This is a genomic window from Sphingobium sp. BYY-5, from assembly GCF_022758885.1.
Lineage (GTDB): Bacteria > Pseudomonadota > Alphaproteobacteria > Sphingomonadales > Sphingomonadaceae > Sphingobium.
The window spans coordinates 1,007,501-1,064,790 of the sequence record NZ_JALEBH010000002.1; the positions used below are offsets into that span (position 1 = coordinate 1,007,501).

47 protein-coding genes, 1 tRNA gene, 2 rRNA genes and 3 pseudogenes (2 of these 53 running past the window's edge) are annotated in these 57,290 nt (G+C 62.6%); 25 read left to right on the forward strand and 28 right to left on the reverse strand.

The window, feature by feature from the left end; all coding sequences use genetic code 11:
- The 3 genes from MOK15_RS20505 to MOK15_RS20515 all read left to right on the forward strand — a co-directional run.
- Positions 1-1,091 (forward strand): 23S ribosomal RNA (locus MOK15_RS20505); it begins 1,700 nt to the left of the window's first position.
- Between the two features lie 151 nt (positions 1,092-1,242).
- Positions 1,243-1,357: ribosomal RNA gene (gene rrf, locus MOK15_RS20510) — 5S ribosomal RNA — on the forward strand.
- A gap of 88 nt (positions 1,358-1,445) precedes the next feature.
- Positions 1,446-1,522, forward strand: a tRNA-Met gene (locus MOK15_RS20515).
- Between the two features lie 292 nt (positions 1,523-1,814).
- Here the strand turns inward: MOK15_RS20515 and MOK15_RS20520 are convergent.
- From MOK15_RS20520 to MOK15_RS20540, 5 genes and pseudogenes are all read right to left on the reverse strand, one after another.
- Positions 1,815-2,045, reverse strand: coding sequence for a hypothetical protein (locus MOK15_RS20520; RefSeq protein ID WP_242933533.1), 231 nt, complete (start codon positions 2,043-2,045; stop codon positions 1,815-1,817).
- A gap of 18 nt (positions 2,046-2,063) precedes the next feature.
- Positions 2,064-2,219, reverse strand: a pseudogene (locus MOK15_RS21945) (zinc ribbon domain-containing protein); the annotation flags it as partial.
- A gap of 45 nt (positions 2,220-2,264) precedes the next feature.
- Positions 2,265-2,975 carry an IS6 family transposase gene (locus tag MOK15_RS20530; RefSeq protein WP_242933534.1) on the reverse strand — a complete coding sequence of 237 codons (711 nt, stop codon included), beginning with the start codon at positions 2,973-2,975 and terminating at the stop codon, positions 2,265-2,267.
- Positions 2,956-5,574: a cation-translocating P-type ATPase gene (locus MOK15_RS20535; protein ID WP_242933535.1), complete on the reverse strand. Its 2,619-nt coding sequence runs from the start codon at positions 5,572-5,574 to the stop codon at positions 2,956-2,958. Before MOK15_RS20535 ends, MOK15_RS20530 begins: the two co-directional genes overlap by 20 nt.
- A 168-nt stretch (positions 5,575-5,742) precedes the next feature.
- On the reverse strand, positions 5,743-6,888 hold the full coding sequence (locus MOK15_RS20540; protein ID WP_347567239.1) for a L,D-transpeptidase family protein: 1,146 nt from the start codon (positions 6,886-6,888) through the stop codon (positions 5,743-5,745).
- A gap of 285 nt (positions 6,889-7,173) precedes the next feature.
- Between MOK15_RS20540 and MOK15_RS22045 the strand changes: the two genes are divergently transcribed.
- The gene (locus MOK15_RS22045; protein ID WP_242933536.1) at positions 7,174-7,605 is read left to right on the forward strand and encodes a murein L,D-transpeptidase catalytic domain family protein; all 432 of its coding nucleotides are present in this window, start codon (positions 7,174-7,176) and stop codon (positions 7,603-7,605) included.
- Positions 7,606-7,627: 22 nt separating this feature from the next.
- Here MOK15_RS22045 and MOK15_RS20550 read toward each other — a convergent pair whose 3' ends face one another.
- The 5 genes from MOK15_RS20550 to MOK15_RS20570 all read right to left on the reverse strand — a co-directional run bounded on the left by MOK15_RS20550 (position 7,628) and on the right by MOK15_RS20570 (position 11,307).
- Entirely contained in the window at positions 7,628-8,035 is a 408-nt protein-coding gene (locus MOK15_RS20550) for a hypothetical protein (protein WP_242933537.1), read from the reverse strand.
- Positions 8,036-8,112: 77 nt separating this feature from the next.
- Positions 8,113-8,391, reverse strand: a complete 279-nt coding sequence (locus MOK15_RS20555; RefSeq protein WP_242933538.1) for a LuxR C-terminal-related transcriptional regulator — start codon at positions 8,389-8,391, stop codon at positions 8,113-8,115.
- A complete protein-coding gene (locus tag MOK15_RS20560) occupies positions 8,388-8,798 on the reverse strand; it encodes a response regulator (protein WP_242933539.1) in 411 nt (136 codons plus the stop codon). The genes MOK15_RS20555 and MOK15_RS20560 overlap by 4 nt, the downstream gene beginning before the upstream one ends.
- Positions 8,799-8,870: 72 nt before the next feature.
- Positions 8,871-9,485: a response regulator gene (locus MOK15_RS20565; protein ID WP_242933540.1), complete on the reverse strand. Its 615-nt coding sequence runs from the start codon at positions 9,483-9,485 to the stop codon at positions 8,871-8,873.
- Complete coding sequence (locus MOK15_RS20570) at positions 9,475-11,307, reverse strand: PAS domain S-box protein (protein ID WP_242933541.1); 1,833 nt, start codon at positions 11,305-11,307, stop codon at positions 9,475-9,477. The genes MOK15_RS20565 and MOK15_RS20570 overlap by 11 nt, the downstream gene beginning before the upstream one ends.
- A gap of 326 nt (positions 11,308-11,633) precedes the next feature.
- Between MOK15_RS20570 and MOK15_RS20575 the strand changes: the two genes are divergently transcribed.
- Complete coding sequence (locus MOK15_RS20575) at positions 11,634-14,312, forward strand: bifunctional acetate--CoA ligase family protein/GNAT family N-acetyltransferase (RefSeq protein WP_242933542.1); 2,679 nt, start codon at positions 11,634-11,636, stop codon at positions 14,310-14,312.
- Positions 14,309-14,506, forward strand: a complete 198-nt coding sequence (locus tag MOK15_RS20580; RefSeq protein ID WP_242933543.1) for a hypothetical protein — start codon at positions 14,309-14,311, stop codon at positions 14,504-14,506. Before MOK15_RS20575 ends, MOK15_RS20580 begins: the two co-directional genes overlap by 4 nt.
- On the opposite strand, the gene MOK15_RS20585 is transcribed toward MOK15_RS20580, so the two are convergent.
- The 9 genes from MOK15_RS20585 to MOK15_RS20625 all read right to left on the reverse strand — a co-directional run bounded on the left by MOK15_RS20585 (position 14,507) and on the right by MOK15_RS20625 (position 25,120).
- Positions 14,507-15,583: a lysylphosphatidylglycerol synthase transmembrane domain-containing protein gene (locus MOK15_RS20585; protein WP_242933544.1), complete on the reverse strand. Its 1,077-nt coding sequence runs from the start codon at positions 15,581-15,583 to the stop codon at positions 14,507-14,509.
- Positions 15,567-17,345, reverse strand: a complete 1,779-nt coding sequence (locus MOK15_RS20590) for an alpha/beta fold hydrolase (RefSeq protein ID WP_242933801.1) — start codon at positions 17,343-17,345, stop codon at positions 15,567-15,569. Before MOK15_RS20590 ends, MOK15_RS20585 begins: the two co-directional genes overlap by 17 nt.
- A 174-nt stretch (positions 17,346-17,519) precedes the next feature.
- Positions 17,520-20,042 (reverse strand): magnesium-translocating P-type ATPase, encoded by a 2,523-nt coding sequence (gene mgtA / locus MOK15_RS20595; RefSeq protein ID WP_242933545.1) that lies wholly within the window; start codon positions 20,040-20,042, stop codon positions 17,520-17,522.
- Positions 20,043-20,271: 229 nt separating this feature from the next.
- A complete protein-coding gene (locus MOK15_RS20600) occupies positions 20,272-21,072 on the reverse strand; it encodes a universal stress protein (RefSeq protein ID WP_242933546.1) in 801 nt (266 codons plus the stop codon).
- Positions 21,073-21,200: 128 nt separating this feature from the next.
- On the reverse strand, positions 21,201-21,857 hold the full coding sequence (locus tag MOK15_RS20605; protein ID WP_242933547.1) for a BON domain-containing protein: 657 nt from the start codon (positions 21,855-21,857) through the stop codon (positions 21,201-21,203).
- Positions 21,826-22,581, reverse strand: coding sequence for an ATP-binding protein (locus MOK15_RS20610; protein WP_242933548.1), 756 nt, complete (start codon positions 22,579-22,581; stop codon positions 21,826-21,828). The genes MOK15_RS20605 and MOK15_RS20610 overlap by 32 nt, the downstream gene beginning before the upstream one ends.
- An 82-nt stretch (positions 22,582-22,663) precedes the next feature.
- Positions 22,664-23,398, reverse strand: coding sequence for an acetoacetyl-CoA reductase (gene phbB / locus MOK15_RS20615; protein ID WP_242933549.1), 735 nt, complete (start codon positions 23,396-23,398; stop codon positions 22,664-22,666).
- Positions 23,399-23,459: 61 nt separating this feature from the next.
- Positions 23,460-24,086 (reverse strand): hypothetical protein, encoded by a 627-nt coding sequence (locus MOK15_RS20620; RefSeq protein WP_242933550.1) that lies wholly within the window; start codon positions 24,084-24,086, stop codon positions 23,460-23,462.
- Positions 24,083-25,120 carry a zinc-dependent alcohol dehydrogenase family protein gene (locus MOK15_RS20625; protein WP_242933551.1) on the reverse strand — a complete coding sequence of 346 codons (1,038 nt, stop codon included), beginning with the start codon at positions 25,118-25,120 and terminating at the stop codon, positions 24,083-24,085. Before MOK15_RS20625 ends, MOK15_RS20620 begins: the two co-directional genes overlap by 4 nt.
- 158 nt (positions 25,121-25,278) lie before the next feature.
- On the opposite strand from MOK15_RS20625, the gene MOK15_RS20630 reads away from it, so the two are divergent.
- The 5 genes and pseudogenes from MOK15_RS20630 to MOK15_RS20650 all read left to right on the forward strand — a co-directional run bounded on the left by MOK15_RS20630 (position 25,279) and on the right by MOK15_RS20650 (position 29,219).
- Positions 25,279-25,842: a DUF308 domain-containing protein gene (locus MOK15_RS20630; protein ID WP_242933552.1), complete on the forward strand. Its 564-nt coding sequence runs from the start codon at positions 25,279-25,281 to the stop codon at positions 25,840-25,842.
- 47 nt (positions 25,843-25,889) lie between these two features.
- Positions 25,890-26,868, forward strand: a pseudogene (locus MOK15_RS20635) (zinc-dependent alcohol dehydrogenase family protein).
- A 67-nt stretch (positions 26,869-26,935) separates the two neighbouring features.
- Entirely contained in the window at positions 26,936-27,166 is a 231-nt protein-coding gene (locus MOK15_RS20640; protein WP_242933553.1) for a hypothetical protein, read from the forward strand.
- 34 nt (positions 27,167-27,200) lie between these two features.
- Entirely contained in the window at positions 27,201-27,653 is a 453-nt protein-coding gene (locus tag MOK15_RS20645) for an Hsp20/alpha crystallin family protein (RefSeq protein ID WP_242933554.1), read from the forward strand.
- Between the two features lie 6 nt (positions 27,654-27,659).
- Entirely contained in the window at positions 27,660-29,219 is a 1,560-nt protein-coding gene (locus MOK15_RS20650) for an AAA family ATPase (RefSeq protein WP_242933555.1), read from the forward strand.
- A gap of 8 nt (positions 29,220-29,227) precedes the next feature.
- On the opposite strand, the gene MOK15_RS20655 is transcribed toward MOK15_RS20650, so the two are convergent.
- Positions 29,228-29,896 carry an NAD(P)H-dependent oxidoreductase gene (locus tag MOK15_RS20655; protein ID WP_242933556.1) on the reverse strand — a complete coding sequence of 223 codons (669 nt, stop codon included), beginning with the start codon at positions 29,894-29,896 and terminating at the stop codon, positions 29,228-29,230.
- 161 nt (positions 29,897-30,057) lie between these two features.
- Here MOK15_RS20655 and MOK15_RS21955 point away from each other — a divergent pair, with 161 nt between their 5' ends.
- Both MOK15_RS21955 and MOK15_RS20660 read left to right on the forward strand, forming a co-directional pair.
- Complete coding sequence (locus tag MOK15_RS21955) at positions 30,058-30,186, forward strand: hypothetical protein (protein WP_278254336.1); 129 nt, start codon at positions 30,058-30,060, stop codon at positions 30,184-30,186.
- An 85-nt stretch (positions 30,187-30,271) separates the two neighbouring features.
- The gene (locus MOK15_RS20660; protein ID WP_242933557.1) at positions 30,272-30,496 is read left to right on the forward strand and encodes a hypothetical protein; all 225 of its coding nucleotides are present in this window, start codon (positions 30,272-30,274) and stop codon (positions 30,494-30,496) included.
- A gap of 220 nt (positions 30,497-30,716) precedes the next feature.
- Here the strand turns inward: MOK15_RS20660 and MOK15_RS20665 are convergent, their stop codons facing one another.
- Both MOK15_RS20665 and MOK15_RS20670 read right to left on the reverse strand, forming a co-directional pair.
- Complete coding sequence (locus tag MOK15_RS20665) at positions 30,717-31,991, reverse strand: MgtC/SapB family protein (RefSeq protein WP_242933558.1); 1,275 nt, start codon at positions 31,989-31,991, stop codon at positions 30,717-30,719.
- Between the two features lie 32 nt (positions 31,992-32,023).
- Entirely contained in the window at positions 32,024-33,634 is a 1,611-nt protein-coding gene (locus tag MOK15_RS20670; protein ID WP_242933559.1) for an MBL fold metallo-hydrolase, read from the reverse strand.
- A gap of 711 nt (positions 33,635-34,345) precedes the next feature.
- Between MOK15_RS20670 and MOK15_RS20675 the strand changes: the two genes are divergently transcribed.
- The 5 genes from MOK15_RS20675 (at position 34,346) to MOK15_RS20695 (ending at position 44,582) form a co-directional block, all read left to right on the forward strand.
- Positions 34,346-35,905, forward strand: coding sequence for an alpha-L-arabinofuranosidase C-terminal domain-containing protein (locus MOK15_RS20675; RefSeq protein ID WP_242933560.1), 1,560 nt, complete (start codon positions 34,346-34,348; stop codon positions 35,903-35,905).
- A 52-nt stretch (positions 35,906-35,957) separates the two neighbouring features.
- Positions 35,958-37,418, forward strand: a complete 1,461-nt coding sequence (locus tag MOK15_RS20680; RefSeq protein WP_242933561.1) for a DUF1593 domain-containing protein — start codon at positions 35,958-35,960, stop codon at positions 37,416-37,418.
- Between the two features lie 231 nt (positions 37,419-37,649).
- Entirely contained in the window at positions 37,650-40,463 is a 2,814-nt protein-coding gene (locus MOK15_RS20685) for a TIM-barrel domain-containing protein (RefSeq protein WP_242933562.1), read from the forward strand.
- Complete coding sequence (locus MOK15_RS20690; protein WP_242933563.1) at positions 40,463-41,860, forward strand: glycoside hydrolase family 43 protein; 1,398 nt, start codon at positions 40,463-40,465, stop codon at positions 41,858-41,860. Before MOK15_RS20685 ends, MOK15_RS20690 begins: the two co-directional genes overlap by 1 nt.
- A 460-nt stretch (positions 41,861-42,320) precedes the next feature.
- On the forward strand, positions 42,321-44,582 hold the full coding sequence (locus MOK15_RS20695; RefSeq protein WP_242933564.1) for a TonB-dependent receptor: 2,262 nt from the start codon (positions 42,321-42,323) through the stop codon (positions 44,580-44,582).
- A gap of 240 nt (positions 44,583-44,822) precedes the next feature.
- Here MOK15_RS20695 and MOK15_RS20700 read toward each other — a convergent pair.
- Both MOK15_RS20700 and MOK15_RS20705 read right to left on the reverse strand, forming a co-directional pair.
- Positions 44,823-45,144 (reverse strand): annotated as a pseudogene (locus MOK15_RS20700) (hypothetical protein).
- Between the two features lie 40 nt (positions 45,145-45,184).
- Positions 45,185-45,544, reverse strand: coding sequence for a hypothetical protein (locus tag MOK15_RS20705; RefSeq protein ID WP_242933565.1), 360 nt, complete (start codon positions 45,542-45,544; stop codon positions 45,185-45,187).
- Between the two features lie 113 nt (positions 45,545-45,657).
- Here MOK15_RS20705 and MOK15_RS20710 point away from each other — a divergent pair, with 113 nt between their 5' ends.
- The 3 genes from MOK15_RS20710 to htpG all read left to right on the forward strand — a co-directional run bounded on the left by MOK15_RS20710 (position 45,658) and on the right by htpG (position 49,082).
- Positions 45,658-45,996, forward strand: coding sequence for a hypothetical protein (locus MOK15_RS20710; protein WP_242933566.1), 339 nt, complete (start codon positions 45,658-45,660; stop codon positions 45,994-45,996).
- Positions 45,997-46,349: 353 nt separating this feature from the next.
- Positions 46,350-47,057, forward strand: a complete 708-nt coding sequence (locus MOK15_RS20715; RefSeq protein WP_242933567.1) for a glutathione S-transferase — start codon at positions 46,350-46,352, stop codon at positions 47,055-47,057.
- A 138-nt stretch (positions 47,058-47,195) separates the two neighbouring features.
- Positions 47,196-49,082, forward strand: coding sequence for a molecular chaperone HtpG (htpG, locus tag MOK15_RS20720; protein WP_242933568.1), 1,887 nt, complete (start codon positions 47,196-47,198; stop codon positions 49,080-49,082).
- A 456-nt stretch (positions 49,083-49,538) separates the two neighbouring features.
- Here the strand turns inward: htpG and MOK15_RS20725 are convergent, their stop codons facing one another.
- Complete coding sequence (locus MOK15_RS20725; protein ID WP_242933569.1) at positions 49,539-50,141, reverse strand: TetR/AcrR family transcriptional regulator; 603 nt, start codon at positions 50,139-50,141, stop codon at positions 49,539-49,541.
- A gap of 89 nt (positions 50,142-50,230) precedes the next feature.
- Between MOK15_RS20725 and MOK15_RS20730 the strand changes: the two genes are divergently transcribed.
- From MOK15_RS20730 to MOK15_RS20740, 3 genes are all read left to right on the forward strand, one after another.
- Complete coding sequence (locus MOK15_RS20730; protein ID WP_242933570.1) at positions 50,231-51,811, forward strand: ABC-F family ATP-binding cassette domain-containing protein; 1,581 nt, start codon at positions 50,231-50,233, stop codon at positions 51,809-51,811.
- Positions 51,812-51,918: 107 nt separating this feature from the next.
- Positions 51,919-52,962, forward strand: a complete 1,044-nt coding sequence (locus MOK15_RS20735) for an alpha/beta hydrolase (protein WP_242933571.1) — start codon at positions 51,919-51,921, stop codon at positions 52,960-52,962.
- Entirely contained in the window at positions 52,959-53,483 is a 525-nt protein-coding gene (locus MOK15_RS20740; protein WP_242933572.1) for a cytochrome P460 family protein, read from the forward strand. Before MOK15_RS20735 ends, MOK15_RS20740 begins: the two co-directional genes overlap by 4 nt.
- 113 nt (positions 53,484-53,596) lie before the next feature.
- On the opposite strand, the gene MOK15_RS20745 is transcribed toward MOK15_RS20740, so the two are convergent.
- Genes MOK15_RS20745 through MOK15_RS20755 form a run of 3 tightly spaced genes read right to left on the reverse strand, consistent with a single transcriptional unit; the run spans position 53,597 to position 56,056 of the window.
- On the reverse strand, positions 53,597-54,391 hold the full coding sequence (locus MOK15_RS20745; protein ID WP_242933573.1) for an alpha/beta hydrolase: 795 nt from the start codon (positions 54,389-54,391) through the stop codon (positions 53,597-53,599).
- A gap of 17 nt (positions 54,392-54,408) precedes the next feature.
- Positions 54,409-54,822, reverse strand: a complete 414-nt coding sequence (locus MOK15_RS20750; RefSeq protein WP_242933574.1) for an Ohr family peroxiredoxin — start codon at positions 54,820-54,822, stop codon at positions 54,409-54,411.
- A 25-nt stretch (positions 54,823-54,847) separates the two neighbouring features.
- Entirely contained in the window at positions 54,848-56,056 is a 1,209-nt protein-coding gene (locus tag MOK15_RS20755; protein ID WP_242933575.1) for an epoxide hydrolase, read from the reverse strand.
- Between the two features lie 290 nt (positions 56,057-56,346).
- Between MOK15_RS20755 and MOK15_RS20760 the strand changes: the two genes are divergently transcribed.
- Positions 56,347-57,290 carry the 5' portion of a redoxin domain-containing protein gene (locus tag MOK15_RS20760; protein ID WP_242933576.1) on the forward strand. The gene runs 148 nt beyond the window's last position, so 944 of the gene's 1,092 nt are visible here — the first part of the coding sequence; it begins with the start codon at positions 56,347-56,349; the stop codon falls past the right edge of the window.

The following is a 57,290-nucleotide window of genomic DNA, read 5'->3' on the forward strand; positions in this document are numbered from 1 at the left end:
ACACAGGGCTCTGCTAAGTCGGCTTCAAGACGACGTATAGGGCCTGACGCCTGCCCGGTGCCTGAAGGTTAAGAGGAGGAGTGCAAGCTCTGAATTGAAGCCCAGGTAAACGGCGGCCGTAACTATAACGGTCCTAAGGTAGCGAAATTCCTTGTCGGGTAAGTTCCGACCTGCACGAATGGCGTAACGACTTCCCCACTGTCTCCAGGATATGCTCAGCGAAATTGAATTCTCCGTGAAGATGCGGAGTACCCGCGGTTAGACGGAAAGACCCCGTGCACCTTTACTGCAACTTCAGAGTGGCATTAGGAAAGAGCTGTGTAGCATAGGTGGGAGGCTTTGAAGCATTGTCGCCAGATGATGTGGAGCCATAGGTGAAATACCACCCTGCTGTTTTCTGATGTCTAACCTCGTACCGTTATCCGGTACAGGGACCCTCTGTGGTGGGTAGTTTGACTGGGGCGGTCGCCTCCTAAAGAGTAACGGAGGCGCGCGATGGTGGGCTCAGGACGGTTGGAAACCGTCTGTTAGAGTGCAATGGCATAAGCCCGCCTGACTGCGAGACTGACAAGTCGAGCAGAGACGAAAGTCGGTCATAGTGATCCGGTGGTCCCTCGTGGAAGGGCCATCGCTCAACGGATAAAAGGTACGCCGGGGATAACAGGCTGATGATTCCCAAGAGCTCATATCGACGGAATCGTTTGGCACCTCGATGTCGGCTCATCACATCCTGGGGCTGGAGCAGGTCCCAAGGGTTTGGCTGTTCGCCAATTAAAGTGGTACGTGAGCTGGGTTCAGAACGTCGCGAGACAGTTTGGTCCCTATCTGCCGTGGGCGTCGAAATTTGAGAGGAGTTGACCCTAGTACGAGAGGACCGGGTTGAACATACCTCTGGTGTACCAGTCGTTCTGCCAAGAGCGCAGCTGGGTAGCTATGTATGGACGGGATAACCGCTGAAAGCATCTAAGCGGGAAGCCTCCCTCAAGATAAGATTTCATCGAGCCGTCGTAGACCACGACGTTGATAGGTCGGATGTGGAAGTGCGGTAACGCATGGAGCTAACCGATCCTAATTGCTCTGTTCGCGCTTAAGTGATCCATATGGATCATAGAGTCCCACCATCAACGACAGCCTTGAAACTGTCGAAACATGGCGGCTTGTTAAGCCAGCCCAGATATCAACACACACATACAAACGTGCACGGACATCGATTAAACCCAAAACAAAGCGCCAGCTCCATTGCTTGGTGACCATAGCGTCAGTGACCCACCCGATCCCATCCCGAACTCGGCCGTGAAACCTGACTGCGCCGATGGTACTGTGGCTCAAGCCCCGGAAGAGTAGGGCGTCGCCAGGCATTGAAGCTCGCGCTTTGTTCAAACAAAACCCATTCACATCCTAAAAGGGCGGCCCGTAAAATACGGCCGCCCTTTTTGCTTCGGTGTCGCGGGGTGGAGCAGCCCGGTAGCTCGTCAGGCTCATAACCTGAAGGTCGCAGGTTCAAATCCTGCCCCCGCAACCAATAAACCGACATTCCACAAAGCCCCGACGCGAAAGCGCCGGGGCTTCGTGCATTCTCGGCCAATCGACGCTGTTCGATCCACTCCAGGATCCTGCCAAACTCGCCGTAGAGCATGGCGTTGACCTCACCGCGCTTCGCGCCGGGCGTAAGCTCGATCCGCTCGATCCGCTCGATCAGTGCCCGCAACGCATCTGCGGCTTCCTGGCGCTCCTCCGGCTGCGATAGTGCGTGCGTCAGTCGTTCCACCTTGCGCCGATAAATCTCGGAGATGTTGGGATGGATGTCAGGCACGTCAGCAGGGGCCGCTTGCATCCTCTTGGGCTTCCAGCTCCAAAAGCTCATCGACAAGCGCGCGTGTGCCCTTGCCTTCCTTTGCGAGTGTCACGAGGCCCTTGATCGCCTTGAGGACTTTCTGCAGGTCGGCTTGATCGGCCATTTCTGACGCGCGGCGCTGGCAGTTGATGCGGTTGCTCTCCTCGGCATAGGTCCGAATGGCCTCTGCGGCGATATCGGGGGTCATCATGCGATCGCGCAGACCATCAAGGACGCGCGCTTCCAGCTTTTCGCGCGTGATGCTATGCCCGTTCGCGCAGCTTTTCGTATCAACATGGTTCGAACAGGCAAACCGCCCCTGCCCGCGAAGGGAATAAGGACCGCCACAGCAGCCGCAATAGACCAGGCCAGAGGGTTCTGTCAGTCTACCGTCTCCACTGGATGCATTTCGGGCCTGGAGGGGAGGAGGCTATGCCATGGGAGACTGCCACTCGGCCTGGGTGGCCGAGCGTCTCTCCTTGTAGGTCTTCCGATCGGTGAGGTGGCGTTCGAGAGAGAAGTGATTGTGGAAGCTGGCATGCACGGAAGCGAATTTCTGCAGCGCCTTCATTCGCCTGAACCTAAGCATCGCTCGCTCCCTTCTTCGCAGGGGTTGGTGACTATTTTCGACCCTGTTGTTGGCCCAACGACCGATCTCCTGCCGATCACGGATGCCGAGTTCATTGAGCGTGGCACCGAAGGATCGCAGGCCGTCGGTGGTCACTGTTTCAGGCGATCCATGGCGCCGCAGCGCCTTCTTCATGAAAGCCAGCGCTGCCCTTTTATCACGGGTTTTTGTGACATAGCTCTCAAGAACCTCGCCTTCATGATCGACGGCGCGCCAGAGATAGACCATCTCGCCATCGATCTTCACGTACATCTCATCGAGGTGCCATTGCCAGTGGCGGAAGCCTTTCATCCGGCTGACCCGCTGCCGGCGAATGTCTCCGGCAAACAGCGGCCCGAACCTGTTCCACCACAGCCGCACTGTCTCGTGGCCGATGTCGATGCCGCGTTCGAACAGCAGGTCTTCGACATTCCGCAGCGATAGAGGGAAGCGCACGTACATCATGACCACGAGCCGGATCACCTCGGGCGACGAGTTGAAGTAGCGAAACGGGTTACCGGCGGGCTTGCTCATGCCCACCGATACCGCGCTGCCGTTTGCTTTGACAGTGCCAGCGCAGGTCGTGGCGAAGAAGGATCAGCTTGCCGGCTTCGAGCACGAGCATGAGTGCGACCGCCGAGCCCGCGGCAATCGCAAGATCCGGGCCGTGGAGCGGGCCGAAGCGCAGCAATGCCCGGATTGCGGGAACCGCCAGAATGATGCCGGCAACCGCGATCACTATGCCGGCCACATAGCCCAGAGCCCTGTTGCCCCGGACCAGCGCGCGCACCAGCGAGGTATCGAACGACCGGTTGACGAGGATCAGCGCCATGATCGCGCCGACGAGCGAGAAGAAAGTCAGCCCGCGCGCATCGGTTTCGGCCATGCCGGCATAGCTTGCGCCGAGAAAGATCGTGGCGAGCAGCGCGAACGCCAACCCGCCCTGGAACAGACTCGCGGCGATCATGGGCAGCGAGAAGAGTCGCTCGTCGGGATGGCGGGGCCGCCGCCGCATCAGATCAGGCTCCTCGCGCTCCGCCTCGAAGACGAGCGCACAGACCGGATCGATGATCATCTCGAGCAAGGCGATATGGATCGGGCCGAACAGGATCGGCAGGCCGACGGCAAGCGGCAGCAATGCCAGCCCCGCGATCGGCACATGCACGGCGAAGATGAAGGCCATTGCCTTGCGGATATTGTCGTAGATTCGCCGACCGAGTCCCACGGCCTTAACGATCGTCCCGAAATCGTCGTCGAGCAGTATGATCGCCGCGGCCTCGCGGGCGACATCGGTGCCGCGCTTGCCCATGGCGATGCCGATATGCGCCGCCTTGAGCGATGGCGCATCATTGACTCCGTCGCCGGTCATCGCGACAATCTCGCCTGCCGCCTTATATGCGGCGATCAGCCGAAGCTTCTGTTCGGGCATGATCCGCGCGAAGACGGTTACGCCTCCCAGCCGCTCGGCGAGTTGAGCGTCATCCAGAGCGGCAAGTTCGGTTCCGGTGAGCACCTCGCCGTCGATAATGCCCGCCTGGGCTGCGATCGACCGTGCGGTGGCGGCATAGTCGCCGGTGATCATGACCACCTTGATGCCGGCGCTCCGGCATTCGGCTACCGCGGACGGCACGCTGGAGCGCAGGGGGTCGGCGAGACCAACCAGGCCGACCAGCGCGAAGTCATGGTCGCGCTGGGAATCCGGCCACGGCCCTTCGCCGAGGGTCGACGCCGTCGCGATGCCCAGAACCCGCATGCCCTGTTCGGCCATGGCGTCGACCGCCGCCTTGAGGCGCTCGCTCTCGGCCGGCGGCAGCCGGCACAGCGCCGCAATCGCTTCGGGGGCACCCTTCGCCGCGATCGTGCACGTCTCCCCGGTGGCGGGCGTTTGCCAGATATTCGACATCGCCAGCAGTTCGGGGCGCAGTCCATAACTGTGCACCAGACGGAGCCGGGCGCGGCGTTCCGCCAGAGTGGGGATGGCTGCACCCAGGTCATGGAAGGCGACCTCCATCGGATCGACAGGGACCGGCGCGCTCGCCAGGATGCTGGTCTCCAGCAGGTCCTGGAACGCCGGAGCGAATGTGCCGCCGCGATCGACACGAACGGTCTTTCCCGAGGCCAGCCAGAGCACCGCCACCGCCATGCGGTTCTCAGTCAACGTCCCGGTCTTGTCGGTGCAGAGGATGGTGGCCGAACCGAGCGTTTCGATTGCCGCCGCTCGCCGGGTAAGGACGCCTGCCTGCGCGATCCGCCAGGCGCCCATGGCAAGGAAGACGGTCAGGACTACCGGAAACTCTTCAGGCAGCATCGACATGCCGATCGCGATGCCGGCCAGCAGGGCATCGATCCAGCCGCCGCGCAGAAGGCCGAAGAGCAGGACGACGAGTAAGGCGACGCCGCCACCGCCGATGGCGCAGAGCCGGACGATGCGTGCGGTCTCGCGGCGCAGACGCGGCGGTTCGACATCCAGCGTGAACAGCGATTGGCCGATCCTGCCGATCTCGCTGCGCGGCCCGGTCGCGATCACTTCCGCAAGACCCGAACCCCTCGTGATGAGCGAACCCGAGTAGACCAGCGGCTGATCCTCGCCGCCCGGCCGTCGCGCCGGGTTTTCCTTCCCCTTGGCGACCGCCATCTTGCGGACCGGCACAGATTCCCCGGTCAGGAGCGACTCGTCGGCCTGAAGGTCGTCCGCCGCCATCAGCACCGCATCCGCGGCAACACGGTCACCCTGCTCGAGGAGCAGCAAATCTCCCTGCACGACTTCACGCCCGGCAATGCGGATGCGGGCGCCGTCACGGATCACCAGCGCGCGCGGCGCGGACAGGTCGCGCAGCGCTTCGAGGACGTGCTCGGTGCGGCTTTCCTGGATGACGGTGAGCGCCACAGAGAAGGTCGCGAACGCCAGAAGGATAAGCGCCTCGCCCAGATTGCCGAGCAGCAGGTAGGCCAGACCACCCGCCAGCAGCAGGGTCAGCATCGGCTCGCGAACGACATCGGCCAGAATATGCGGCACGGTGCGGCGCCCCGAGCGCGGAAGCTCGTTGGCCCCCTGGGCAATGAGCCGCTGCCGGGCTTCGATCGCGGTGAGTCCCGGCGGATGTTCCACCGGCGAAAAGTGATCGGTGGCCATGCGTGTCCCTTCCGTCAGGGGTGCGTGCTGCCATGCTTCGTCGGGTCGGCACCCGAAACCCGTTTGGCAAGGACGGTGCGGCGGCACATTACGGGTTCTACCGGATCTCACCGCCAATCGGATCGAGATAGTGGCAGGATGCGATTGCGGGCAGGAGCAACGCACCGTCTATCGACTGCAGGTACCGTCGCCGCCCGGTGCGGACGCTCCACGATCGCGATGATAGATGTCGGGAAATAGTCGTATCCCTCCCGCACCGTCCGGTTCAGCCGTGAAATACGCAATGTAGACGGGCATGGGTGGCACCAGCGGCACAGTGCTGGTGCGACCCGATGCGACGAGGGCGTCGACCCGGGCGCGATCCCAGTCGTCTTGCAGCGACAACAGCGCGGTCGCCAGTCCAAGCGCATCACCGACGCGAACGCAGCCATGGCTGTAGGCGCGCACGTCACGCGCGAACAAGGCTTGCGCCGGCGTATCGTGCAGATAGACATTGTACCCGTTCGGCATTGCCAGCTTCATCCGGCCCAGCGCGTTGCCCAGTCCTGGCCGCTGGCGATAGCGGCCATTCTGCAGGACATAGCCTTTGCGTGCCGCTTCTGTCGGGCGCGCTGCGATCATGCCGGCAATGCTTTCGGCGGCGATGCGCGGCGGAATTTCCCACCAGGGGTTGAACGTCACGCCCGTCACCTGCGCCCGAAATACGGGCGTGGGAGATTTCGTCTTGCCGACGACCACGGCCCAGCGGCCGATCATTTCGCGGCCCTGCCATAATGTCGCTTCGAAGGCGGCCGTGTTGACGAGCAAATAGCGGGCGCCGAGATCGCGCGGCATCCAGCGCCAGCGGTCGAGGTTGGCGGCGAGCGTCGCGCGCCGCGCCGGGTTCCGCTCCTGCGCATAGGCTCGCCTCAGCGAATCGTAGAAGGGATGCAATGGCCGGGCACTTTCGAATAGTTGATCGAGTTGATCCTGCGCGACGGCAGCCGTCACCGCTTCATGCACGTCGGGCCGGACACGATCTTCGGATATGTGCCAGCCTGACCGAAGCGCGGCGTTGCAACAGCCTTGCCGATGGGCGGTGAGAAGACGGACGGCCGCGGCGGTAGCAACCGCATCAAGGCTGGCCTCGTCGGCGTTCGTCAAGGCAGCGCGCACTGCGGGCACGTCGGCTGTGACGGCCCCAAGCCCCTCGGCGTCGGCGGCCGCCATCCATTCGATCAGCCGCTCGACCTGATGGCGTGTCCAGTGGGGGGGCGTCGCTGGCGTCGATGCGACCAGCAGACCAGCGAACAGCAAGAGCAATATCCGTTTCATGGCGCTCTCGTCGGCAGAAACGGCACGGTGAACTATAAGGGTTTGTACGGACCTGCCGCAGATCGGCGCGAATCTGTAGGTTCAGGCATCACGGATACTAAAAGAAAGTTCGGTTCGCATTTGGTCTCGCGGCGACATTTTTGTGCTTTCACGGCAGGTGCCTTCTTCTGTGCGCCATCGATTGCCAAGGCGGTCATCGATATCCCGGAAGCCCCCAAGGCCCTGATCCGGCGCGCCAGGATTGCATTGGACCGGCATGGCACGGTCGTCGGCAATCGCGACCGCATGGCAGTCGTCGATTTCAGCGCGCCCTCGCGCCTGCCGCGCTTTCACATCATCGACCTGCTGAGCGGCCGCCAGCGCGCATTGCTCGTCGCGCATGGCCGCGGCTCCGATCCGGATCACAGCGGCTGGCTCGAGCACTTCTCCAACGCGCCCGGATCACAGGCGTCGTCGGCCGGCGCCTATCTCACCGGCGACCTCTATATCGGCAAGCATGGCCGATCGCGACGGCTCATGGGTCTCGACCCCGGCAACAGCAACGCGGAAGCGCGCGCCATCGTGATCCACGCGGCCAGCTATGTGACCCCGGCGCTCGCCGCCGAGGTCGGCAAGCTTGGCCGGAGCGAGGGGTGCCTGGCAGTCGCGCAGGACAATCTCGAGGAGATCCTCGCAACGCTTGGATCGGGGCGATTGATCTACGTCGACAAGGTCTGACGTCGGGATCGCCCGGTTCCCGTCAGGCGGCCTCCCGCGGGGGGTGCATCGGAGCGACCTTCGCTGCCTCTTGCTGAACGGCGCGTACCGCTTCCATGGCATTGCGCGACGTCAGTTCGGCGACCTTTCCGGCTTCCGCCGCATATTGCCCGGCCGTTTCCTGACAGAAACCCAGGCATGCGGAATAGACGTCCGTGATCGAGGTGGCGGAACCGATGCTGTCGACAAGCTTCAGTTCTTCGTCGCAACGCTGGCCCATGAACGCGATAGCTTCGCGCTGCTGGCCGATGGCCGCCTTCAGCATGGCCGCCTGGAAGTGGGGCACGACTAACAGCATCTTCGCGACGTTAGGGACGATGCCCGCGACGGGAAAGAAGGCGGTTGCGCCACGACGGTCAGGCTGGGCGTCGATATTCTCGTTCTGGGCCATGGCTGGATCTCCAACATGATTTCAAAAGGAACGGCGGGATTCCTGACCGGACTCGGCGGCAGCGGATATACGGAATGTTACGCAGGCACGTTCCGGGCCGGCTTCGGCAGCGTGTCGCGTTCGGCCAAAGCGATCGCAAGGAGCGCCGCGAGGGTCTTTACGTCAAGCTTGCGCATGAGCCTTGCCCGGTGGATCTCGACGGTGCGATGGCTGATGCCCAGTTCGATCCCGATTTCCTTGTTCGTCAGTCCCCGGACGATACCACCCAGAACGTCGCGCTCCCGGGCAGAAAGGCTCGCGACCGAAATGCCCCGCCGCCGATCGCGGTACGCATTTTCCCCTGAAGCGTCGCTCATATCTCGCTTGCCCGCCGGTGGGCGGCGAGTCGCGATATCGTCTCGACCAGCACATGTTGCCTCAGCGGCTTTTCCAGCACTACGGCGTATCCGGCCGAGGTGGCGCGTTCCCGCAGGTCTTGCGACGAGAAGGCCGTAATCAGGATTGCCGGACCAGTCCAATTCTTCGCGCGCAGGCGCATGAGAACCGCAATGCCGTCGATATCCTCCACGCGGTAATCCGCAACAAGGCACGCCGCATCCCTTGCGGTTTCGTCGGCAAGCAGGGCCGCGCTGGCGGCATATGCCCGGACCTCAAAGCCCTGCGCCTGGAGGAGAAGTTGAAGAGACCGACGAACACCCGCGTCATCCTCCAGGAGGAGAATCTTCGGCTGCGCGGCCCGCAAAGCACCGGTAGCTGCGTCCATGTGATCCAGACCCTTCAAATGGCAACTGGATGACAGCGAAGGCGGCGGCGGTCGTTACGTATTGGTCCCAGGTCAGACGCCCATACCCGCGGCAAAGGCGATCCGCAGCGCATCGGAAAGGCTACGCACGTCGAGCTTGGTCATGAGGTTGGCGCGATGCACCTCGACTGTTCGCGGGGAAATGCCGAGGTCATAGGCAATCGTCTTGTTCGGCAGACCCTGAGCCAGGCCCTCCAGCACATCCCGCTCGCGCGGGGTCAGGGCACCAAGAATCATTCGTGCATCGGCCGCCCGCGCGCTCGCCCCATCGGCGGCTGCGATCCGTTCGAATGCCGCCTCGATCGCGCCGACGAGAACTGCTTTCTCAAAGGGCTTTTCGATGAACTCGACCGCCCCCATCTTCATGGCGCGGACCGCGATCGACACGTCGCCATGGCCGGTCAGGATGATCACGGGCATGGTGACGCCGCGCTCGACCAGACTCTTCTGGACCTCCAGCCCATCGATCTCGGGCATGCGAACATCGAGCAACACGCATCCATGCTCGGCATGCCGGACTTCCTTGAGGAAAGCCACTCCCGAAGACCAGGTTTCGACCGCATATCCCGATGTCTTGAGCATGAAGCTCGCCGATCGGCGGATGGCCTCCTCATCGTCGACGATATGAATCAATTTTCTATCTGTCATACCCCTCCTCCGTTTGTGCGCGCATGAGTGTGAAGTGAAATTCGGTCCCGCCGCCATTACGCGGCTCCATCCAGATGCGTCCGCCATTAGCCTCAACAATGGTCCGGCAGATCGAGAGTCCCAGGCCCATGCCCTCGCTCTTCGAGCTGACAAAGGCAGCGAACAGTTGCCGGGCAATATCCGGCGCCACGCCGGTGCCGGTGTCGGCCACCGTCACGCGCACGAAGCCTGGTTGATCGGCTCTGCTGGTGACGGTGAGCTTGCGCATGGGACAATCCGCCATCGCTTCGACCGCGTTGCGGATGAGATTGATCAGAACCTGCTGGATCTGGACCTTGTCGACCAGCACGGGGGACGCATAGGGATCGAGGTCGAACTGCGGTTCCACCCCTTTCTCTCTCGCGCCCAGAAGGCCGAGGACGGCCGCCTCGTTGATCAGCGCCGGCAGTTTCTCGATCGTCTTTTCCACCTCGCCCCGCGCAACAAAGTCGCGCAGTCGCCGGACGATGTGACCGGCGCGCAGGGCCTCGCTGGCAGTGTCGTTCAGCGCCTCCCGGATCATCGGCAGGTCGGCCGGGTCGGGGTTGGCGAGCAGATCCCGGATGCCCTCGACATAATTGGCGACGGCGGTGATCGGCTGGTTGAGTTCGTGGGCGAGTGTCGAGGCCATCGTCCCCATCGCGCTCACGCGCGAAACATGGATGAGTTCGGACTGGAGCGTCTCGAGCCGTTGTTCGGTTTGCCGCCGTTCGGTCAGATCGCGGATGAAGCCGGTGAAGAGCTTGTCCGCGCCGGTCGCCTCGCCGATCGACAGCTCCATCGGAAAGGTCGAGCCATCGCGCCGTTCGGCGAACACGACGCGCCCGATACCGATAATGCGTTTCTCGCCGGTCGCGAGATAGCGGCGGATATAGCCGTCATGCCGTTCCCGATCGGGCGAGGGCATCAGACGGCTAACATTGCTGCCGACGACTTCGGCCTCGGCATAGCCGAACAACCGTTCCGCCGCGGCGCTGAACGAGACGATCGAGCCCTGGTCGTCGATGACGATCATGGCATCGGGCACGGTGGAAAGGATGGAGCGAAGATGGCTTTCCCGCGCGCGGACCGCGTCCTCGGCGGCCCGCCGATCCGTGATGTCGGATACGATCTTGGAAAAGCCTCTCAAGCTGCCGTCCTCGTTGCGGAGCGCGGTGATCGAGACGCTCGCCAGAAACTCGGATCCGTCTTTTCGAACCCTCCAATCTTCCTCTTCAAATTTGCCCTCCGAAGCCGCCAGGGCGAGGTCGTGCCCGGGCTTTCCTGCGGCGACAGCATCCTTTGGATAGAATATCGACATAGGATGTCCGAGGACTTCGTCCTCTGACCAGCCCTTCAGCCGTTCAGCGCCCTTGTTCCAGATCGTTACCCGGCCATCAGGGTCGAGCAGGTAGATGGCGTGACCCTGTGCGCCATCGATCAGCAAGCCGATCTCCTCGGCGATTTCGCTCGCTTTCGCGGCCCGGATATCCAATTCCCGGGTGCGCATGAAGGCATGCATCCGCAGTCCATCAAGTCTCCAGGCAATCAGGATGATCGCGCCAAGCACTGCCACGAAAAGCCCCGCCTCCACGACTTCGTCATGCGTGAAGCCTCGATGATCGGCAAAGTGAATGCCGAAGCCCAGGGCCGGGAGCGCGGCGATCATGGTGGGTCGCGCACCTGTCCAGACGGCCGCGATCATCAGCGAGAGAGCGAAGGGAAAAAGGGCGGCCCGGTCGCCCACCCAGGGGGCCATCGCGTAGCGCAGGCCAGCGGTGACCGCCACGATCGCCAGGGCCATGGCGACACGGATGGCAAAAGGACTTTCACGGCTCGGCATAGGGCGCACGGCTCCAATCCGTGCGGGCTCAACGTTGGAGGGGCGCCGTCCAGCTTCACGCGCACGCGTTGTTACGCGGCCAGCATAGCCTGAATCTGGGTGTAGCGGAATGGTGCGAGCCTTTCGATCAATCGGGAGTTGGACGTAGGGGTTTGCCCTCATCGACTATCGCGCCGCAGTCCCGCTCCCTATGCGGGAATCTACTAATGGTCCGCGATCGGCTCCCGCGGCATCCCGTAAAGGCGTCGAGCAGATCGGCCGCACAGCTTTCATTCCAGTGAGGCGCCATGACCATTCGCAACCTGTCCGCGCTCCTCCGCCCGAAGAGCCTCGCACTCATCGGCGCCTCGGGGCAGGCCGGCACGCTCGGCGCGATCGTGCTCGACAATGTGTTGGCGCGCGGTTTCACCGGCCCGGTCTATGCGGTCAATCCGCACCGTCTTGATCGAAGCGGCGTCCAATGGGCGCCGTCGGTCGGCGCGCTTGGGCAAGCACCCGACCTCGCGATCGTCATGACACCGGGCGAGACCGTGCCCGGGATCATCGCCGATCTCGGCGCCCTCGGCACCCGATGCGCCGTGGTTCTCTCCGCCAGCATCACCGCGGGAAACGGCCTGCGCCAGGCCATGCTTGATGCGGCACGCCCGCACCTGCTGCGTGTCGTCGGACCGAACTGCCTCGGGATCATCGCGCCGCACGTCCGGCTGGACGCCACATTCGCGCGCACCCCCGCCAAACCGGGCAGGCTTGCCCTGATCTCGCAAAGCGGCGCGCTGGTGACCGCGATCCTCGATTGGGCGGACATGCGTGGCGTCGGCTTTTCCGGCATCGTGTCGGCCGGTGACATGGCGGACGTCGATCTCGGCGATCTGGTCGATCTCTTCGCGGTCGATCCGGCGACCGATGCCATTCTCCTCTACGTCGAGGGTGTCACCGATGCCGCAAAGTTCCTGTCGGCTGCCCGTGCCGCGGCGCGCATGAAGCCGGTGATCGCGATCAAGGCGGGTCGATCGCCAGAAGCAGCCAAAGCTGCCTTTTCGCACACCGGCGCGCTCGCAGGCTCCTATGACGTCTACCGCGCCGCCTTCGAGCGCGCGGGCATCGTCCTGGTCGACACGTTGACCGAGTTGTTCGACGCGGCCGAAATCCTGTGTACCTCCCGTCGGACAGCGGGTGATCGCCTGGGCATCGTCACCAATGGCGGCGGCGCCGGAATCCTTGCCGTCGATGCGCTGGCCGGTGCGGGCGCGAAGCTGGCCACGCTCGCACCGGCCACGCTCGCGACCCTCGATGCCCGCCTGCCCCGGGGCTGGTCGCACGACAATCCCGTCGATGTGATCGGCGACGCCGGTCCCGATCGCTATCGCGATGCCATCCGGGCGGTCCTGCATGATGACGCGGTCGATGCCCTGCTCGTCATGAACTGCCCGACCGGCACCACCCAGGCGATGGACATCGCGCGCGCCATTACGAGCGAGGTCACCACCGCAGCCCATGGCGACAAGCCAGTCCTCGCCTGCTGGCTGGGTGATGCCAATGCGGCATCCGTGCGGGAAAGCATGGCCGATGCCGGGATTCCGATCTTCGCGACGCCGGACGATGCGGTGCGCGCCTTCGGTTACCTGCTCGCAGCTCGGCGCGCGCGTCTTGCCCTGACCGACGCCCCGGCAGCCACGCGGGAGCTGACGCCGGACATTGCCGAGGCCAGGCGGATCATCGCGCATGTCCGCGCCGAGAAACGGACCGCGATGACCGAGATCGAGGCCAAGGCGCTGCTTGGCGCCTATAATATTCCCACGGTTCGCACCCGCTTCGCAGCAGTGGTGGAGGCTGTCGACGAAGCCTGTGCATGGCTCAATCCGCCCTTCGCCGTGAAGATCGTCTCGCCTGACATCAGCCATAAGTCGGATGTGGGCGGCGTCGTGCTGGGATTGCCGGACCACAAGGCCGCATCCGCTGCGGCCTGCGCGATGGAAATGCGGATCACGCGCGAGCATCCCGAGGCCCATATCCTGGGATATGCCGTCGAGGAGATGTGCGAGCGCGCCCATCCCCATGAAATGATCCTGGGGATCGCGACCGACCCCACTTTCGGTCCCCTGGTGATGGTGGGCGCCGGCGGCACCGCGGTCGAGATTCTGGCCGACAAAGTGCTGGCGCTGCCGCCGATCGACGACGCGCAGGCGCGTGCTTTGATTGGCCGGACCCGCATCTCGAAACTGCTCGCCGGCTACCGCGGCGAGCCCGCCGCAAATATCGACGCGCTCGCCGCAGCATTGGATGCCCTGTCCGCCATCACGGTCGATCTCCCGGATATCGTCGAACTCGACATCAATCCGCTATTGATCGACGCGAATGGCGTGATCGCGCTTGACGCACGCATCCGCATCACGGCCGAGCCGCAGACGGTCTCGCGCCTCGTCCTGCGACCGGCGCCGATGGAATGGGCGTCCACCCTCGCGACCCAGAATGGTCTCAGTTTCTTCGTGCGCCCGGTGCGCGCCGATGACGAAGCGCTTCTTGCGGACTTCTTCGCGCATGTTTCGCCCGAGGATCTGCGCTTCCGTTTCCTAACGGGCCTGAGCATCGTCGATCATGACCGGCTCGCGATGATGACGCGGGTGGACTATCGCCGGACGATCAGCTTCCTGGCGTTCGACGAAGACCGCAAGACCGTGATCGCGACCGCGATGCTGGCTGCCGATCCCGACCGCACACGCGCCGAAGTGGCGCTGACGACGCGAGCGGACATGAAGAAGAAGGGCCTGAGCTGGACCCTGTTCGAATATGTCCTACGCTATGCGAAGGCGGAAGGCATCGGCACTGTGGAGGCGATCGAATGCGCCGACCATGACGCCGCGATCCGCATGGAGCGCGAGATGGGCTTCACGGCCATGGCCGACCCTGATGATCCCACCGTGCGGATCGTCCGGCGGGTGCTTGTGCCCGCAGCAGGGGCATCGTGAGCCCGAAACATCTCGCGATCATCGACGGCTACCCCGATCCGGACCTCGGACGGTTCGTTCACGCGCTCGCCGAAAGCTATACCAGGGGCGCAGCGGCGTCCGGGCATGACCTGCGCCATATCGAGGTTGCCGAACTTGAATTCCTGTTCATCCGCTCGCACCGCCGACCGATCTTCGTTGCGCGCAAGAGATGATCATTTAGGTCGAGCATCTGCTTGTCGGGAATGTCGAGGGGGACGTCGCGGCGCGCCAGGGCTGACTTGACGCACTCTTCGGCCTTGGCGAGGCCGGGCACCAAGGGCACCGCGCATCAGCACCAGTCCCGGCACCAGAGGAAGCCAGAGCGTCAGCAGGCGCAGGAGCATGGTTCCGGCGAACGCGGCTTCAAGGGGAACGCCGAGCAGGTGGAGCGTGGCGGTGGACGCCGCTTCAAAACTCCCCAGCCCGAGCGGAATGGGGCCAAGCGTCACGACGATCGACGCCATGACCAGCGCGATAAAGGCGGTGCCGAACGACACGCTTTGCCCCAGCGCGTGAAGACAGGCGAAAAATGTGCCGGCGTCTGCGAAAAAGATCAGTGCGTTACAGGCCGCGACACGGGCGAGCAGCGACTTGTCATTGAGCAGTTCGGCGGGTGCCTGCGCCGCCGTCTCGAGCAGCGATCGGATGAGTCCGATTTTCTCGACCCTTGGTGGCAAGGGCTTGCTTCCCCGGTGTCGCAACCACAGGGCGAGCCCGGGAATGGCGATCGCTACGGCCAGAAACAGGGTCACAAGTCCCGCCATCAAAGGTGTCGCCCGATCGTGCAGCCAGAGCAGTATGAGCATCACGAGCGCGAACAGCGCGTAGGCGGCATAAAAGCCGATCATGGACAGAAGCAGTGTCGCCACGGCGGTGCCACGCGGGATTCCGAGGTGCCGGAGCTGGTCGACGAGCAGCACATTGCCGCCCATGCCCGCACTCGGCAGGGCCTGATCGGCGAAAAGTTTCGTTACCGCGACCCGCATCAGCTGTAGCAGCGGTCGCGGCGTACCCGCGTGCCCGAGCACCGCCGACCAGCCCCCGGCCACGCTTGCATAGGTGGACAGCTGAAACATGACGGCCAAAGCCAGCCATCCGGGCTCGGCATGCTGCACCAGCAGCGCGAAACGCTTGATATCCCCGAACCGCAGAATTGCGCCGGCCAGCGCCGCCACAAGCACCAGGCTGAAGAACCAGCGCCGCCATCCCCCGGCACTCGGCGGTGCGCTGTTCTCAATGTTCGAGGACATAGGTTCCGGGCGCCATGTCAAGGCACGCAAAGCCTTTGTCGGGTGCGCCCAGCGCAGGGGGCGATGAACATAGGCCCGCATGCGATGCCAGCCACCGCCCCCATCCCGGCCACCAAGACCCGTCATGTCGTTCCGCCTGTGCGACCCAGCTTTCCGGATCGACATGCCCTCCGGCCCCCGCATGGGTCATCATCTGGAAATGCTGGCCGGAATGCCCGGGTTCCGAGACGATGCCGGCGTTATGGCCACCGCTCGCCAGCAGGAAGGTGACCTCGGTTTCGGTCAGGAGATGAATCTTGAACACTGATCGCCAGGGCGCGACATGGTCCCATTCGGTCCCCACCGCGAAGATCGGTACGCGAATGTCGCTGAGCGCGATCGACCTGCCCTCGACCATGTAGCGGCCTTCAGCCAGATCGTCGTCGAGGAAGAGTTCGCGCAGATACTGGGAGTGCATCGCAAGCGGGAGCCGCGTGCCGTCGCTATTCCACGCCATGAGATCATTCATCGGCTCGGCGTCACCCATGAGATAGTCACGGATCATCCGCGACCAGAGCAGGTCGTTGGATCGCAGCATCTGGAACGCGCCACCCATCTGCCAGCTGTCGAGATAGCCTTGCGTCCACATCAGATTCTCGAGAAAATGGATTTGCGCGGCGTCGATGAAGAGCCCGAGTTCGCCCGGCTCACTGAACTCGGTCTGGGCGGCAAAGAGCGTCATGCTGGCAAAACGATTATCGCCGTCGCGTGCCATCGCCGCCGCCGTGATCGCAAGCAGAGTCCCCCCGAGACAATAGCCCACCGCATGGATCCTGGGAGAACCAGTGATCGCGGCGACGGCGTCCAGCGCCGGCATCACGCCCAGGCGGCGATAGTCGTCGAAAGAGATGCCGCGATCCTCTTCGCCCGGATTGCGCCAGGAGATCATGAAGACGGTGAACCCCTGACCGACCAGCCAGCGCACCAGCGAATTTTCCGGGCTGAGGTCGAGAATGTAAAATTTCATGATCCAGGCCGGGACGATCAGCAACGGTTCGGAATGGACCGTTTCGGTGGCTGGGCGGTACTGGATCAACTCGATCAGGTGATTGCGATAGATGATTTCGCCGGGTGTGGCGGCAACCTCGATACCAGGGCGAAAGGCTTCGGCCCCGGCGGGGCGCTCACGCGCCAGGGTGCGCCGCATGTCATCGAACAGATTGGCGAAGCCATCCGAAAGGCACTGGCCGCCTGTCTCCGCAATGCGGCGCTGAATGACCGGATTGGTGGCGATGAAATTGGACGGCGCCATCATGTCGAGCATCTGGCGCACCGAGAAGCGCACCATGTCCTCATGGCGCTGGGTGACGCCGCCCACCGAACAGCAGGCCTGGTCCCACCATTGCTGGTTGAGCAGGAAGGCCTGGTGGATCAGGTTGAAGGGCCAGCTTTGCCAGGCCGGATCGTCGAAACGATGGTCCTGGGGCAAAGGCTGGATACAGGGCGCGATAGCGCCATTTCCCGTCGCGACCTGTCGGGCATAGTCGGCCAGCCGGGTGATCTTGCGCGCGGCCTTGGCGGCGAGATGCATTTGTCGGCCAGGCGAGATAGCGAGATGGGTTGCCCAGTCGCCGAAGGCGGCACCAACCGAGGCGGGAGAGAGGCCACTGGACAACTGTGCGATGGCCGCTCCTGTCGCCCGGTCCACCGCATTGGCAGGGCCGCTCAGCGGGCCGTCATCCGCCGTGCAGGGACAGGCTTCTTTCAACAGGCTGCCATTCATCGCACTGCTCCCAAACATAGGAACGCACTCCAGCTGGCCGATGGAGGATAGTCCCGCCCACCCCTGATGAAGGCCGCCGACAACCATACCTATGCGGAGTGTTACGTAGATCAGACGTCATGTAAGCCGTCGCGATCCTCGGGACGGCCACCTCTCGTAAATTGCGATCCTCGTTCAATCGCCGGTGCGAAGGGCGAGCCGCTTGAGCAATTCCGAACTGGCCAGATAACCGAGCACCAGCAGTGCGATCGCACCGAGGACGGCAACACTGGGCGACGCGAAGCCAAGCACGCCCGCCCAGGGCAGGAAAGGAAGCACCAATGCCGCCGCGAGACCGGTGAGTGCGGTCATGGTCAGCGCGACATGCGCACGACTGGTCCATGCCGGACGGACCGTGCGGATCACGAACACGACAAGGATCTGCGTCGCCATTGACTCGATGAACCATGCGGCGCGGAACGTTGCGACTTCGACATGGAAGGCCCAAAGCAGCAATCCGAACGTCGCGATGTCAAATATCGACGATAGCGGCCCCATGATCGCAGTGAAACGCACCAGTGCCGGCATATCCCAGCCATGCGGTCGCGCGAGGTCCGTGTCGTCCGCATCGTCGAACGGGATACCGATCTGCGACATGTCGTAGATGAGATTGTTGAGCAGCACCTGTACGGCGGTGAGCGGCAGAAAAGGCAGGACAAGCGAGGCCAGCGCCATGGTCAGCATGTTGCCGAAATTGGAACTGGTGCCCATCCGGATATATTTCATGATGTTGGCGTAGGTGCGTCGCCCTTCGGCGACACCGTCGGCCAGCACGTTGAGGTCGGGGGCGAGCAGGATCATGTCGGCCGCCTCGCGCGCCACGTCGGTCGCCCCGTCAACGGACAGGCCGATATCGGCGGCCCGGATCGCCGGCGCATCGTTGATCCCGTCGCCGATGAAGCCGACCGTGTTGCCCCGCGCGCGCAGCGCGCGAACGATCCGGGTCTTCTGGTCGGGGGTGACACGGGCGAACAAATCCACCGTCTCGACTCGTGCGGCGAGCGCCGGGTCGTTCAGCTTTGCGATCTCCTCACCCGTCAGCACCCCTTCGACCGGGAGAGCAAGCGCTGCCACCAGATGTTCGACCACCGCCGCCGCATCGCCCGAAATGACCTTGATCCGAATGCCGGCCGCCTCAAGGCGCGCCACAGCACCGGCCGCGCTCGTCTTGGGCGGATCGGCAAAGACGCAGTAGCCGGCAAAGATGAGCGCGTCGTCGCCATCGGCACCGATCCGTTCCTGCCTATCCGCTGGCTTCCAGGCGAGCCCGAGCAATCGCAGGCCCTGTGCGGCACGCTCGGCGTGCAAATTCACGAGCTGTTCCCGCAGCGTTGCATTGAGCGGGACGAGCTTGCCGGATCGATCCTGCGCCTGCTCACACAGGGCGATAAGGGTTTCGGGTGCCCCTTTGACGATCTCGATCCGCTCGCCATCACGCTCGGCCAGAACCGAAACGCGCCGCCGTTCGAAATCGAAGGGCCGCTCGTCCAGCTTGTGCCAGCCAGCGATCCGCTCGGCCGTCGCATGCTGCAGCAGCGCCTCGTCGAGCGGGCTTTTCAGGCCGGTCTCGAAGCGGGCATTGACCGCCGCCAATTCTGCCACGCGATCGTCATCTTCGCCGTCGATTCCGGGATGTCCGACCAATGTGATATGCGCTTCGGTCAGGGTTCCCGTCTTGTCGGTGCACAGGATGTCCATCTGGCCGAGATCGTGGATCGCCGACAGCCGCTTCACGACCACCTTCGCCGCGGCCATGCGTTGCGCGCCCCGTGCGAGCGAGACTGTCATGATCATCGGCAGCAGTTCCGGGGTCAGGCCTACCGCCAGCGCCATGGCGAACAGGAAGGACTGAAGCGGCTGCCGGCCCAGCGCCAGATGTGCGAGCAGTACGAACAGCACCAGGAAAATGGTGAGTCGCGCAATCAGGATACCGAGCTTGTGGATGCCACGCTCGAACGCCGTCGGCGGCTCGGTCCCGGACAAGGAAGCCGCGATCGCACCGAAGCGGGTGCGTGCGCCGGTCTCGACGACAAGCATCGTCGCGGTGCCGCCGATCAGCGAGGTACCATGGAACAATGCGTTGCGGGCTTCAGCCGGTATCGTCGCGGTCGCGACGGGATCGACCTGTTTCTCAACCGGATAGGGCTCGCCCGTCAGCAGGGCTTCGTTGACCTGTGCGCCATTGACCACCAGCGCGATGCCGTCGGCCGGCACCAGGTCGCCGGCAGCCAGCAGGATGACGTCGCCGGCCACGATGTCGGCGACGGGCACCTCGATAGTCTGTCTACCGCGCAGTGTGGTGGCATGGAGCGCAATCGAACGCTTGAGTGCTTCGGCGGTGGCCTCGGCTCGGTGCTCCTGCACCATGTCGAGCGCGGTCGACAGGATCACCACGGCCACGATGATCGCGAAGCTCGCCACATCACCCGTCACCCCCGCAATGGCTGCGGCGACAAGAAGTATGGCGACCAGGGGATTGGCAAGTCGCCGGAGAAGGTCAAGCAACAGGTGCCGTTTCCGAGCACCCGCTAGCGCGTTGGGACCGTCGCGCTCCAATCGCGCTGCGGCTTCCTCGACCGTCAAGCCTTCGCGCGACGCGCCGAGGCGTTCAAGGGTTTCGTCGAGCGTGACCTGCCAGAAGGCGATGGGATCGCTCATGGGCGTTTTTGCCCGGGGATCCTGACCCGCCCCTCCGCGAATGGGCGATCGAATTGACCCGCTGGGTCGAGCATGTCGCATCCTTCCAGGGTCAGTCAGGAAGACCCGCGGTTATTTCGGCACCGTCGAAGCAGGTGGCCAATCGAGGCACGATTGTGCACAGAGTCCCTTGCGCGTCCGGCCGGTGTACACTGACCACCGGCCCGACGCGCAAGGTGATGCGAACGGGTCAGTGACCCAGTATCATTGGCAGCTTGCTGTTGTTGAGCATGCGCTTTGTCACGCCGCCGAATGTCTCCATCAGGCGGCCATGGCTGTAGGCCCCCATCATCACATAGTCGGCATGCCATAGCCGCGCCTCCTCGGCGATGATCTGGTCCGCCGCATGAAGGCCGTCATCAATGATCCGAACGCTGGCATGGATGCCATGGCGCGACAGATATTCGGCTGCTTCAGTCGGTTCGATCTTCTCGGCACCATCGCGTGTCATGAAGATTTCGACTTCCGATGCCAGCCGGAGAAGCGGGACGCAGGCACGCATCGTTGCCGCCGCGGAAGACTGACCGTCCCACGCGACAAGCACGCGGCCACTGACGTTGAACCGCGGCAGGTTCTCGGGAACCGCGACAACCACCGTGCGGGTATGCATCAGGATCCGGCTGGCGATCGTGCGCATGTCCGGCAGGGGATAATCGTCGAGCGCGCGGTTGAGCACGATCAGGTCGGCAAGTGTCGCCGCATCCTCGATGCAGCCTGCGATGTCACCCGTCGCGTCGATCCAACTCCAGCTTACATCCTCCTGGGCCAGGCGGGTCGTCAGCGTAGTTTTATTCTTCGCCTCACTCTCCCGTTCATCGGACAGGATGGCCGCCTCCCCGAAGCCGACATAGAGATCGCCCGCAATCATCGGGTAAGGCGTCACGTCGAGACAGGTCAGATGGCCGCCAAGCGCCCGGGTCAAATCGAGCGCCGCCTGCAGCCGCGCCTCCTGTCCTTCGTCGTCATGCACCAGCAAAAGAATATTCTTCATGGTCGCCTCCATCGTTGCAAGGCTCACGCTATTGCCCCGGCCATTTGGTCGATATGCGTGATGATACGGATGCAAAAACGGCCGCCCGATTACTCGGGCGGCCAGTTAACTGAGCTGGGTCGCGAGGCTCAGAAGGCAACGATGATATTGTCCTCGATCCTGGTGACGCCCGGTGCCGCCCAGGCTGCGCGCTCGGCGATGCCCCGCTCGTTCCAGGCCTTGACCCTTCCGCCGAGCCGCACCGTGCCGCCATCGGTGACGACCGTGACCGATCCCGCATCGAGGTTGGCCTGCCGCTTGAAGGCCTCCATGATCCGGTCCTTGATATCGGACGCGATAGGCAGCTTTTTCACCTCGAGCAGGTTGTTGACCCCGATGACGCCCGTGACCCGGCCTGCGGCCTTGCGGGCCTCGTCGCGCTGGTAGAACCAGTCGACCGTGCCGGTCAGCGTCACCCAGCCATGCTCCACCTTTACCTTGATCTGGTCGTCGGGGACCCAGACGTTCCAGGAGAACAGGTCGAGGATGCGCTTGGCGATTTCATGGTCCGCGGTCTTGGGATCGGAGGCGAAACGCACCTTGATTTCCTCGGCGATCGCCTTGACGCCGGCGACGCGGCGGGTCGCTTTCTCGGCCGCCATCTTCTCCGGATAGGATTTGACGAAGCCGGAAAGGGTGACGACGCCGTCATTCACGGCGACGCCGATATCGGCGTGATCGACGCTCGGTTCCCATTCCAGCTCGGCCATCACATCATGCTGCAACTGGCTGTCGGATTTCTTCATCGGTCTTCTCCTTCATGGTGAGGGGGAGGCGCCCGTTCCGGGCACCGGGCTCGCCCGCGGCCAGTTTCAGGACCGTCGGCAAGTTCAGGGAAATCGTCGTGCCGGCACCAGGGCGGCTCTGGATCAAGAAATGGCCATGCGCCCCGCGCATGAACTGCTGCACGCGGCAGAGCCCGGTCCCGTGTGCGCGACCGGCGTCAACGCTGCGGCGCGCCTGCTCGAGCTTGGCCCGGGACATACCGCGTCCATCGTCGGCGACCAGTATCCAGATCCGCGAGCCGATCCGCCGCGTGCGAATGACGACCGTGCTGGCATCGGCTGCACCTGCGTTGGCGACAAGCTCGAGAATCGCCGCATCGAAGTCGGTGGGGACAAGTCTGACTTGGGAAACCGGGCTTTCAAGCTCGAGATCGACCTCGATGCTGGGGCCGGCGAGCGCCCGGATCATCGACGCCAGACCCAAAATCCTGGTATTCACGTCCATCGACTTGCGACCACCCGCGCCACGGCTGCCGGAAAGCAACCCGGTCGTCAGCTCGCCACCCCGGATCGCCGCGTCTTCGATAGCCTCGAGCAGCGCGATGCGCTGAGACCGGCCGGGGTCGCGCTCGAGCACATGCTTGGCCGAAGCCACGACCCCGAACAGATTGCGGAGATCATGGATCGTGCCGCGTTGCGGGTAGCTGGTTGAGATTGGGGTCGGTTCGATCTGGATTGGCATCATGCTCTCCCAAGGCTGTCGAGCCTTGTTGTGGAGCGCCGGGCGACGGCCCCATATTCGCAAACTCCCGTAAGGGTCCGGCACATCAGCCCATATGCTGCCCCCCATTCACGTCGATCGTCGCGCCCGTGATGAAACCCGCATCCTCCGCCACCAGAAAGGCGACGCACCGCGCAATCTCGGCTGGCGCGGCCAGACGCCCGACCGGGATCTTCGCGATGATCGAAGGCAGGATATCCGCCGGGATGACGCGGACCATCTCGGTATCGGTATAGCCGGGCGCGATCGCATTGACCGTGACGCCTGCATGGGCGCCCTCAAGGGCGAGCGCCTTGGTGAAACCCAGGATGCCAGCCTTCGACGCGGCATAGTTTGTCTGACCGAACTGGCCGGCTTCGCCATTCACCGAGGATATGTTGACGATCCTGCCCCACTTGCGGACGCGCATGGCCTGGAACACCGACCGGGCCATGTTGAAGCAGCCGGTCAGATTGGTGTCGAGAACCGCTTGCCAGTTCTCGGGGGACAGTTTCGCCAGGCTGGCGTCGCGAGTGATGCCGGCATTGTTGACCAATATGTCTATGGGGCCAAGCGCGGCTTCGACTGCGGCGACTCCCGTCGTACAGGCTTCGTGGTCCGCTACCGACCAGCGCCAGCTCCTGATGCCTGTTCGCCGGGTGAACGCGGCAGCGCGATCTTCGGCGCCGCAGAAATTGGCGGCGACCCGATAGCCCAGCGTTGCGAGGGTCTCGCATGTCGCGGCGCCGATACCAGCCGTCCCGCCCGTCACCAGCGCGACGCGCACCTGTGTTGTCGTCATGATCCTGTCTCCGCACAGCATTGTCCGGAGCGGAGATGCTCCTGCCAGGGGCCTGCGGTCGTTACGCAATGTCCCGGACGGACGGATGTTCGTCCGGGACATCGCTGGACACCTGCAACCGGTCGCGAAACTCCTCGAGACGGCCGCGATAGCCTTCGGCGTCGCCATATTCGAGGAACGAGATGTAGCGGTCGTGCGGGGTGGGAATGCGGAGCGCGTGCTTGATCGGACACCAATATTGCTCGGTGCGGCTGGCGACTTCGCGGACATAGGCGATGACGCCATTGCCATAGCCGCAAAAGGAGCAGTTCAGCGCCTCGATCCAGTTGAGGTAGCCGAGTTGGCTCCTGTCGAGCGCGATATAGTCCGCCCGCCTGACTCTCGGGATCGAATAGGCACGAAAGCAGATCGCCTGGTACAGGCTCGTCCAGAGATCGATCAGCACCAGCGGGATGATCATCGAATAGATGATGGGTGCCGAGACCACGGACCCGATGGCGGACCGAGCAAGGAAGTGGGCTACACTGGTCCGCAGCGCGCGCTGCTCGGCAACAAGCCCCTGCTCGAACTGCACGAGCCTGCCTTTCACCGCCCAGCCGAGCACCTTGCGGCGATGCTCGATCTCACGATCCAGATCCGTCTGGAGCCGGACGATTTCGTGCGCCAGCTCTTCCATGCGCTTGGTCACGGCGCGATCAGTACCTTCAGCGCCTGCGTCTCTGACGCGCGGCTGAATATGTCATAGGCTTCGAGTATATTCTCGAGACTGAAACGATGCGTGATGAGCTGGGCTGGCTCAAGCTTCGAGCCCATCACTGTTTTCAGTAGCATCGGCGTCGTCACCGTATCGACGAGCCGGGTCGTGATGGTGATATTCTTCGACCAGAGCATTTCCAGATGCAGGTCCGCCTTGGCTCCATGCACACCGACATTGGCGATGGTTCCCCCGGCGGCCACCAGGGCCTGACAGAGTTCGAAGGTCGTCGGCACGCCGACCGCCTCGATCGCGGTATCGACGCCCCGACCATCCGTGACGGCCATGATGGCGGCAACCGGATCCTCGGCCTTGCTGTTGATGATGTGGGTGGCTCCGAACCGCTGTGCCGTCGCAAGCCGATTGTCGTCGAGATCGACCATGATGATCTGGGCAGGCGAATAAAATTGTGCGGTGAGCAGCGCCGCCAGCCCGATCGGACCCGAGCCGACGATCGCGACGCTGCCTCCGGGTTGGACCTTGCCATTGAGGACGCCGCATTCGAAGCCGGTCGGCAGGATATCGCTCAGCATCACGAGAGCTTCTTCGTCGGCACCTTGCGGGATCGGATAGAGGCTAGTGTCGGCATGCGGAATACGGACGAATTCCGCTTGCGTCCCGTCGATCGCGTTGCCGAGGATCCATCCACCGGTGGTGCAATGCGAATACATGCCGCGGCGGCAATGATCGCAACGACCACAGGCTGTGATGCACGAGATCAGCACATGATCGCCCGGCTTGAAGGTCGAAACTGCGGCACCCACGGCTTCGACGATACCCACGCCTTCATGTCCGAGTACACGTCCGGGCTGGCAGGTCGGCACATCGCCCTTGAGGATATGGAGGTCGGTGCCACAAATCGTGGTGTGCGTGACGCGGACGATGGCATCGCCGGCATCCTTGATGTCGGGCTTGGGATGGTCGTCGAGGCTCTTCTGCCCGGGGCCGTGATAGATCAGCGCTTTCATGTCGCGTCTCCGCATGCTGCCCTGTCGAAGGGCGTTGTGCTCGCGGTGATGGCGCCTCCGCCATTCCGGACAAATCCGTAGATTCACGGACGGCGACGCGGTCCCAGCAGATCTATCATCACGCCCATCGACCAATTCCCGCGGGAAAGGACTTCGCAGTGATCACACCTGCCATGCGACAGGCGCGCGCGTTGCCGACGATCGAAACACGGACCCGGGTCTGTTTCGTCGGCGTCGGCACAGCGCTCGCGCTATTGGGCCTGACCACCTCGGTTACCCTTGTTTTCGCAACGATGACGGCGACCTGTGCGATAGGCGCCATGATGTTCGCCGGCGGGATCGTCCAGTGGGTCTACGCCTTCGGTGCGCGGAGCCGTGGCTGGATCGTCTTCTGGATCGTCTCCGGCCTGCTCTATCTCGCGGCTACGGCTTTGGTGATCTGTAGTCCGCTGTTTGCCGCCGGATTCCTGACACTCTTTCTGGCGTTCCCTCTCGGAGCCTCCGGACTCGCGCGCATCAGGATAGCGCTGGGCTGGCGCAACCAAGGCTGGGGCGGGATGCTTGCCTCGGGTATCGTGAGCATCGCCGCTGCACTGGTGATCGCGCTCGGATGGCCAATCAACGCCGCCTGGATGCGGGGCCTGCTGCTCACCATTGATCTGTCGTTCCAGGGTGTCATGTTGATGCTTATCGGCTTCACCCTTCCCGACGCGGGCGATTGATCCATGATGTCAGCCATCGGGTCGGGCAGGATCACGACATGACGACGATGATCGCGATGCAGATCGACGCGCCGGGTGCACTGCTCCACCGAATCGAGCGCGCATTGCCGCGCCCCGGCCCCAATGAACTGCTGGTGGAGGTTGCCGCATGCGGCGTATGCCGCACCGATCTCCACGTCCAGGACGGCGAGATCGCGGCGCACTATCCGATCGTGCCCGGCCACGAGATCGTGGGCCGCGTCCGTGCGATCGGCGCGATGGTCCAGGGCTTCACGCTGGGCCAGCGCATCGGCATTCCCTGGCTGGGCCGTAGCTGCGGCTCTTGTCCCTTTTGTATCTCCGGCCGCGAGAATCTCTGCGACCATCCCGAGTTCACCGGGGCGACGCGCGATGGCGGCTATGCGACCCATGTCGTTGCGGATGCCCATTTCTGCTTCGCGTTGCCCGACCGCTTCTCCGACATTGAAGCCGCACCGTTGCTGTGCGCGGGTCTGATCGGATGGCGCGCATTGCGGCTTGCCGGTGCCGGCAAGCGCATCGGACTCTATGGCTTCGGCGCTGCCGCACACATCCTCGCACAGGTCGCCGTGGCCCAAGGCCGCGAGGTCCATGCCTTTACCAGGGAGGGCGACAGCGCAGGCCAGGCCTTTGCGCGGTATCTGGGCGGGCGCATCGACCGAGGCACCGCCGGAGCCGCTCGACGCGGCCCTGATCTTCGCGCCGGTCGGCAGCCTCGTGCCGCTCGCGCTCAAGGCGGTCGGCAAGGGTGGCAAGGTGGTCTGCGCCGGCATCCACATGAGCGATATCCCGGGCTTTCCTTATGCCGATCTTTGGGAAGAGCGGCAGATCCTGTCAGTCGCGAACCTCACGCGGGAGGATGGACTGTCCTTCTTCGAGATGATCGGGAATTCGACAATCAGGATAGTGACGGAGGAATTCCCGCTCGACGAAGCGAACGTCGCGCTGGCGCGTCTCAGGTCCGGCGCGCTGGTCGGGGCGGCAGTGCTGGTGCCGATCGCTCCCTAAGTATCATCACCGATATTGACCGCCATCGCCTCTTCCTAATCTCGAGTCACGCGAGAAGGAGAAGATTATGGCCACCGCAGTTTCTCACGATCTGGATGCTCCGACGCCCGAGTTGACATGGCTTGCGATCCAGCAATTCTGGCAGCTCCCGCTGATCGTGACGACGAGCTGGTGGAATGCCCTCACCGATGCGCTGTGGCCCTGCGCCCCGGCCGACCGGTCTCCTGCAGACGACCATGACCAACTAGTCGTGCCCGAACCGTTCGAGGTCGAAGGCGAGCATGGGCTCTTCGCCTGAGTTTGTGAGTTTACCTGACGATGGAGATGATGAAATGAATGAGATGATCAAGACACCGCCAGCCCGGACCCCCGCCAACAGCCTGTCATTGGCGGAAGATGGCCCGATGGGCTGGCTGCGCGGCGAGATCGATCGACTGTTCGATGATCTTGGCGGGCCGGTGCCCGCGTTGGAACTGACGGATGGCGGCAAGGCGTATCGGCTCACGGCGGAACTTCCCGGTCTCGCCGACAAGGATGTCCAGATAGAAGTCGCCGACGGCGTGCTGACAATTTCCGGCGAGAAAAGGGAGGAGAGCGAGCACAAGGACGATGGCTTCCTGCTGAGCGAACGCCGCTATGGCAGCTTCAAGCGCCAGATCGCACTGCCCGCAGACGTCGATGCCGACGCGATCAAGGCCAAGTTCAAGCATGGCGTGCTCTCGCTTACCCTCGGCAAGGACGAGAAGGCGGCGGAAAGATCGCGCAAAATCGCGATCGAAAGCTGACCCAAGATGGCGGCGACATCTCTCGATCCGCTCATGACGGGTGAATCCGATGTCGCCGCCTGGCTCGCCTCCGGCGAGGCGTTCGAGGCACGCAGCCCCGTCCGCAGGATCGACACGCATGCCGCGAGCGTATTCCTGACCGGCGACCGGGCCTGGAAGCTCAAGCGCCCCGTTCGCTTCAACTATCTCGACTTCTCCACCGCCGACCGTCGGCGGGATATACTGAAGGCAGAACTTCGCCTCAATCGCCGCACGGCGCCGACACTCTACCTGGCGGTGCATTCCGTCACCCGAAACGCCCGCGATCAACTGGCGATCGATGGGGACGGCGAGGTCGTCGATTGGCTCCTGGAAATGCGGCGCTTTCCTGACGACGCGCTCTGGGATGATCTCGCCCGGCAGGGACGGCTCGATGACGGGGCGCTGAGCAAACTGACCGACCGGCTTGTCGATTTCTATCGCGGCGCCGCCATCACGTGCACGGACGGGGGTGCCGAGCGCCTTGCCAGCGTGATCGCGGGAAACGCCCGCAGCATGGCGGCATTTCCGGACGTGCTCGATACGCACCGCGTTGATGAGCTTACGTTCGATCTCCGCGCCCAGGTCGCACGCCATGCGTGCCTCCTCGACGCGCGGGGACAGACGGGGCGGATACGCCATGTGCACGGCGATCTGCACCTCGCCAATATCGCAACCGTCGATGGCGTTCCGACACCGTTTGACTGCCTCGAATTCGACGAGCAGCTCGCGACCACGGATATACTCTACGACATCGCATTTCTGCTGATGGATCTATGGGATCGAGGGTTGCGGCACGAAGCGAACGTCGTCCTCAATCGCTATCTTGATCGCTCGGCAGCGGACGAGGACGGCATCGTGCTCGTCCCACTGTTCATGGCCATTCGAGCCTCGATTCGCGCACATGTGCTGGCCGCCCAGGCGGCGCGGGAACCGCGCGATGGTCAAGCGGCGGCGCGCGCAGCAGAATATCTTGATCTTGCGAGGGTGTTGACGAGTGGCGGCCCGGCGCGCCTGATCGCCATCGGCGGTCTGTCGGGCACCGGCAAGTCGACGCTAGCGCGTGCCCTCGGCGGGACGGTCGGCACCCCGCCGGGTGCGCGCATCCTGCGAAGCGACGTGCTGCGCAAACGGATGGCCGGGGTCGAGCCGGAGACCCGACTTCCGGCGTCAGCCTATACCGCATTGGCCAGCCGGGGCGTGTATGGGGAACTCGTCCGGCTGGCGAACAAGGCTCTGACCGGAGGACGGGCGGTCATCGCCGACGCCATGTTCAGCCAGCCGGCCGAACGCGATGCTATCACCGCCGCAGCCGAACAAGCCGCATGCCGGTTCGATGGCATATGGCTGACTATTTCGGACGAAAGTCGCGTCGACCGCGTCCGTGCACGTCCAATCGACGCTTCGGATGCGGATGCCAGTATAGCCATCTCCCAATCCACAACACATGTCCCGCCGCCTGCGAACTGGAAGATTCTCGAGACGGCCGGCGAGACCACCGAAGTCGTCAGGAGGGCCTGTGGTCTGCTGGGCCTGACAGGATTCTGACCATCTGTTCAGATGGCCGGCGCGATCTTTGGGGCGGGCTGGGACGGAACCGGCCAATTGTGCACAAACCAGCTGCAAATGAGCCGGGCCGCTTCTTCGACCTGAAAAAGATTCTGGTCCACGAACATCTTCTTCAACCCTTCGGCGATCGCGTCAAAATGGATATGTTCAGTGGCCTCAAGCGAGAAGGCGTGACGCATATAGGTGTCATAGAGCGTCCGGAGCGACAGCCAGGCCCCTTGTTCTTCCAGCCAGGCCCGTGTCGTTCCCGACGACGTAAAGGACACCAGGCGTTTGCCGGCCATTAGGGGATGGAAACGCCTGTCGCGCACCGCCCCGTAGGGGAAGCCGGCACCAAGCACCCGGTCGATATATCCCTTGATCATGGCCGGTGGCGAACCGAACCAGATGGGATAAACGAGCACGAAGACATCACTACCGGAGAGCAGTTGGAGTTCCTGGGCGACATCATCTGAAAGTGCGTATGGGATCGAGGTGGGACGCTCGTCCGCCTTCAGTACCGGATCGAAGCCGAGGCGATAGAGATCGCGCACCACGACATCGTGCCTCAATGCCTCGACCGACTCTCGGTAACGCCTGGCAACAGACATTGTGAAACTGTCTTCGGCAGGATGGCAGACGATCACAGCATGCTTTGGGGCTCTGCGGTTGATCATGGCGATTTCCTTTCATGGATCACAAGAAGGATATCGCACCATTCCGGCCTCCGATTTCAGGAAGTCTACGTAGACGTTGCGACAGGACTACTTACGCAACTCTCCGAATATGGGACGGACGGCAAAAGGCTAGGCTTGTCCTGACGAAACGGAGATGGGACATGCGGACGATCAATAAGGAAATGCACGCACGGGCCGCCGAGCAAAGGCTGCGCCTTCGCGTCGGTGGCACGCTCCTGTGCGTGATCGCCCTGATTCCTGCCCTGAACGCCCTGCTGCCGCTACGCTGATACGGGATCGCCGTCGCCACACCAGTAAACTCTCTATTCGAGAGTGGAATCGGCATAGGCCAGCATTCTATCCAGGAGACCTGTGATGCTGTCATTCATCGGAGCACATTTTCCGTATCTGGTGGTCGCCGCCATGTCGCTGTTCGCTGGCATCATGCTTTTCGTGTCGATTGAGGAGGGCATTCTGGCGCGGCGCGAGCGGCTCGCACGCTCTGCCGGCTCGACCGCATCGGAAGCAGCCGAAATGGAAAGCAAGGGAGCGCAGACTGTCCCGACAAGCAACGAAAACCCGTATCGGGCTGTCGCATAATCCGTTGAAAGGCTTCAACGCGCGGTTAGCTCTGTTGAAATCGGGCGTGGCGTAACGGGGAAGCACCAGTTCCCGGCAAGGATGGCATGCGCCAGGCCCCTCTGGATCGCGTTACGCAAGAACGGCGCACCATCATCATCCAACCATAGTCTGTAGAAGCAGAGATCACGGTCCCGCGGCATTTGGCCAATTGCACGATCTGGTGCGCGCCATGACGATCTCACGAAAGCGGCCGTCCCAGCACCAAGGGGAGCATGAGCAGCCCCGCCGCGACGCTGGCGACGAGCGGCAAGGCGGCGCGCCAACCCCGCCGCCAGCCGGCGAGACTGATCGTCACTCCCGCCTTGACGAAGGTGTTCAGCATGACGGGGACGGCCAATATCAGGCCGGCGGTCTGACCATCGAGCGTTCCATGTGGCAATCCGCCCATGGTGATGATGGCGGAATCGACATCGACCATGCCGGACAGCGCGAGGACGGTAGCGAGGCCCGCGTCGCCGAACCTATGCAGCACCCAGCGCGAGACCAGAGACAGGACCATCACCAGCGCCATCAATGCCAAAGCGGGCATGATGTCGAACGGGTTGTGAACGGTTACTTCCTGCGACGGCTTGGCCGGATGCCGCTTCGCTACGCCCAGATACCACAATGTCGCCAACGCGCTGACGAGCGTGGCGGGAACGACAAGCAGCGCGAGCGCGGGAAGTGCGAGGGGCGCCAATATGCCCACAAGGATCAGAACGCGCAGGAGCATGACCGTCGAGGCCGCGGCGATCCCGGCGACGAGAATGGGCGCTTCCTCTGCGTCGTTGTGCAATCGGGTAGCCAATGCTGCGGTAACGGCGGTGGATGACACCATGGCGCCAGCACCAGCGGTCGCGATCGTGCCGCGCGATGCGCCCAGCCGTTTGCTCGCCACATAACCGGCGAACGAAAAGCCTGAGACCATGACCACGACCATCCACAATTGACGCGGGTTCCAGGCATCAAGGGGGCCGTAGGCGCGGTCCGGAAGCAGCGGCAGGATCACCAGGGCGATCAAGGCGAAGCGGGCAATGGCGTTGACTTCGACTTCGTTCAGTCGTCCGATCCAGCCGTGAAGCTGGGTCCGCAACGCCAGTACCAACGTCACCACGACCGCGATGATCGTCGCAAGCATCTCTTGCTGGGTGGTCGCAAGAAACCCGCAGCCGAGGGTCAGCAGCCCAACCAGGCTCGCTGTTCCGCTGATATTGCGGCCATGTCGCGCTGCCCCGGCATATCCAAGCAGAATCAATATGGCCGCGGCGGCGATGAGGACGGTTCCGAAGTCGCCGTCAATTGCGCGAATGGCTCCGGCTAACCCGCCCACCAGTCCGAGCAATCCGAATGTCCGGATTCCCGCGAAGCGGGATCCTCTCTCTTCGTTGCGCAGCGCCCATCCACGCTGGATGCCGATTAACAGGCCTAACGCCAAAGAGAGCCCAATCGCCCCGATTGCATCGATATTGACCATCCCGATCGCTCTCTCCCGGCGAGTCTCCCGGATCAGTATCTTGCCCGTGATCGGTCTGCATGCTGCACGCGGGTATGTTTGTAGCTCTCAAGCACTGCGCGCATGTCGGCAACGGCCTTCTCGCGGGCCTTGGCATCCCGGATTTGCGAGAGTTCCCGTTTCAGCTTTGTGGCGAAGTCAGCATAGCTGTTTTGCCAATCCCGCCCGATCACCTCCTGAAGCTGGGGATCTCCCGTTTTCGTGCGTGTCGCTGGTACCGCCGGCGAAAGGCGATAGACTTCGCCGATCTCGGGCACGAGGACCGAGGACGCGATCTCCTTGGCTTGAGCCATGCGCCGAAACGTATCGATCGCGGCCGATTCCCCGTGCGAAAGGAACAGGCTGCCGCCGATCGGCCGACGGGCCTCCATCCATGCGAGGAGACCGTCCTGGTCGGCATGCGCGGAATAGCTTTCGATATGCCGAATCTGCGCCCGAACCACGATATCTTCACCCCAGATCCTTACCCGTTCCGCGCCTTCGACGATGACCCGGCCCAGCGTTCCCTCAGACTGGAAGCCGACGAACAATATGGTCGCTTCACGCTTGAAGAGATTGTGCTTCAGGTGGTGTCGGATACGCCCCGCCTCGCACATGCCGGAGGCCGCCATGATAATCGCCCCCGAGACGCTGTTCAGCCGGATTGATTCGGCAGTAGCGTCAACGAAGTGAAACGCCGTGTTTCGGAAGATGTCCTTGCCATCCATATCCTCAAGCGTGTCTGCATATTTGGCGAACACGCTTGTCGCTCTGTTGGCGAGGGGCGAGTCCACGAAGACGGGCACCGAAGGGATGCGCTTCGCGTCAAGCAGAGCGGCCATGTCTAACAACAGCTCCTGCGTCCGCTCGAGCGCGAATACGGGGATGATCAGATTCCCGCCGCGCGCCAGCGCACCCTTGATCTCGGCCTCGAGAAGAGCGCGGCGTTCGCCGATGGTCATATCGTCGCGCTTGCGATCTCCATAGGTGGATTCGCAGATGACATGGTCAAAGCCAGCCGGACTTTCCGGATCGGGATGAAAGGCCTTGTGCGGGGGCCCCAAGTCGCCCGAGCACAATATGTGCGTGCCGTCGACAAGAAGCTCGAGCGAAGCCGACCCCAGGATATGCCCGGCATTCCAGAGGCGCGCCCGGAAGCCGGGGACAGGTTCGAACCAGTCTTCAAGCCCGACTGGCCTGGTCTGCTTCCAGGCGGCGATCGCGTCCTGCTCGGTATAGATGGGCATGATCTCGGGCTGGTCGGCGCGGTCCTTGCGCCGGTTGCGCCGCGCGGCGTCGCCCTCCTGGATGCGACCGGCGTCCGCCAGCATGAATTCGAGCAGAGCCCCTGTCGGCTCGGTGCACCAGATATCACCGGTGAAACCTTCTGCGACGAGCCTGGGCAGCAATCCGCTATGGTCAATATGAGCATGCGTCAGGATAACGGCATCGACATGTCGTGCATCGAATGCGAACGTGCTGTGATTGAGTGTCTCCAGCGTCCGGGAACCCTGGAAAAGACCGCAGTCGACGAGAAGGCATTTTCCCGCGTGGCAGAACTCCATGCAGGATCCAGTGACCGTGCGTGCCGCGCCATGAAACGCGAGCGTGAGTTCGTTAGCCATGTCACCTCGTTTCGCGGTCGCCTCGGTTAAGTGACCGCTACGCTGATCCAGCGACGCACAAACTCGGTATGTATACTTATGTTGTCAGAAACCTCATGATCTTGCCCAAACCCACGCCGAAGCAGTGGCAGTTGAAGTCGAGCGGTATTTTGGATCTACATAGCCTGCCCTTCAACGCGGGCATGCCCCCCGCAGCGCGCGTGCGCTCAGGCCACCTCCCCAGTGGGCAGATCATTTCTAGCGGAAGAGTCACATGAGCAACGACCCCTGGTGGCCATTCAAGCGCTAAATTCAGGCGCTCAGGTGCGGCCCGTCTGCTTTCAGGCAGGTCGTGAACACCTGAAGCATTAAGCGGGCAGAGATATCATTGCCAGCCTTTGCCGAAAGCCTTCGACAGATCATAGCTCGGCGGCTTCACCAGGGCCCGCCGGTGGAGGATGCGTGGGGTGACGGTTCTCCGCAATTTTAAGTCTCAATTCGACAGGGATTCAGTGGACGGTCATCCGGCCAGTTCTCGATCTTGCCACCGATGAACTCCTGCTGGTGGTCGATAAAATATATGATTTTCCCAATAGGGCCAATAACAAGGAATGGTGGAAAATGTCTGAGTAATGCCTTAGAGATAGCTGTATCACAGAATAGCGAAATGGCGGGAGAGATCGGGCAGTGAGGTTAAATCCCATATTGGCATTGGCTTGCGCCTTCAGTCCCATGGCGGCCGTAGCCCAATCAGCGCCCGTGACGATCACCATCACTGCCGACAGCACCGGGCCAAAAATCAGTCGCGATATTTTTGGGCAGTTCGCTGAAAACCTAGGGAACGGCATCTATGGCGGTGTCTGGGTCGGAGAGGCTTCGCCGATACCGAACGTCCGCGGTATCCGGAGCGACGTGGTTCAGGCGCTGCGAGAGTTGAAGGTTCCCAGCGTCCGCTGGCCCGGCGGTTGCTTCGCGGACGAATATCACTGGCGCGACGGTGTTGGGCCACGGGACAAGCGAGCGGTAACCGTCAACGGCAGCTGGGGCAACGCGCTCGAAAAGAATGATTTCGGTACCGACGAATTTTTCGACTTCATCGACCAGATTGGGTCCGAAGCCTATATTTCCGTCAACATGGGGTCGGGCAGCGTCAAGGAGGCTGCGGACTGGCTCGGCTATATGACCGCCGACCCTAAAACGACGGCGGGAGCGGAACGTGCCGCCAATGGCCATCCAAAGCCCTATCGGGTCAAGTTCCTGGGCATCGGCAACGAAAGCTGGAGCTGTGGCGGCGCCTACAGCCCCGACTATTATGTCGATGAAATGAAGCGCTACGCCCGCTTCACCCGCAACCTCAACCTCGAACAGCAGGGCACCGACAATCCCGCAGGCGGTTCGGTGGCCGGTTCCGACCCGATGCAGCGGATCGCCGTCGGTCCGGGCGGGATGGACACGGCCTATACCGATGCGGTGATGAAGGCATGGAAGAGCCACGACTGGAGCTGGAGCATCGAGGGGCTGTCAATGCACAATTATACCTGGATCAGCTGGCCCCCGCCCTTTTCCAGTATCGACTTTGGCGAGCGGGAATATGCCATGCTCATCAAGGATACGCTGAAGATGGAGGATATGATCCGGGTCCACGCGGCGGTGATGGACAAATATGACCCGGACAAGAAAGTCCCGCTGGTCATCGATGAATGGGGCGTTTGGCTCGCAAAGCTACCCGGCAGCAAAGACGGCTTCCTGCACCAGCAAAACTCGATCCGTGACGCCATCATAGCATCGATCAACCTCAACATGTTCACCCGCCATGCCGATCGGGTGAGGATGACGGCGATCGCCCAGATGGTGAACGTGCTTCAGGCGATGATCCTGACCGACGGCCCGAAGATGGTGCTTACGCCAACTTACCATCTCTTCAAAATGTATGTGCCATTTCAGAATGCCACGCGATTGCCGATCAGCTTCGACGCCGGCACGTACATGTTCGGCGACGTCAGCGTGCCACGCATCGATGCGATCGCGGCGCGCGGTAACGACGGGAAGCTGTGGATCGCTCTCACCAATGTCGATCCCGGCAAGACGGCCGACATAGATGTGGAATTAAAGGGTGTTCGGGCTAAGCAGGTTTCAGGCAACGTACTGACCGCTGCACGGGTCGATGCCATCAACAGCTATGAAGAGCCCGACACCGTCAAACCGCAGCCGATTTCCGCCAAGGTGGTCGGCGGCCGACTGAAAGTGACGCTGCCGCCCAAATCGGTGACCGTGCTCAGTGTTTCCGAATGATGGACCTGCCCCTGGATCGAGCGATTGCCTGCATGAAATCGGACCGTGTCGCATGAAAATTATCGTTGCCTGGGCCGCAATTGCATCGGCGACCCTCCCCGCCGCTCTTCTTGCGGCTTCTCCTACAACCCCGTCCATCGCATCGCCGATGGCGAAGCAGCGCCTCATCGTGCTGAGCGACATAGAAGCGGATCCTGACGATAGCCAATCCTTCATCCGCCTGTTTCTCTACGCTAACCAGATCGACATAGAGGGGCTGGTCGCGACGACCTCCACCCATATGAAGACGGCGATCCATCCGGATTCCATCCGGCGGATCATCGAAGCCTATGGCAAGGTGCAGCCTAATCTTATGCTGCACGAGCAGGGATATCCGGCTGCTTCGAAGCTGGCGTCTCTGGTACGAGACGGGCAACTGGGCTACGGCATGGCCATGGTCGGAAACGGCCACGATACGGCGGGCTCACGCCTCATCGTGGAGGCGATGGCGCGGGACGATCCGCGTCCGCTATGGGTGTCGATATGGGGCGGCGCCAACACGCTGGCCCAAGCGCTTCATGGGCTCAAGGCAAGCCGATCGCCGGAAGAGGTCAAGCGTCTGGTAGCCAGGTTGCGGATCTACACCATCTCGGACCAGGACGACAGCGGCGCCTGGATTCGCAAGACCTTTCCCGATCTCTTCTACATCGTCAGCCCCGGTGGCTATGGCGCGGGCACATGGACGGGCATTCATGCCCGGATAGACGGCGCAGACAATGACGTCATCTCGAACGACTGGCTGCGCGATCACATTCAGCAGGACCATGGCCCGCTCGGAGCGGCCTATCCCGACGTCGCCTATGGTATAGAAGGCGATACGCCCGCCTATCTCTCGCTGATCCCGAACGGCCTCAGCAATGCCGAACGCCCAGACTGGGGGGGATGGGGCGGACGCTACGAACTCTATACGCCTTCCCCTCAGATGACCGATCCATCAGGTTTCACTGGCGGCGTGCCGATTGAGGTGGAGACACGGCCGATCTGGACGAACGCGACGGACAATTTCACGCCGCTGGTCGACAGGGATGTGGGCCGGGCTAGGGTGCCGGGCGATCGATCGTACAAGGATTTCCGCGCGACTCTGTGGCGCTGGCGTACCGAGTTCCAGAACGACTTTGCCGCCCGCATGGACTGGTCGGTCAAGGGCTATGAGGATGCCAACCATCCGCCGGTCGCCAGGCTGGCTAGCCCGGCCCGCATGACGGTGAAGGGCGGGCAGCGCTTCGTGCTGAGCGCTGCCGGATCGACCGATCCGGATGGCGACAATCTCAGCTACTACTGGTCTCATTACCCTGAGGTCGGCGGCTGGAGCAGCGCGATCGCATCCGGCATCTCGCCCAATATCCATACGGTCGATTTCACCGCCCCCAAGGTTGATGCGCCAAGGGATGCGCATTTCATCGTGGCGGTGACGGACAAGGGATCTCCGCCGCTGACGCGTTACGCCAGGGTGGTCGTCACCATAGAGCCATAGTCGATAAAACCCGGTTGCAGACGGACCAACGCGGTGCCGCTCGGCAAGATATGTTCACGTAAACACCGGTCCAAACTCACGCCGGTGCAAAAGATGGAGGGGCGGTTGCGTCCAAAATATCGTTTGTGGCGGTCGGCGGCTCTGCTGGCGATCAGCACCGCATCAATTACAGCAGTCGCATCGCAGCCGGCTCGGAACACCTCGTCTACTGGCCTTGATGCTCGCGGTCACATGCAAAGCGTCGTGCCGGCCGCAGCGAAGGGTTTTGCCTTCACGCGCCTTGCCCAGGGGGTGCAGATCCGGGTCGGCGACGTGACCAAGAACCTGATCTTCTACGGTCCTGAAACGCTCCGTGTGAATGCCACGCTCGGTGAAAACTATTGGACCGCGCCCAGCCTGGCCGTCATCGCCAAGCCGCAGCCCGTCGCTTTCACTGTCTCGCAGACCGCCGACACGCTGACGATCAGGAGCGCAAGACTGCGCGTCGAGGTCAGCAAGGCGAACGGCGCTCTGCGCTTCTATGACGCCGTTGGGAAACTATATACCGAGGAGAATGCATCCGCGCCGCAGTCGCTGGCAAAGCGCACCCTATCCGGCGCGCCAACAATGGAGGTCAGCAACAGCTTCACCCTGCGGCCGGACGAAGCGATCTACGGCCTGGGCTTCAACGGCACCGACACCAGCAATCGCCGGGGTAAAGAACTGCTACTCGTCCAGACCAACGTCGGCATCATCATCCCGGTATTGATGTCCTCCCGCCGCTACGGTGTCTTGTGGGACAGCTACTCCCAGATGAAATTCAGGGACGACGCCAACGGCGCGTCGATGTGGGCCGAAAGCGCGCCGGGGGGCGTGGACTATTATTTCATGGCGGGGGATACGCCGGATGCGGTGGTCGCGGCTTATCGCGGCCTGACAGGCCAGGCGCCGATGTACCCCAAGCAGGCGTTCGGCCTCTTCATGAGCAAGGAACGGTATAAGACGCAGGCGCAGCTTCTCGATGTCGCCCGCACTTTCCGCAAGGATGGTTTCCCGCTCGATTACATCGTCCAGGACTGGCAATATTGGGGATCGGACAAGGACGGTAGCTGGAGCGGGATGACCTGGGATCGAGCCCGCTATCCCGATCCCGCTGGCATGGCGCGCGCCGTGCACGACATGCACATGAAGCTGATGGTGTCCATCTGGCCATCGATCGGCAACGATACCGCGCTTGCCAGGGAACTTGATAGCCACGGATTGCGCTTCGAGCCGCTGCACTGGATATCCCGACATGCCCGCGTCTACGATGCCTACAGCCCGCTTGGTCGACAGATTTATTTCAAGCATATTAAGTCGGGGTTGCTCGACCAAGGCGTCGACGCGCTCTGGATGGATGGCACCGAAATCGAAGTGTCAAGCGCGATGTGGAATGCTCAGGACAATATCCGCGACACCAAGGCGTTGGGCAGAAACGCGTTGGGCGACTTTACCCGCTACCTCAACCCCTATTCGCTGTTGACGACGCAGGGCACCTATGACGGTCAGCGCGCGACGAGCGACAAGCGGGTATTCACGCTCACCCGATCTGGCTGGGCGGGCGCGCAGCGCACTGCTGCGGCGTCGTGGAGCGGGGACATATTCGCAAGCTGGAAGACGCTCAAACAGCAGGTGGCCGACGGCATCAACGTGACGGTGACCGGGAATCCCTATTGGACGCAAGACACGGGCGGCTTTTTCGTCGCGGAGTTTCCGGGCGGTGAGAAGAACCCGGCCTGGCGCGAACTGTACGCCCGCTGGCTGCAATTCTCGGCCTTCAATCCGCTCATGCGGATTCACGGCACCAACGTCGAGCGCGAACCCTATCTGTTCAAAACGATGGATCCGGCCGTCTACGCCTCGCTGCTCAGGTCCACCCGGCTGCGTTACCGTCTGCTGCCCTATATCTACAGTTTAAGCGCGAAAGTGACGACCGAGAGCTATACTCTGATGCGTCCCTTGATGATGGACTTTCCAGACGATCGTGCGACCGACAGGATCGACGACAGCTTCATGTTCGGCCCTTCGATCCTGGTCCATCCCGTGACCCACGCGATGTATAACAACCTGCCGCCACCGGCCGCAACAATCCCCGCGGAATATCTGCGCACGCCGGACGGCCAGCCCGGGCTCGCAGGCCAGTATTTCGAGGGCCAGAATTTCGAAACGCCGAAAAGTCGCTTTCTGGATGTCAGGGTCGATCACACCTGGCCCGATCCACCGCTTGCCGAAATTCCGGCCGGGCTTTCCAGTCTCCAGCATTTCTCCGCCAAGTGGGAAGGCGCGATCATGGCGCCCGAGGATGGCGAATATGAGATAGGAGTGGAGGGCAATGACGGTTTCCGCCTGAAGCTGGACGGGAAAACAGTGGTCGAGGACTGGATCGCAGGTTCCGCCCGCTACAAAAGCACGACCGTCACGCTACGCAAGGGCCAGACCCTCAGGGTCGGGATCGACTATTATCAGGTGGACGGCAATCGCATGCTCCGCCTCGCTTGGCGTCGGCCGAGCGAGCGAAAGGCGATCAGTGAGCCCGGGGCGGCGATCGACGAGAGGATGGAGACTTATCTGCCCGCAGGCGCTGGGTGGTATGATTTCTGGACTAACGCGCGGTTCGAGGGCGGACGCCGGGTGACGCGCCAAGCCCCGCTCGATCTGATCCCGCTCTATGTGCGCGCCGGATCGATCCTGCCCATGGGGCCGAATGTCCAATATGCGACGCAGGATCCGGGGGCTCCCTATGAGGTTAGGATCTACCCCGGCGCTGACGCCCGCTTCACGCTTTACGAAGATGACAACGAAACCTACGCCTATGAAAAGGGCGCCAGCGCCACCTACGATCTGGTCTGGAACGATGCGGCCAGGACTCTGAGCGTCGGCGCGCGTAAAGGCAGCTTCCCCGCAATGACAGCACGCCGCAGCCTCAAGTTGGTGCTTATGGACGGGACAGGAAAGGGGGGCGTGGACATGCTGCCCGAAACCAGGGTCATGTCCTATACCGGCAAGGCAACGAAGGTGCAGTTCTGATGAAGGCATTGTTTCGCTCATGGCGACTGGCCGTTCCCGCGCTTTGCGGCCTCCTCTTGACAGTGCCGGCCATCGCCCAGCCCGGCCCACCCATCATACAGACCCGTTTCACCGCGGATCCCGCGCCCCTGGTGCATGATGGCGTCGTCTATCTTTATACCAGTCATGACGAAGACGACGCCACGGGCTTCAAGATGCGCGACTGGCTGCTGTACAGTTCGACCGATATGGTCAACTGGACCGATCGCGGTACGGTCGCCTCGCTCAAGACCTTCCCCTGGGCAGTGCAAACCAACGATGCCTGGGCGCCGCAAGTGATCGCCCGTGGCGGGAAATTTTATCTCTACGCGCCGATCAGCGTGGCTGGCTCGCCCAAGAACGTCATCGCCGTGGCCGTCGCAGATAGGCCGGAAGGGCCATTTGTCGATGTGCTCGGCAAGCCCCTGATCGCTGCTCAAGACGGATTCATTGATCCGACGGTCTGGATCGATGATGACGGGCAAGCTTATCTCTACTGGGGCAATCCTGATCTTTGGTACGTCAGGCTCAACAAGGACATGACTTCCTATTCAGGACCGATCACCAAGATCGACCGCATCCTCGATTATCAGGAGGGGCCTTGGTTCTATAAGCGCGACAACCGCTACTACATGGCCTTTGCATCGACCTGCTGCTCCGAAGGGATCGGCTATGCGATGAGTGACAAGCCAACTGGACCCTGGACCTACAAGGGCCCGATCATGGATCATGATGCGCGCGCGACGGGTAATCATCCCGGCATCATCGATTATAAAGATGGCTCGTATCTGTTTGGTTTTAACTATGAGCTGAACTTTGCGGTGACGCCTATTCATCATGAACGGCGCTCCGTGACCGTGGCGAAGTTCACCTATAATCCGGACAGCACCATCCCCAACCTACATTGGTGGGATGCAACCAGTACGCCGCAACTGGAGACCCTCAATCCCTACCAGCGAGTAGAGGCGGAGACGATCGCTTGGACTTCGCGCATCAGTCGTAATCGCGATCGGTCCTATTCCTGGCAGCCGGGGGTCACGACTGCCGGCGCCCCCCGGACGGGCATGCACGTAACCCGGACGCTCGACCGCACCTATATCAAGGTTGCGGGTGTGGATTTCGGAACTACCGGCCCAAACCGCTTCTTTGCATCCGTTACAAACGGCGTGCCGGGCTCGGCCATGGAACTGCGCCTGGATCGCGTTGATGGGCCCGTCATCGGAACGCTTCAAGTTGGCGAAACAGGCGCGGCAGGTCAGTGGACGGAACGCGTAACCCCGATTGAAGGCGCAATTGGCCTCCGCGACCTCTACCTCATTTTCAAAGGGGACGGAGATCGCGCCCTGTTTGATTTTGATCATTGGCGCTTTGCACGATAAAGCGGCACCGGGATGTCGGCTAACAGCAAGCTCCAGGCTCGGCAAAGCGGTTCTACTGCACGGGCAATTCACATGAAGGGCGGGAGTTAGTTGAAACCGTCATCTGAACCGGGCAGACCTAACTGTTTCCAAGATGAGCCTCTGGGGTCGACCCATGCCGGACGTTCAGCACTGATTTTGCCGTTCCCAGGTGTTGCCCGTCCGCTTTCCCATTCTGGATGCACAAGTCTGGCCGTAAGGAGAATGGCGGCTTTGCACTCATGCTACAGCTATAGCTGTCATAGCCTGTATTACCGGGAAAGTGGGGTGCCCACAAACCCCGACATTCGCCTGAGCGGCATAATGATCAACCCTATAAACTTCAGTAACGGCTTGCACAGAAACAAAAATACACAAAAATCCATTTGACGATATACCATATCATATCAAATCGACCCGCTATTCGTTGCGGGGGTAAATTGTGAAAAATATCAGACCGAAAACCGTCGCCATGCTTCTTGCAGCTGCGTCCTTTCCTGTGGTCGCCTGGGCGCAAGAGCCTGCGGCCGAAAGTGAAGACGAGCGTCGCAGCGGGCGACAGGGCTATATCGTGGTTACAGGCCAATCGCTTGCCACAGAAGAAATCGCCTCACCTCTTCCGGTTCAGGTGCTGGCCGGTGAGGAGTTGGTTCATCGGCGCCTAGGTGGGCTTGGCGAGACTCTGGCCGGCATGCCCGGTATCCATCTCGACAACTTCGGCGGTGGCGCATCACGTCCGGTAATCCGTGGCCAGACGGTCCCGCGCATTGAAGTGCTGAGCGACGGTGCGAACCTATTCGACGTTTCCTCAGTCTCGCCAGACCACGCCATCACCACCGATCCGCTGCTGCTCGATGCGATCGAGATTCAGCGCGGCCCCGCCGCGGTCCGCTACGGCGGCAACGCGACGAACGGCGCAATCAATCTGATTGATAGCAAGGTGCCGAAGGCTGTGCCCAAAGGCGGCCTGACTGGTGCGACCGAGGTGCGCTACGGCACCGGCGACGAAGAGAAGACAGTTGTTGGGCGAGTCACCGCCGGCATCGGCCAGTTCGCGGTACATGCCGAGGGAGCCCGCCGCAGTGCCGATGATTATGACGTGCCGAACGCTTACGGCTCTGACAAGCTGCGCGACTCCTTCGCGGAAAGCACCAGCTACAGTGTGGGCGCGTCGTGGATCACCTCGAAGGGCTATCTTGGCGCCGCCTTTACTCGCATGGAGAGCGAGTATGGCCTGCCCGGCCACAGCCACATCAACGGCGTCTGCCACACTCACGGACTCGACCTGCATTGCGAGGCGCATGGCGGGTTCGAGGACCCATTTGGCGGGTCCGATGACCACACTGCGTACATCAAGTTGCGTAGCGACCGCGTAGATGTCCGCGGCGACTATGACGACCTGCTCCCTGGCTTCGCCCACACGCGGCTGCGCCTTTCCTACACCGACTATGCGCATGACGAGATCGATGGCGAGCTTCTGTTCTCACGCTTCATCAACGAGGTCTATGACGGTCGCTTCGAGCTGACGCACAAGCCGGTCTTAGGTTTCACCGGCACGCTAGGCGTTCAATATACCGACGGCAGGTTCGACGGCATCAATGTGAACGATCTGCACCGGCCGTTCCCCGATGGTGCCTATGGCTTTGACGGCAGTCCAGACTATTCCACTGAGAATGTTGGCATCTTCCTGAGCGAGCGTCGCTCGTTCGGCTCGGTCGATGTTGAGGCCGCCATGCGCAAGGACTGGCGGAAAATGGAAGTCGGGGTGCCGTCCTGGCGGTCCACCGTGGGGCCGGAACTCGCGGCGTTGTTCGTCGAGTGGTACGGAACCGATTGGCAAGCGATGCTCGAAGACGAGGACGTCGAGCGGTTCCGCTCGAGGAACCCGACTGTTCGGCACGCCCCCTTCTCGGCATCATTGGGCGCCACCTTGAACGTTAAACAGGGATATGCGCTTGCCCTTTCGCTCGCGCATACCGAACGCGCGCCAAGCGTGCGTGAGCTTTATGCGCGCGGCAACAACCTGGCGACCAACAGCTACGAACTTGGCCTGGTGGCCGAGGTCGAAGGTTTCGCGAACAGGGGCGTGTTGGCGGAGGACATCCTGGAGTCAACGGATGCGATCAACCTGACCTTCCGCAAGACGGGCGGCGCGCTGGGTTTTGAGATTGGCCTATTCTACCAGGATGTCAGCGACTATGTCTTCGCGCGACTGATCGAAACCGAGAACGAGACTGGCGTTCCGCATAACTTCCTGGTCTACACCGCGGCCGACGCGCGTTTCGCCGGTATCGACGGGCAAGTGAGCTACCAGCTTGCGCCCGCATCGCGCGTCACGGTTTTTGGCGACTATGTCCGCGCGAAGCTTAAGAGCGAGAACGACAATCTTCCCCGCATTCCACCGGGGCGTCTGGGCGTGCGCTACGAACACAGCGCGGGGCCGCTTTCAGGTGATGTGGAATATTATCACACCTTCGCGCCGGATAAGTTCGCGTCCTACGAAACCCACACCGGCGGCTACGACATGGTCAACGCCACGCTCAGCTATCGGCTCGACATCGGGCAGGGTGACAAGTCCGTTGAGTTCTATGTTCGCGGCACCAATCTGCTCAATGAACTGGCCTTTGCGCATACGTCCTTCGTGAAGGACCAGTCACCTCTGCGCGGACGAAGCGTCGCCTTTGGCATGCGACATTCCTTTTGAATGAAACTGTGTCGGTCAGCGAGGGCAGCCCCTTGCCGGCCGGCACAGTTTCAGCGCATTCATTGCGCGCATCTGGAGATCAGCGCCAACGGTTTTCGATATGGCTCGTTTCGGGCGACCCCAGCTACTGCGGGGATAGCTTGAATGGACGCCCAGCAGCAGTTTCCGCGGTCGACCCATTTGTCGCCACTCAGCCGCCGATTTTTGATCTCCAGATGCAGACCAGCGGCTTTCGCCCCGCTAGTCGCCGTTGGCATCGACCGTGAAAATCATCGTCTTGCCGCGTGACGCTGGATCCCATCCAGCCAACAACGCCGCCCGTACCCCCCCTTGCGGCAATCGCGTCGTTGATGTGGGAACGCCCTTTGGGCAATCCTTTCATCAGGCGCTTGGGTGTTGGAAATTCGAGCACGGCTTCGCGCGGCATATCCTGCGCGCGCAATGAGACAGTCATGCCCTTCCACCCATCGTCAGAGGATAGCCGGGGCTCGCTCAGGAGTTGCCAATCAAATTTGGATCCGTCGATTTCGACAGTGCCGCCAAGGCTGCGGGTATTGGACATGCAACGGCCCTAGCATGCCGATGGCGGCACTTCATTCTTTTCACTGATAGTGCAGCGTCTTCTCGAACCCCTCATTTGCCTTTGTCATCTTGACGAGCTTCCTGAGGTGGCTGCGAACATACCGTTCGAACCGGACATCGTCATGGATGCTCGTCGCCGGGTATTCATCCTGGCCGATCAGTTCCTTAAGGCGTCTGGCGAACGCGGCCTGTTCATTCGTGCAATCGACAGCCTTCAGTGCGCGGCAAACCCACTCTTCGGCAGCGGCCTTGTCATAATCGTCCCGCGCGTCATAGCCGCGCTGGTCCGCCGCAGCCTGATCCAGCCTCGACGCTTCGAACCGGCGCTCCAGCCATTTGCGGACCCGTTCGCCATCCCACGGTTTCAATGGTTCTGTCATTGCTGTTTCCCATCCCGATTTTTCGGCAAAGGGCCGATTTATGTACTTGCCAATATGATACCGGCGTTCGCATCGCTATAGCCGAACCGAAATCAAGGCAGTTAACTCGAGCTATGGCCCGCAAGCGTTCGAAACACGATCCCTATGATCATCTTCCGCAGGAAGACGAAGCTCCAGAAGCGCCGGTGGCCTGCTGGCTATGCGGTCGCCCGACCGGCAAGACCATAGTCTGGCATCACCCCATACCGAAGAGCCGTGGCGGTCGCGATGTCGTGCCTATGCATTCGATCTGCCAGCAAACGCTGATTGCCAATTTCACCAATTCCGAACTGCAGCGCCATGGGATGGAGGTGGCGGGTCTGCTGGAAAATCCGAATGTTCGCAAATTCGTTGACTGGGTCGCGAACAAGGATCCGGACTTCACGGCGACCATCGCGAAGAAGCAACGCTGATTGCGCTGATCATCACCATGCCTTCGACCCGGCCAATCTGAACGCCATGGCCGATGACGAACGACGGTTTTTGAGACTGAGCGATTTCCCGTGAATGGGAAGGATTGTGCGCGAAGTTGTCTCCCAGGCCTTGCATCCGCCGTCGACCCGTTCTTGCCGTTTAGCCGTGAAATTTCGATGCCCAGTGCGGTCGGTCCGGTTTTTTCTGCATTCCCCTCCAAGAGATGGCGCAATGCGGCCGCGCCGCAGGAACTAATTGGACGAGTTTAAGCCTGATCGAGATTTTCCAGGAGTCAGAAACCCCGGAACCGCGTTCATCGCCGCAGGGACATCATCTACAAGGAGCGTACCGCATGGCCAACTATGATCTCTTCTACTGGCCGGTGCCTTTTCGTGGGCAGTTCATACGGGCCATTCTCGCCTTCGCCGGCAAGAGCTGGGTCGAGTACAGCTCCGACGAGATCGTTGAACTGATGCAGCAAGATCCTTCCAAGCAGCCCGTCCCTTTCATGGGACCTCCCGTGCTGATCGAGAAGGCCACGGGCTTCGCTATCGCGGAAATGCCTGCGATCGCCCTCTATCTCGCCGAGACCCTTGGCCTGCTGCCAGACGATGCGCAGCTTCGCGCGCTGACGGCAAAAATCGTCAACGATGCCAATGATGTCATTGATGAGCTGACGCTCGATGGCGGCCGTGAAATGTGGACGAAATCCAAATGGGAAGAATTTGTCCCGCGGCTCAGAAAATGGATGACGATCTGGGAAGCGACTGGCGCACGCCATGGTTTGGGGAAGGAGACGGGATATCTGCTTGGAACGGACAGGGCAGGCGTGGCCGATATCGTGACCTCGACCTTATGGACCACTATGGCGGATCGCTTTTCCGTCGTCGCCATCACCTTGGACGAAGCAGCGCCCCACGTCGCGTCCATGTCGCGTCGGTTGCAAAATGAGCCTGCCCTGGCGCAACTGAACAAGGCGTCAATCAGGGAATATGGCGATGCCTATTGTGGCGGTGAGATCGAGAAATCCTTGCGCAGGGTTGCTGTGAAACAAAGGTAGCGAGGAAATGCTGGCAGGCACCGCTTTTTGACAGACAGGGCCAAGAAGGGCGGTGCTTTCAAGCTCACCTCTTGAATGGAAATCGCATTCGATCCATCTGACCGTCGCACAGTCTGCCATATGAGAGAGCAAAGACCCATGACAACCGACACCGTGAGCGCCCCTGAAACTCATGCCTTCGAGGCGGATGTTTCCAAGTTGCTGCACATGATGGTGCACTCGGTCTATTCCGACAAGGACGTATTCCTGCGCGAGTTGATCTCCAACGCGGCCGACGCGTGCGAGAAACTGCGCTATGAGGCAATTTCCGATCCGGCCCTGTTCGGTGACGATCCGCAGCCGCGCATCACGCTGGCGCTCGACAAGGAAGCCGGGACAATCGTCGTCGAGGACAACGGTATCGGCATGAGCGCCGCTGACATGGGGGAGACGCTGGGCACCATCGCGCGGTCGGGGACCAAGGCTTTCATGGACAAGCTGACCGCTGACAAGAATGGTGAGGGCCAGCAGTTGATCGGCCAGTTCGGCGTCGGCTTCTATTCCGCTTTCATGGTAGCGGGGAATGTCGATGTCGTGTCGCGGCGTGCAGGAACTGATGAGGCCGCCAGTTGGTCGTCGGATGGCCTAGGAACATACACGATCGCGCCAGTCGACACCGCGGAGGCGCCAGCGCGTGGCACGCGGGTGACCTTGCATCTGCTGGACGACACGAAGACCTATGCCGAGCGTTACACGGTCGAGCGGATCGTGAAGGCGCAGTCGGGCCATGTCCCCGTGCCAATCTTCATCAAGGAGCTGGGCAGCGAGGAGGAAGAGCGCCAGGTCGCTGATGGGGCGGCACTTTGGACCAGGGCGAAGTCGGATATCAGCGAAGAGGATTATGCCGACTTCTACCGCAGCGTCGCGGGCCAATTCGACAAGCCCGCGCTGACGCTCCACTATCGCGCGGAGGGGCGGCACGAATATTCTGTGCTGACCTTCATTCCCGAAACCAAGCCGTTCGACCTGTTCGATCCCGATCGCAAGGGTCGGATCAAGCTCTATGTCCGCCGCGTCTTCATCACAGACGAGGCGGAAATCCTGCCTCGCTACCTGCGCTTCGTGCGGGGTCTTGTGGACTCCGCCGACCTGCCGCTCAACATGTCGCGCGAAATGATCCAGGACAGCCCGGTCTTGTCCGCGATTCAGAAGGGCGTGAGCAACCGCCTCCTGTCGGAACTGGACAAGATCGCAACCAGCGATGCTGACCGCTATGGCGCGATCTGGGAGAATTTCGGGGCGGTGCTGAAGGAAGGCCTCTATGAGGATTTCGAGCGGCGCGCGCAGTTGCTGGGCCTTGCCCGGTTCAAGACCAGCACCTCGAACGGCGAGTGGCGCTCGCTCAAGGACTATGCGGCTTCCCTCAAGGACAACCAGACCGCGATCTATTATGCGACCGGGACCGATCTCGATCGCATCGCCCAATCGCCGCAGCTCGAGGGCTTCAAGGCGCGTGGGATCGAGGTTCTGTTGCTCCCCGACCAGGTCGACAGCTTTTGGACGACCGTTGGCGCGGATTATGACGGCAAGCCCTTCAAGTCGGTGACCCAAGGCGCGACCGACCTCAGCCTGATCCCGCTGGCTGAAGGCAGCGCAGCGACGGACACGCCGAGCGAGGAGGTGAGCAGCTTCATCAGCTTTGCCAAGGACGCCTTGGCCGAACAGGTGTCCGATGTCCGCGTTTCCGACCGTTTGACGACCAGCGCCGTCTGCATCGTCGCGTCGGAAAGCGCGATGGACCTGCAGCTTGAGCGGATGCTGGCCGCAGCGGGGCAGGCGCCCGAGCGGGCGAAGCCAGTGCTGGAAGTTAATGCCGGCCATACGCTGATCGCGAAGCTCGGCCAGACCGGGGCCAGCGACGAAGAGCGGAGCGACCTCGCCTTCCTGCTCCTCGACGAAGCGCGCATCGCCGAAGGTCAGCCACCCGCCGATCCTCGCGCTTTTGCGGAGCGGCTGGAGCGGTTGATGGCGAAATCGCTGAACTGACGCATCATGTCCCGACAGCGAGGTTGGCACTTGGCGCATTGGCCGATGCCCCAGCGCGTGCCTGTCCCGGGATTGAACAGGGCGTAGCGCATACTGGGCCGCAAGGCCAACGCCGCTCGCGGTCTGACGCCCAGCAAAATCAAGCTAATTCAACCAATAATGGCACCTCCGGCGCGGCAACGCCTACCAGCCAGGACCATGCCAAAGCCTATTTACCCATAGACCAGTGCGTGGGGCCCGCGGGTTCCTGCACTGGAGGCTTTCGTACGCAAGCGCCCGAAACCTTTCACACATCCGGTCATTCATGCGCGGTCCCCTCGGCGGCGGCTCTTTCCAAGAGTTGCCGTTTACCTGAGTGTCTGATTGGGAATCCGGCTGTCTCCGGATTTCCAATCAGACATTAAAGACTAGCCAAGTGGATCAACGGGAATGGCCGCTCTGACTTTTACTGCGTGTTCAACGAGGGTCCGTGCTCCCCGAAGCGCACATCCGTAGAAATATATTCCAACGAATCGAGAATACCATCTCGACGTCGTTCTCGAAATTGTCTCTCAATCTGAGCCGGTTGGCTGCACCGTCGAGAAGATCGATCAGAATCTCGCACTGTTCGTTCGCATCGCCCCCCGGCATGGCTGCGGCGATAGCGCTTCGCAGCGGAACCAGCGCTTCGTTTGCCCACTGCGATGCGTGGGCGCGTATTTCCGCAGATGTGGTCGCCTCAAGGGACATGGCGGCATAGAGCGCAGCATGGTCCCGAGATGCGCCAAACCCGAAGTAGGCCCGGGCCACGGCGCGCAGCCTTCCGAGAGGATCTGAAATCGCTGCGCAGGACGTACCAAGGCCGGCCACGAAGCGGGTGACGTCGCGATCGACGACGGCGACGAACAGGGTCTGCTTGTCTGCGAAGCGGCGATAGATCGAGTGCTTCGAGCAGCGCAATCGTACCGCCAATTCATCCAGCGTCGCGCCCGCGTAACCGCGCTCGCAGAACAGGGCGCGAGCTTCGTCCAGCAAGCTCTGCGTCCAGTTCTGCGCCTGCGCTTTGGTGGGTCTTCCCATGCTTGCCAGCACTCCACATTGTCCCGCCGTTGACCGGACCGGAATAAAACGACACGATATAGTGCTGTTTATTGCAAAGCGAGTCGCATTTGTCGTCCATTTCTCTCACAGGCATCGGCTGGAGCACGCCGTCGGGCCATTCCGTTCTGCAAGGCATAGACCTTACCCTGGGCGGACGGCGCACCGGGCTGGTCGGATGCAACGGCGTGGGCAAGAGCACCCTGCTGCGGCTCATGGCCGGCGATCTGACGCCTGCCTCGGGGACCATAACGAAGGCCGGGTCGCTGCACCTGATGGGGCAGATCATCCAGCCTGCCCCCACGGATACGATCGCGGACCTGTTCGGCATTCGGGGAGCGCTCGAGCTTCTGGCGCGTGCGGCGAGCGGGGAAGCGACGCTGGAGGATCTCGCCGATGCGGACTGGACGCTGGAGGAACGGGTTGCCCTCGCTCTGTCTCGTCTCGATCTGGAGGCCTGCGCCGCAACGCCGCTTGCAGGCCTGTCAGGCGGGCAACGCACGCGCGCGGCGCTGGCGGCGGCGCTTTTCGCCGAGCCGGATTTCCTGTTGCTGGACGAGCCGACCAACCATCTCGACCGGGCAGGCCGCGACACGGTGCTGCGGCTCGTCGATGGGTGGCAGGCCGGCCTGGTGGTAGTAAGCCATGATCGCGAACTGCTCGAACGCATGGACGCCATCGTCGAACTGACCAGCCTGGGCGCCACGCAATACGGCGGCAACTGGAGCCACTATCGTGCAAGCAAGGCACTGGAACTGGAAGCTGCGGAGCAGGATCTGCTTCACGCCCGGAAACAGCAGGCCGAGGTAGCGCGTCGCAGCCGCGTTGCCGACGAGCGCCGGCAGCGCCGCGACGCGGCCGGCGCTCGGAAAGGCGCGCGCGGGGATATGCCGAAAATCCTTGCAGGCGCGCGGCGCAACGCCGCCGAGGTCAGCGGTGGCGGTGACCAGCGCCTGAAGATGCGGCTGGCCGATGACGCTGCCCGGCATGTCGCGGCGGCGCAGGCGAGGATTGAAGTGCTGCAGTCCCTGTCGATCGTGCTGCCTGCAACGGGGGTGCATTCGGGGCGCACGTTGGTGGCGATGCACGGGGTGGCGGTCGGCCACGATCCTGCCAGTCCGGTTCGGCGAGGCATCGACTTGACGATCACCGGGCCCGAACGCATCGCGGTAATCGGACCGAACGGCTGCGGCAAAAGCACGCTGCTCAGGACCGTGGCGGGCGATCTTCCCCCTCTTGGCGGTATCATCGCCATTAACACGCGCGTGGCCTATCTGGATCAGAACGCCTCGCTGCTCGACCAAGGGGCCACCATTCTCGACAACTTTCGGCGCCTCAACCCGGGCAAGGACGAGAACGCCTGCCGTGCCATGCTGGCGAGGTTCCTGTTCCGAGCGGACAGCGCACTGCAGATGGTCGGGACGTTGAGCGGAGGCCAGGTGCTGCGCGCGGCGCTGGCCTGCCGTCTCGGTGGCGATACCCCGCCCGAAATCCTGATCCTGGACGAACCGACCAACCATCTCGACCTTGATTCCGTCCATGCGGTCGAGGCGGCGCTGGCGGCCTTCGACGGCGCGCTGCTGGTCGTCAGCCACGACGAGGCTTTCCTGCACGAGATCGGCATAGAGCGGCGCATCGTGCTGGCATCCTGATGCGCGCAGCCTTCACTTCGGACGGGTTCTGACAGGAGCTAACGCGCGATAACGGGCGGACGCGGCAAGGCGGGGCTATCGTGGGCTCCATAACAAGGAGACCCATCATGTTCGATCAATCGCCCCTGCCATGCCCCACGCCACGCCGCCGCGAATTCATCGCCGGAGCCGCCACACTCGCCTCCGCCATGATGGCGGGCCTCGCGCCGACACGCGCTGCGGCCGCCACGCGCGCTCCGGCGGCTTTGCCGTTCGGGACGGTGCGGCAGATCGCCGTAGGACCTCTCGATATCGGCTATGTCGAAGTTGGACCGTCGACCGGTCCTGCTGTGCTGCTGTTTCACGGCTGGCCATATGACATCCACAGCTTCGCCCAAGTCGCTCCCCTGCTCGCGGGGCAAGGCTATCGCGTTATCGTCCCGCACTTGCGCGGCTATGGCACCACGACCTTCCTGTCGGCGTCGGCCCCGCGCAACGGCCAGCAGGCCGCGCTGGCGGCGGACGGGATCGCACTGATGGACGCCCTCGGCATCCGGCAGGCGATCGTCGCCGGGTTCGACTGGGGCGCACGCACGGCGGACATCATGGCGGTGCTCTGGCCCGAGCGGTGCAAGGCGCTGGTTTCGGTCAGCGGATACCTGATCGGCAGCCAGGCCGGCAACGCCAGGCCGCTGCCGCCCAAGGCCGAACTGCAGTGGTGGTATCAGTTCTATTTCGCCACCGAGCGCGGGCGCGAAGGCTATGCGGCCAATACTAGGGCGTTCAACCGCCTGATCTGGGAACAGGCATCGCCCCGCTGGTCGTTCGATGATGCGACGTTCGAGCGGTCTGCCGCATCCTTCGTCAACCCGGATCATGTCGCCATCGTGATCCATAACTACCGCTGGCGCCTGGGTCTTGTCGAAGGCGAGCATCAGTACGACGCCGCCGAGGCGAAGCTGGCATCCGCGCCACCGGTGTCCGTGCCTGCGATCACCATGGAAGGCGATGCCAACGGCGCTCCGCACCCCGATCCCGCAGTCTATCGGGCAAAGTTCACTGGCCCTTACGAGCACCGTCTGCTCAGCGGCGGCATCGGTCACAACCTTCCGCAGGAAGCGCCGGTCGCCTTCGCCAAGGCAGTGCTGGACGCAGGAAGGATGAGCGCATGATCCGCCTTTCCACCTGCTGCCTCGCAATGGCCACGGCATTGCTGGGGGCATCCACCATGGTAGCGGCGCGGGGCGGGGCTTCGGCCCCCGCCCCGGAACAGAGCGTGACGCTGCCTGCCGGATACCGCGACTGGAAACTCGTCAGCGTCGCCCATGAGGCGGGCAAGAACAATGACATCCGCGCCATTCTCGGCAACGATATCGCCGTGCAGGCCTTTCGCAATGGCAGGCGTCCGTTTCCCGATGGCGCGGTGATCGTCAGGCTGGCGTGGCGGTATCAATCCTCGCCCCGCAACGATGCCGTGTTTCCCGCACCGCAGTCTTTCGTAGCGGGCGACCCCACCAATGTGCAGGTTAGCGTCAAGGATGCGCGGCGTTATGCCGCCAGCGGTGGGTGGGGGTATCACCAGTTCGACGCGGGCAAACCGAACACGGATGAAGCCCTGAACCGAGCTTGCTTCGCCTGCCATTCCAAGCTGGAGAAGGACGACGACCAAGTCTTCACGGCCTATTCGCACTGAGGTGAGGTGTCGCCCAGGAAAAACCCGCAACCGGCATCGCCCAAGGTGATGCCGGTTGCGGGCGATTGCGCGCCGGGCCGGAGGATCGGGGGCGAGGCCCAGCGCGCGACCAGTCACTCCACCGCGGCGGCGCGCTCGATCAGTTTGGCGACGCGGGCCGGATGCGAAACCATGACGACGTGCGAGGCGCCCTTTATCACCACCGTTTCGCGCGCTCCGGCACGCTGCGCCATGAAGCCCAGGGCTGCCGGGGGAATGTTGCGGTCCGCCTCGCCATAGACGAACCACGAAGGGATGTGCTTCCACGCCGGAGCGGTAGACGCTTCCGACAGCGCCGCTTCGGCGATCGGGCGCTGCCCGGCCGCCATCAGCAGGGCGTCGGCCTCCGGCACGTCGGCGGCGAACTGGTCGTGGAAGCGTGCCTGCTGGATGTACAGGTCGTTCCCGCCAGCAGGCAGCGGCACCGGCGGCGCCAGGGTCGGGCCGAGGGTGCTGCCCGGGAACTTGCCGGTCAGCCCCAGCGCGGTCTCGCCCGCTTCGGGCGCGAAGGCAGCGACATAGACCAGCGCCTTGACGTTGGGGGCGCCCTCGGCGGCCTCGCTGATGACCGATCCGCCGTAGGAATGGCCGACCAGCACGACAGGCCCGGCGATGCTCCTGATCACACCCGCCACGACCTCGGCATCGACCCGGACGCCGCGCAGATTGTCCGGCGCGGCGACGACCGTGTAGCCGTCATGCCGGAGCGCGGCGATCACCCCGTTCCAGCTGGAGGAGTCCGCAAAAGCGCCATGGACAAGCACCACGGTAGGTTTCTGCGGCTCCGGTGAAGTCTGGGCCTGAGCCTGCGCTCCCGGCGCAAGCAGCCCTGCGGCCAGCGCCAGCGCGCTTGCTACGATGGTTCTCATGGACGTTTCCTTTCGTTTCATGCCAGGGCCACGACGGTTTCGATGTTGCCCTTCACCGCCTTGGAATAGGGGCAGGTGCGATGCGCCGCTTCGATGACCTGGCGCGCGAGTTCAGGGGCGAGGCCCGGCACATGAACGTCGAGACGCGCCGCCAGCGCATAGCCGTCCGCGCCGTGATGCAGTTCCACACGCGCGTCGATCGCCAGCGCTTCGGGAAGGTCGATGCCCTTCGCCTTGGCAGCGATCGCCATCGCCCCCTCGAAGCAGGCCGACCAGCCAGCGGCGAGCAGCTGTTCGGGATTGGTGCCCGCGCCCGAAGTGCCGGGGGTGGACAGCTTGAGGTCGAGGCGTCCATCGGAACTGCGCGCGGCCCCTTCGCGCCCTCCGGTCACATGGACATGGGCGGCGTAGAGGGTCTTGCTGTCGGTCATGGGTCTTCTCTTTGGAACAGAGGGGTCAGCGCAGGGGAAGGAAGGCGGCGCGCACTTCGCGGGTGAACAGCTCAGGCTGTTCCCACGCGGCGAAATGGCCGCCGTCGCTCGCTTCGTTGAAGTAGAACAGGTTGGTGTAGCAGCGCTCCGCCCAGCTTCTGGGGGCGCGGAAAATCTCGCCGGGGAACACGCTCACCGCCACCGGCAGATCGATCACCCCGCGCGCGTTGAAGTTGTTGGAGTGGTCCTCCCAGTAGATCCGCGCTGCCGATGCGCCCGTCCCCGTCAGCCAGTAGAGCGACATGTCATCGAGGATCGCGTCACGGCCCAGCACGCGCTCGGGCTGTCCGTCGCTGTACGTCCACTGCGCGATTTTCTCGTACATCCACGCGGCCATGCCGACGGGCGAATCCACCAGCGAATAGCCGATGGTCTGAGGGCGCGTGTTCATCATCGCCGCGTAGGCAGCGTTGTCGCGATAGAACGCTTCCAGCTGGTCGAAGGCCCCGCGCTCTTTCGCGGAAAGGCCTACGGGGGCCGGATCACTTGCGGCAAGGGTATGGGCGATGTCGGCGGGCACCACCGCAGGCATGTTGAGATGTATGCCCAACAGCCCCGGCACTTTCTGCAAGGCCATACGCTGCGAAATTACCGAGCCGCAATCGCCGCCCTGGCTGACATACCTGTCGTAGCCCAGCCGCAGCATCAGCGACGACCATGCCCGCCCGATGCGGTCCGATCCCCAGCCGGGCACCGCCGGCTTTGCGGAAAAGCCGAAGCCCGGGATGGAGGGAATGACGAGGTGGAACGCATCATCTGCACTGCCGCCATGCGCGGTAGGATCGGTGAGCGGAGCGATGGCGTTCAGGAACTCCAGGATCGACCCCGGCCAGCCATGGGTGAGGATCATCGGCAAGGCATTCTCGTGGCGCGAGCGCACGTGAATGAAGTGAATGTCCTGACCGTCGATTTCGGTCATAAACATCGGCAGGGCGTTGAGCCGGGCCTCGACCTTGCGCCAGTCGTAGGCTCCGGCCCAGTAGCTCATGAGCGGTTGCAGCGTCTGGCGGCGCACGCCCTGCCCGTCGTCGCTCACCGGCTGGGGATCGGCCCAGCGGGTCTCTGCGATGCGGTGCTTCATGGCGACGATTTCCGCGTCTGCAATCGCGATGCGGAACGGGCGCACGCTGCCTCCTGCCGTCGCCGCACGGCTGATGCCGGGCACGGCGGCCATCGCTCCGGCCAGGGCGGTTGCAGCAACGAAGCTGCGCCGGGATGTAGCATTTCCTGCAAACATAAATCTATCCTCCACCGATCATCCGATCCGATGGCGGCAGGATATGAGCGATGCCTGCCGGACGCCCGTTAGCTTGCGTAATGCGGTGTTAGCGCCTGACTGATGGCGGTTCGGGCGCTGCCGCTGTCAGGTGCTAACGCCGCCCGTCAGCATCTGGCGTGATGCTTCGTCCAGGGCGCCGTAGATCTCCTGCAATGGAAAGACGCAGAACCGAAAGGGCATCCGCCATGACTACGAACCGCTCCATAGGCTTCATCGCTGCCGCCCTGCTGACGGCCGTTGGCACGACCGCAGCGTGCTGCCGCGAAGCCGTTGCCACGACACTGGCCGATAAGGACGCCATCGCTTCCGCGTCCGCCGATGCCACGCCCCGCGCGCTGCAGGTTCTTCAAGGCGCCAGACCCTGGCTGGCGGGAACCGCGCCGTCACTGCGAGGCAAGGTGGTTCTCGTCAACTTCTGGACCTATTCCTGCATCAACTCCTTGCGGGCGCTGCCCTATCTGCGCGCATGGAACGAACGGTACGAGGACAAGGGGCTCCAGATCGTCGGCGTCCATGCGCCCGAGTTCGCCTTTGAACACGACCCGGCCAAAGTGCGCACGGCCACACAGGACCTGGGCGTCGATTATCCTAATCTTCAAGATAACGACTATGCCGTCTGGCAGGCTTTCGGAAACGAAGGCTGGCCCGGTTTCTACTTCATCGACGCCCAGGGACGGATGCGTGGCTATCGGGTCGGTGAAGGCAATTATGCCGAGGCGGAAGGCCTGATACGCAAACTGCTTGCCGAAGCCGGTCATGACCTGTCGGCCGTTTCCCTTGCCTCGATCGCTTCGACGGGGGTGGAAGCACAGGCGGAATGGTCCCAGCTACGCTCTCCCGAGGTCTACATCGGCTACGCCAAGGCGCAGAGCTTCGCCGCTTCCGGCAGCCCCGCGCGCGATGCCCCGCGCGTCTATGAGCCCGCGTCCTCGCTTTCCCTCAACCATTGGGACCTTGCCGGAAGCTGGACCGTGAAGCGTGAATTCGCACGGCTGGACAGGGCGGACGGCGCTATCCGCTTTCGCTTTCATGCACGCGATGCCCATGCAGTCCTGGGGGCGCCTGCCGATGGACAGCCGGTCCGTTTCCGGGTGACGATCGATGGCAAGGCGCCCGGCGCCTATCACGG

Excerpts from the sequence above, each read along its gene's own strand:
- MOK15_RS20575 (WP_242933542.1), top strand. The coding sequence starts at position 11,634 with ATGACCATTCGCAACCTGTCCGCGCTCCTCCGCCCGAAGAGCCTCGCA.
- MOK15_RS21955 (WP_278254336.1), top strand. The coding sequence starts at position 30,058 with ATGCGGACGATCAATAAGGAAATGCACGCACGGGCCGCCGAGCAAAGG.
- MOK15_RS20735 (WP_242933571.1), top strand. The coding sequence starts at position 51,919 with ATGTTCGATCAATCGCCCCTGCCATGCCCCACGCCACGCCGCCGCGAA.
- MOK15_RS20740 (WP_242933572.1), top strand. The coding sequence starts at position 52,959 with ATGATCCGCCTTTCCACCTGCTGCCTCGCAATGGCCACGGCATTGCTG.
- MOK15_RS20565 (WP_242933540.1), bottom strand. The coding sequence starts at position 9,485 with ATGACAGATAGAAAATTGATTCATATCGTCGACGATGAGGAGGCCATC.
- MOK15_RS20555 (WP_242933538.1), bottom strand. The coding sequence starts at position 8,391 with ATGAGCGACGCTTCAGGGGAAAATGCGTACCGCGATCGGCGGCGGGGC.
- MOK15_RS20705 (WP_242933565.1), bottom strand. The coding sequence starts at position 45,544 with ATGACAGAACCATTGAAACCGTGGGATGGCGAACGGGTCCGCAAATGG.
- MOK15_RS20650 (WP_242933555.1), top strand. The coding sequence starts at position 27,660 with ATGGCGGCGACATCTCTCGATCCGCTCATGACGGGTGAATCCGATGTC.
- MOK15_RS20610 (WP_242933548.1), bottom strand. The coding sequence starts at position 22,581 with ATGATGCCAATCCAGATCGAACCGACCCCAATCTCAACCAGCTACCCG.
- MOK15_RS20600 (WP_242933546.1), bottom strand. The coding sequence starts at position 21,072 with ATGAAGAATATTCTTTTGCTGGTGCATGACGACGAAGGACAGGAGGCG.
- MOK15_RS20640 (WP_242933553.1), top strand. The coding sequence starts at position 26,936 with ATGGCCACCGCAGTTTCTCACGATCTGGATGCTCCGACGCCCGAGTTG.
- MOK15_RS20520 (WP_242933533.1), bottom strand. The coding sequence starts at position 2,045 with ATGATGACCCCCGATATCGCCGCAGAGGCCATTCGGACCTATGCCGAG.
- MOK15_RS20590 (WP_242933801.1), bottom strand. The coding sequence starts at position 17,345 with ATGAATGGCAGCCTGTTGAAAGAAGCCTGTCCCTGCACGGCGGATGAC.
- MOK15_RS20745 (WP_242933573.1), bottom strand. The coding sequence starts at position 54,391 with ATGAGAACCATCGTAGCAAGCGCGCTGGCGCTGGCCGCAGGGCTGCTT.
- MOK15_RS20660 (WP_242933557.1), top strand. The coding sequence starts at position 30,272 with ATGCTGTCATTCATCGGAGCACATTTTCCGTATCTGGTGGTCGCCGCC.
- MOK15_RS20675 (WP_242933560.1), top strand. The coding sequence starts at position 34,346 with ATGGCGGCCGTAGCCCAATCAGCGCCCGTGACGATCACCATCACTGCC.
- MOK15_RS20665 (WP_242933558.1), bottom strand. The coding sequence starts at position 31,991 with ATGGTCAATATCGATGCAATCGGGGCGATTGGGCTCTCTTTGGCGTTA.
- MOK15_RS20530 (WP_242933534.1), bottom strand. The coding sequence starts at position 2,975 with ATGAGCAAGCCCGCCGGTAACCCGTTTCGCTACTTCAACTCGTCGCCC.
- MOK15_RS20685 (WP_242933562.1), top strand. The coding sequence starts at position 37,650 with ATGCAAAGCGTCGTGCCGGCCGCAGCGAAGGGTTTTGCCTTCACGCGC.
- MOK15_RS20645 (WP_242933554.1), top strand. The coding sequence starts at position 27,201 with ATGAATGAGATGATCAAGACACCGCCAGCCCGGACCCCCGCCAACAGC.
- phbB (WP_242933549.1), bottom strand. The coding sequence starts at position 23,398 with ATGACGACAACACAGGTGCGCGTCGCGCTGGTGACGGGCGGGACGGCT.
- MOK15_RS20690 (WP_242933563.1), top strand. The coding sequence starts at position 40,463 with ATGAAGGCATTGTTTCGCTCATGGCGACTGGCCGTTCCCGCGCTTTGC.
- MOK15_RS20655 (WP_242933556.1), bottom strand. The coding sequence starts at position 29,896 with ATGATCAACCGCAGAGCCCCAAAGCATGCTGTGATCGTCTGCCATCCT.
- MOK15_RS20585 (WP_242933544.1), bottom strand. The coding sequence starts at position 15,583 with ATGTCCTCGAACATTGAGAACAGCGCACCGCCGAGTGCCGGGGGATGG.
- htpG (WP_242933568.1), top strand. The coding sequence starts at position 47,196 with ATGACAACCGACACCGTGAGCGCCCCTGAAACTCATGCCTTCGAGGCG.
- MOK15_RS20680 (WP_242933561.1), top strand. The coding sequence starts at position 35,958 with ATGAAAATTATCGTTGCCTGGGCCGCAATTGCATCGGCGACCCTCCCC.
- MOK15_RS20570 (WP_242933541.1), bottom strand. The coding sequence starts at position 11,307 with ATGGCCCTGGCGATCGTGGCGGTCACCGCTGGCCTGCGCTACGCGATG.
- MOK15_RS20750 (WP_242933574.1), bottom strand. The coding sequence starts at position 54,822 with ATGACCGACAGCAAGACCCTCTACGCCGCCCATGTCCATGTGACCGGA.
- MOK15_RS20755 (WP_242933575.1), bottom strand. The coding sequence starts at position 56,056 with ATGGCCGCCGTGCCCGGCATCAGCCGTGCGGCGACGGCAGGAGGCAGC.
- MOK15_RS20715 (WP_242933567.1), top strand. The coding sequence starts at position 46,350 with ATGGCCAACTATGATCTCTTCTACTGGCCGGTGCCTTTTCGTGGGCAG.
- MOK15_RS20710 (WP_242933566.1), top strand. The coding sequence starts at position 45,658 with ATGGCCCGCAAGCGTTCGAAACACGATCCCTATGATCATCTTCCGCAG.
- MOK15_RS20560 (WP_242933539.1), bottom strand. The coding sequence starts at position 8,798 with ATGGACGCAGCTACCGGTGCTTTGCGGGCCGCGCAGCCGAAGATTCTC.
- MOK15_RS20535 (WP_242933535.1), bottom strand. The coding sequence starts at position 5,574 with ATGGCCACCGATCACTTTTCGCCGGTGGAACATCCGCCGGGACTCACC.
- MOK15_RS22045 (WP_242933536.1), top strand. The coding sequence starts at position 7,174 with ATGGCAGTCGTCGATTTCAGCGCGCCCTCGCGCCTGCCGCGCTTTCAC.
- MOK15_RS20550 (WP_242933537.1), bottom strand. The coding sequence starts at position 8,035 with ATGGCCCAGAACGAGAATATCGACGCCCAGCCTGACCGTCGTGGCGCA.
- MOK15_RS20625 (WP_242933551.1), bottom strand. The coding sequence starts at position 25,120 with ATGAAAGCGCTGATCTATCACGGCCCCGGGCAGAAGAGCCTCGACGAC.
- mgtA (WP_242933545.1), bottom strand. The coding sequence starts at position 20,042 with ATGAGCGATCCCATCGCCTTCTGGCAGGTCACGCTCGACGAAACCCTT.
- MOK15_RS20725 (WP_242933569.1), bottom strand. The coding sequence starts at position 50,141 with ATGGGAAGACCCACCAAAGCGCAGGCGCAGAACTGGACGCAGAGCTTG.
- MOK15_RS20605 (WP_242933547.1), bottom strand. The coding sequence starts at position 21,857 with ATGAAGAAATCCGACAGCCAGTTGCAGCATGATGTGATGGCCGAGCTG.
- MOK15_RS20670 (WP_242933559.1), bottom strand. The coding sequence starts at position 33,634 with ATGGCTAACGAACTCACGCTCGCGTTTCATGGCGCGGCACGCACGGTC.
- MOK15_RS20540 (WP_347567239.1), bottom strand. The coding sequence starts at position 6,888 with ATGAAACGGATATTGCTCTTGCTGTTCGCTGGTCTGCTGGTCGCATCG.